Below are 41,632 nucleotides of genomic sequence, written 5' to 3'. Positions count from 1 at the left end.
ATGGGCATAAAAAATCCGATACCAGAGGACTGGTATCGGATTTTCTAGAAAGCCCGGCTTGGACTCAAATGCTTAAGTGAACAGCATTACGCATTAACGCGGGCTTTGTCTTGCATCCAATCCAGCGATCAGAACCTGAACACTTCCATGTCGGTACGAATCGGCAAGGCCATCGGGATCTTTGGCGACTTCTCCGGTTCAGCAGGCTTGGCCTGGGAAGGAGCCGCCTTGCGCGGTGCGGCCTCGACCAATGGAGGCTGGTTAGCCAATGGCTTGAGCGCCACGGACAACTGCTCGGCCAGCCGTTGCAGGAGAACGCCCTGAGCCTGGACCTGCGCAGCGGTACCGCCGGTATGTTGTTCTTGCAGATGAACGATGCGGTTCTCCCGGACTTTACCGCGACGGTCGATCAACCGCCATTGGGCATCGAGCACCGCCGGTTGCGATTCGCCCGAATCCAGGCGGGTGATCGACAGCAATACCTGGACATCCGGGGTAAAGCCCTGGGTGGCCGGCGCCAATACCACGCGCTGGCTGTCCAGGTGCCCGGCTACCTGGCGCAGCAGCAACTGGTCGATGTCCGAGGAGAGACTGCCGGCCCAGCGACCGTCAGTGGCGGCCTGCAGGCTACCGTCGGGTTGGCGTTGTAGCAGGGTTTCGCGTTGCAGGTAGTCGGCGATCGACACCGGGCCCAGCAATACAGCCATGCCCGCGCTCTGCGCAGGCTGGGCCGGGTTACCACTATCGAGCTGATACAGCGACACCGGCTGATGGACGCTGCAACCCGCCAGGCCAAGCAAGCCGGCGAGCCATAGAATAGGAAGGCGCAGAGCAGTCATCGTTCCATCCAGGTGGCGGCCACAAGGCTTACCACAGTGAAAAAATACTCGGTCATTATGAAGAACGCTCAGCCACGCCGGCGCTTGAAAGGGCCTATCATCCGTGAATATGCGTCCCGACTCCAGCGCGAAAGCATCGATCTGCGGCTTTTAATCGCAGACCGAGCCGTCTAGCACGCTTAATTCAGGTTTTCGACGAGCAGTGCATCGACCCGTTGGAAACCTCTTGGAAGCTTGTTGCCCCGCCGACCACGTTCACCTTTGTAATGCTCAAGATCGTCTGCTTTGAGTGAGAGCGTACGCTTTCCAGCCTGTAGCACAAGCGTGGCACCCTCCGGTAGCACTGCAATATCCGTGACATATTCTTCACGGCTGGCCACCCGTTCGCCGGAAATCCCGATGATCTTATTCCCTTTACCTTTACCTAATTGTGGCAGGTCGCTGATTTTGAAGACCAACAGCCTGCCTTCGGTCGTCACCGAAGCCAGCCAATTGTTATCCCGGTCGACGACCGGGCGCGGCGCGATGACCTTGGCGTTGTTTGGCAGGCTCAACAGCGCCTTGCCCGCCTTGTTCTTGGCTTGCAGGTCCTCACCCTTGACGACGAACCCGTAGCCGGCGTCCGACGCAATAACGTATAGCCCGTCATCATCAGGCATCAGCACGCACTCAAAAGTTGCACCCGGTGGTGGCGTCAGACGACCGGTCAGCGGCTCGCCCTGGCCGCGAGCCGATGGCAGGGTATGGGCTGCCACCGAATAACTGCGCCCCGTGGAATCGATAAACACCGCGAACTGGTTCGAGCGCCCAGGCGCCAGGGCCTTGAAACCGTCCCCGGCCTTGTAGGAAAGCCCCGCCGCGTCGATGTCGTGCCCCTTTGCAGAGCGCACCCAGCCTTTTTCGGAAAGCACGACGGTCACTTTCTCGTTCGGCAGCAGATCGTGCTCGCTCAGGGCCTTGGCTTCGGCGCGTTCGACAATCGGCGAACGACGGTCGTCGCCATAGGTTTCGGCGTCCTTGAGCAGCTCGGTGCGTACCAGCTTCTTGAGCTTGGCCTCGCTACCCAGCAAGGCCAGCAGCTTGGCCTGCTCCTTGAGCAATTCATCCTGCTCGGCCCGCAACTTCATCTCTTCCAGCCGCGCCAATTGCCGCAGGCGGGTGTCGAGGATGTAGTCGGCCTGGATTTCACTCAAGGCAAAGCGCTCGATCAGACTCGCCTTCGGATGCTCCTCGGTGCGGATGATGCGGATCACTTCGTCCAGGTTGAGGTAGGCAATCAGCAAACCGTCCAACAGGTGCAGGCGGCGCTCGACCTTGTCCAGGCGGAACTGCAGACGTCTGCGCACCGTTTTGACACGAAACTCCAGCCACTCCACCAGCAGCGCTCGCAGGTTCTTCAACTGCGGCTTGCCGTCCAAGCCAATGATGTTGATGTTGACCCGGTAGCTGGACTCCAGGTCGGTGCTGGCAAACAGGTGCTGCATCAAAGCGTCGTGGTCGACCCGGCTGTTGACTGGAATGATCACGATGCGGCATGGGTTCTCATGGTCCGACTCGTCACGCAAGTCGGCCACTTGTGGCGCTTTCGACGGTTTTGCCTGCATCATCGCGGCAATCTGCTCCAGCACCTTGGCCCCGGAGACCTGATGTGGCAGCGCGGTGACGATGATGTCGCCGTCTTCGATGTGATACACGGCGCGCATACGCACCGAACCGCGGCCGCTTTCGTAGATTTTCAGCAGGTCGGCGCGCGGGGTGATGATTTCCGCCTCGGTCGGATAGTCCGGGCCCTGGATGTGCTCGCAGAGCTGCTCCACCGTGGCTTTCGGATCGTCCAGCAGGCGCACACACGCCGTGGCCACTTCCCGCAGGTTGTGGGGCGGCACGTCAGTGGCCATGCCCACGGCAATGCCGGTGGTGCCATTGAGCAGGATATTCGGCAAACGTGCCGGCAATACCAGGGGTTCATCGAGGGTGCCGTCGAAGTTGGGCCCCCAGTCCGCCGTGCCCTGGCCCAGCTCGCTGAGCAGCACTTCGGAATAACGCGACAACCGCGCCTCGGTGTAACGCATGGCCGCGAACGACTTGGGATCGTCCGGTGCGCCCCAGTTACCCTGGCCATCCACCAAGGTGTAGCGGTAGCTGAACGGCTGGGCCATCAACACCATGGCTTCGTAGCAGGCCGAATCACCGTGAGGGTGGAACTTGCCGAGCACGTCACCGACGGTCCGCGCCGACTTCTTGTGCTTGGAATCGGCGTCCAGCCCCAACTCGCTCATGGCATAGACGATGCGCCGTTGAACCGGCTTCAAGCCGTCGCCGATGTGTGGCAAGGCGCGGTCCATGATCACGTACATGGAGTAATTGAGGTAGGCATTTTCGGTGAAGTCAGCCAGCGATCGGCGCTCTACGCCGTCCAAGCTGTCTGCAAGAATGTCGCTCATGCGGGCCTCATCAGTTCATTGTCTGGCGCAACGACATGGTGCCGTCGCGCTGGGTAGATTCAAATAGATTCAGGGACGGCCGGTTCATGGCGAGGCACTCCAGCCGCCATCGGGTGCGGCGAAACGCCAGATGATCGGCCGCTCCTCGCCGTCGGCCCGCGGCCCGTCATTGTTGTCCAGGCCAACCCAGGCGCCGGTGGCATCCACCACCAGGGCCTCGGCCAGCCCGTAGGCCTGGGAATAACGGCGATTGTCCTGCAGGGCTTCGGCGGCGAATGACCAGCAGCGCTCGACTTCGGCGCTCTGGAGGTCGCGTCGGCAGATCTGATAGGCGTTGCGTTCCAGGGTGAAAAGCTTGCCATTGAACAGTGACAGGTCGGCAAAGTCCCGGGACACGGCCTTGGCGTTGGGAAACTGCGCCGGCTGCATTTCCTGCCCCGCTTCGCTCAACAGCACACAATGACCATCACAGTCCCATACTGTTTGCTGACGCTTGATCAACAGCAAGCCACGTCGCTCCCGCTCCGCCGCCAGCCACAAGCGGTCCCCGGCCGGGTTCACCGCCAGTCCTTCGAACAGCGCATTGAAATGCAACAACATGCCGCTGGCACGGGCCTCGCGGATCATCGTCGGTGCAATCTTCAACCAGGAGACTTCGCCCAACGGCGGCACCTGCAACACGGCGGCATGGGACTCGCTGACCACATAACGATTGCCGGCGCTGTCGCAACTGATGCCTTCGAAATCCAGTTCGCCACCGCGCAGGAACGACGCCGCCCAGGTACGTGATCGCAGCCCCCAGGGCAAGCCGCTGTCCGGCGCCTGCGGCACGTCGATGATCAACGCCTGGGCAGGCCAGGCCCCATCACCGGAAGTATCCAGGCGATAAATGCGATCATCGTCGCGATCCGACACTGTCCACATCTCATCGCCGCAAAGGGCCAGGCCGGACAGATTGCCGCCGCGCATGCCGTCGACAGCGTGCTCGGACAGCAATTTCAGTTCCGGTGCAGGCCCCGCGAAGATGGCCCCCGCCCACAGCAACAACGCCAGGGCGAAACCGTTGCGCATCAGGCCAGTACCTCGGCCAGGTCGCCCTTGGATTCGAGCCAGGACTTGCGATCACCGGCGCGTTTCTTCGCCAGCAGCATGTCCATGATTTCCGAGGTCGCGGCGAAATCGTCGAGGGTCAGTTGCACCAGGCGACGGGTGTTCGGGTCCATGGTGGTTTCGCGCAACTGCGGCGGGTTCATCTCGCCCAGGCCTTTGAATCGGGTGACCTGCGGTTTGCCGCGCTTCTTCTCGGCCACCAGCCGGTCGAGGATGCCGTCACGCTCGGCTTCGTCCAGGGCGTAGTAAATATCCTTGCCCAGATCGATGCGGTACAGCGGCGGCATGGCGACGTAGACATGACCGGCGTCCACCAGCGGACGGAAATGCTGGACGAACAAGGCGCACAGCAAGGTTGCGATGTGCAGGCCGTCGGAGTCGGCGTCAGCGAGGATGCAGATCTTGCCGTAGCGCAGCTGGCTCATGTCCTCGGCACCCGGATCGACTCCGATGGCCACGGCGATGTTATGCACTTCCTGGCTGGCCAGTACTTCGCTGCCGTCCACTTCCCAGGTGTTGAGGATCTTGCCCCGCAGCGGCAGGATCGCCTGGAACTCCTTGTCCCGCGCCTGCTTGGCCGAGCCACCGGCGGAGTCACCTTCCACCAGGAACAGCTCGGAACGCATCGGGTCCTGCCCGGCGCAATCGGCGAGCTTGCCCGGCAACGCCGGCCCCTGGGTGATGCGCTTGCGCTCGACCTTCTTGCTGGCCTTGAGGCGACGGCCGGCGTTGCTGATCGCCAGCTCCGCCAGGGCCAGGCCGGTTTCCGGGTTGGCGTTGAGCCACAGGCTGAACGCATCCTTGACCACACCGGACACGAAGGCCGCCGCTTCACGGGACGACAGGCGTTCCTTGGTCTGCCCGGAGAACTGTGGCTCCTGCATCTTCATCGACAGCACGAAGGCAATGCGCTCCCATACGTCCTCCGGCGCCAGCTTCACCCCACGGGGCAGCAGGTTGCGGAACTCGCAGAACTCACGCATCGCGTCGAGCAGGCCCTGGCGCAAGCCGTTGACGTGGGTACCGCCCTGGGCCGTGGGGATCAGGTTGACGTAGCTTTCCTGGACGCTTTCGCCACCTTCGGGCAGCCATAACAACGCCCAGTCCACGGCTTCCTTGTTACCGGCCAGGCTGCCGCAGAACGGTTCGTCGGGCAGCCGCTCAAAACCACTGACCGCGTCCACCAGGTAAGAGCGCAAGCCATCTTCGTAATGCCACTCGACTTTCTCGCCGGTGGCCTTGTCCTCGAAGCTGACCAACAGCCCCGGGCACAACACGGCCTTGGCCTTGAGCACATGCTTGAGGCGGCTGACGGAGAACTTCGGTGAGTCGAAATACTTCGGATCCGGTGCGAAGTACACGCTGGTGCCGGTGTTGCGCTTGCCGACGCTGCCGATCACCTCCAGCTCGGTGGCCTTGTAGCCGTCGGCAAAGGTCATCTGGTATTCGTTGCCGTCACGCTTGACCCGCACCCGGACCTGGGTCGACAAGGCGTTGACCACGGAAATACCCACCCCGTGCAGACCGCCGGAGAACTGGTAATTCTTGTTGGAAAACTTGCCGCCCGCATGGAGCTTGGTGAGGATCAGCTCGACGCCCGACACCCCCTCTTCGGGGTGAATGTCCACCGGCATGCCACGGCCGTCATCGCTGACCTCCAGCGAATGGTCGGCGTGCAGGATGACCTGCACCGATTTGGCGTGGCCGGCCAAGGCTTCGTCGACACTGTTGTCGATGACTTCCTGGGCGAGGTGGTTCGGCCGACTGGTGTCGGTGTACATGCCGGGGCGCTTGCGCACCGGGTCGAGGCCCGAGAGGACTTCGATGGCGTCTGCGTTATAAGAGCTAGCGCTGGGAGTGGCCATGGGGTCTCGTCGTCAGTGTTCGAATAAAAAGGGGCGATGGCTCACAGCGAGGTGAAGTCGATCGCCTGGTACAAATCGGCGCCAATACCGGCAAAATTCAATAGGGCCGGCAACTGTTGGGCAAACCCCTGGAAACTGTGATCGCCGCCGGCCTGGATGCGCAAGGCACAGGCACGGTAGTACTGCTGGGCGTGGCGATAATCCAGCGTTTCGTCACCGGTTTGCAACCATACCTGATACCGCTGCGGATCCTGGGGCGCCGGCACTTCCAACGTGGCCAGGGCCGTGACGTGGTCGTGGGTCAATTCCCAGGTTTCATCGGTGTACAGATTCTTTTGCGTGCCCAGGTAACCGTCGAACATCCGATGGGGGCTGACCGCAGGGTTGATCAACAGTGCCTTGAGGCCGTGGCGCTCGGCCAAGTGAGTCGCATAGTAGCCGCCGAGCGAGCTGCCGACCAGCAGCGGACGGCCCAGTTGTGTAATCGCCTGTTCCAGCTGGGCCATGGCTTCGCGGGGGTGGTGGTGCAGGGCTGGCACTTGCAGTCGGTCGGCCAGGCCCAGGCGGGTCATCACGTCGATGAGTTGACGGGCCTTGGTCGAGGCTGGGGCGCTGTTGAAGCCGTGGATGTAGAGGATCGAGGCCGACATGCCAACTTCCTATGTGTGAGAGGCAAAGGTCGGAGTTTACAGGGAGTTTGTGGCGGTTTGGGGGGATTTGCCTTCTTATAGCTGCCTCATCTCTGTCGGTTGTACGTCGATCCAATGGTGGGAGCGAGCCTGCTCGCGATGGCTGTGTGTCAGTCTGTGTGGTTTTTTTGACCGGGTACATATCCATTGCTGCGGTAACGGCTACTTAGGGTTCCGCCCTGACGGCGGCTCACTTTTTTTCAGACGCCAAAAAAAGTAAGCAAAAAAGGCTTCGCCCCACCACTGGGCACCTCGCCAAGGCTCGGCGTTCCCTCACTCCGGCATTGCTCCGTGGGCCCGCCGCGAAGGGCCATCCATGGCCCAGCGCGGCTAACCCGGCATCCATGCCGGGTTACCCACTACGCAATGCCTGCGTTCGGCCCTTGTGGTTAACGGGGCGTCCAAGATCAAAAGCCAAAGCAAGAGCAAGAGCAAAAGCAAAAGCAAAAGCAAAAGCAAAAAGGTTGTCTGGCCTATCGGGGGTCGACGACGTCCAGCGCTCGGTTTGCCAGCAGCTCACTGAGTTCGACCATCTGCTGGACGCCGAAAGCTATATGCCGGTTGGAGCCTTCCAGGTTGAAGGCCAGGTCGCTGAGCATCGCATTGGCCGAGGCCAGGGTTTCGCTGAGGTTGGCCAGGAGGGTTTCGCTGTCCAGGTCTTCGACGACGGTGAATAGCTGACCGGGGGATGGTTTCTTTTTGGCCTGGGGTTCTGGGGCGAGGTAGAAGTTGAGGGCGCGTTCGGCGGCTTCGTCGAGTTTTTTGGTGTCGAGGCCGGTGTGGGGTGAGGTGGGATCGGTTTTTGGGGGATTGGGGGTAACTTTGAACATGGTGAGATTCCTTTTACCAAGTGGAACCGCCACGTCTCGTTTTCCAGTCGAGAGGTGGCAGCTATGCGAGGGCTGGAAAAACCGAGGTAAAAGGCAAACCCGGCAGACTCGAAAGTCTCCCACGCACAGCCGCCATAACGCAGAACTGCACAGATAAAGCACGGCAGTATCTCACGTGGTGCGCTGTTACGCCTTTTACTCTTCGGGTTTTCCAGGCCCGGTCGCTGAATTGCAGCGACCGAAAAAGGTTAGCGAGTCCCCTTCCCACCCGGCAACCGCCAGAGATCGTCGGAAAAATCTGCCTGGACGTCCGACCATTCCCACAGATTTAGGTCGACTGTTAAGCCGCCATCGCGAGCAGGCTCGCTCCCACAGTGGGACGAGGTATGGCCCAAGAGACAGGTCGGTCTTTAGGACGCCTTCGCGGGCAAGCCCGCTCCCACAGGGGACCAAGGTCAGCCGCAAGAACAGGCCGGCCATAAGGCCGCCTCGCCGTTGCTTTTGCTTTTGCTTTTGCTTTTGATCTTTGGGCCCCGTTAACCACGACGGCCGAACGCAGGCATTGCGTAGTGGGCAACCCGGCATGGATGCCGGGTTAGCCGCGCTGGGCCATGGATGGCCCTTCGCGGCGGGCCCACGGAGCAATGCCGGAGTGAGGGTACACCTCGCCTTGGCGAGGTGCCGAGTGGTGGGGCCAAGCCTTTTTGGTTACTTTGGGCTGGGCCGGCATACCGGCGTTTGCCAAAAGTAACCCGCTGTAAGAGCGGAACCGTAAGTGGCCGTTACCGCAGAAATGGATATGTACCGATAAATCCAGGCCGACTATCAGGCCGCCTTCGCGAGCAAGCCCGCTCCCACAGGTGAAACGGGAAAACTCAGTACCCCTCAGCCCCATAGTCAACCGCAAAAGCAAACCCTACCACCCGCTCAACCCCCGTCTCCAACCGCCCATCCGGCCAAAGCCGCAACCACCGATACCCCGGCGCCTGCTCCCCCACCGCAAAATCCTCACTCCCCGGCTCAAACTGAATACACGTCGAAGGCGAAGCCAACAACCGCACCCCATTGCGCTGCTGATCCACCTCCTGATGCACATGCCCCCACAACACCGCCCGCACCTGCGGAAACCGATCCAACACCGCAAACAACGCATCCGGATTACGCAACCCGATGGGCGCCATCCACTCACACCCGATCGACACCGGATGATGATGCAGACACACCAGATGATGCCGCTCCGGCGCCTCGCTCAAGGCATTGGCCAACAGGATCAACTGCTCCTGCGCGAGAAACCCCGGCACCGAGCCGGGCACCGCAGAATCCAGCAGCGTGATACGCCAATTCCCGATGTCCACCACCGGATCGAGCAGCATGCTCTTGACCGCCGCCTCGAGCATGACCTGCGGCTCGTCATGGTTACCCGGAATCCAACGCGCCGGCGCGTCGATCCGCGCGCTCATCTGCCGGAAAGCCTCATAGGATTGCAGCGTCCCGTCCTGGGATAAATCCCCGGTGGCAAGCATCAGGTCGATGTTCGGCTGTTGCTCCAGGACCAGGTCAATGACCGCCCGCAGGCTGTCGCGGGTGTTCATGCCCAGCAACGAAGCGTCGGCCTCGGCGAACAGGTGGCTGTCGGACAGTTGGACCAGCAACACCGGATCGGCGGTGGTCAGGGTGGATACGCTCGGCAAATCGCTCGCTCCCAGGCGCGATCACGCCATTGGATGAAGTCGCAATTATGCTGGGGATGATCAAAAGGGGAAACCCGCGAACCGGAACCGGTTCACAGACAGCGCACTGCACTAGCGAACCACTTCGAACTCGTGACCCAGCGCCAGGCAATGACTCAGCCATTCACCCAGGAACAGATTCAACTGGGCCTTTTCGTCCGGCTGGTGCATCGAGGCATTGGGGTAAGGATAGATGCCACGAAAGCGTCTTGCATGCTCGGCGCTCACCACTTCGGCCATGCGCGCATCGTGATAGACCTGAACCTCCAGTTGCGGCACCGGCAGCCAGGGCAGGCTGTGTTCCTGGCGCACTTGCAAGGTGGTGGTGTATGGGCAGGTCTGCAGCACTTCGAGCGCCAGCACGCCGAGCATCTGATCACCATGAGTCACGGCGATGCGCCGCGGCGCCGGGTCGTTGCGCATGTCCGGCAACAAGCGCATCAGGCGGGCGTAGTTGGCCTCGCAGGCGGCTTGCAGCCCGACCAGATCGACGCGATAGCGATCGCGCAGCTTGCTTAAGACCATAGCCCCCTCACTTCATCGCGATTCAAGGCCAGCCATTGCAAGGCAATGATGCTGGCCGCGTTGCAGATACGCCCGTCGCGCACCGCCTGCAAGGCATCCTCGAAAGCCCAGGCCTTCACGCGAATGTCTTCGGCTTCCTCTACAAGCCCGTGCAGGCCTCCGGCCCCCGTGCTGTCGCAACGCCCCAGGTAAAGATGGACAAACTCGTCGCTGCCGCCCGGCGATGGAAAATACTTGGTCATCGGCCAAAGCGCAGCGAAGTCCAGCCCAGCTTCCTCCTGCGCTTCACGATGAGCAACTTCTTCCGGTTGTTCGTCCTTGTCGATCAGGCCCGCCACCAGCTCCACCAGCCAAGGATTGGGACTCTTGCCCATGGCGCCGACCCGAAACTGTTCGATCAGCACCACCTCATCGCGCTGCGGGTCGTAGGGCAAAACGCACACTGCATCATGGCGCACGAACAATTCGCGACTGATGACACGGCTCATACCGCCGGCGAACAACTCATGGCGCAGTTGGACGCGATCGAGCTTGTAGAAACCCTGATAGCAGCTGTCGCGTTTGACAATGTCCACGGTGGTCGGTGTGGCGTTGGCGAAATCAGTCATGGCAGTCCTCGTCTGGAGCAATCGATGCGAGGTTCCTACCTCGGCTTCGCGCCATCCTAACGCGCCGATACCTTTTGATGCAGCCCCTTTCCTCTCATCGGGATGGACGGCTGAACATGAAAGAATTCTAATGAGCTTAGTGGCGAACTGATTGCCCTGCTGACAGTCGAAGCGGGTAACTTTTTGCCTTTCCCTGTTTCATGAAGGACGCCCATGTCGCTTTTCAGAATCGCTTCGCTGGCCGCCATTGCCCTGACACTGGGTGCTTGCCAAAGCCTGTTCCAACCCAACTACCGCACGCCACTGGAAACCACCCGCGATGCCTCGGAACAATTGCAACCAGGCTGCGCCAGTGCCGACTGCCCATTGGTGAACATCGACACCGTGCACTTTCCTGCCGAACCGGCCCTGGACGGGATCGTCGAAAAACGCCTGCTGCAAATGACCCGCACCACACCCGACACCCCGGCGGCGCCTACCCTGGCAGCCTACCGCGAGCAGTTCTTGCGCAGCGCGCCACCGCGCACCAGCAGCTACTTGCAGGCCAAGGTACGTGAACAACATGACGGCCTGGTGATCATCGAGTTGTCCAGTTACCTGGACACCGGCGGCGCCCATGGCACACCGGGGCGCGGTTTCATCAATTATTCGCGCCAGCAACACAAGGTACTGGCGCTGTCGGACATGCTGCTGCCGGGCCAGGAAGAAGCCTTCTGGAAAGCGGCCCAGGTGGCGCATAACAGCTGGCTGATCAGCACCAAGCTGGATCAGGAGCCGGAGTTCCTGAAGCAGTGGCACTTCCAGAAAACCCAGAACGTGGCGCTGACCTACGGCGGGGTGATCCTCAAGTACGAAACCAGCACCATTGCGCCTTACGCTCTGGGCCACATCGAACTGAAGATCGCTTACCCGCGCCTCAATGGCATTCTCAAGCCCGAGCTGTTTCCCGGCCGTAGTTGAAAGCCCGACCCAGCAACAGCTGCAGCAGCCCTGCCAGGACCAGCGACGGCAGGGTTGCGCCAACATCCGGGTAGAAATTGGCCAGCACGTGATAAGTGCTCACTCCACCCAGCCAGGCCAACAGTGCCGGCCAGCGCAACGCGGCTGACACCACCTGGCTGCCGCGTTTACGCAGGATGAAATGGTCCACCAGCACCACGCCGAACAGCGGCGCGAACACCGAGCCGATCAGCAACAGGAAGTTCTGGTACTGCGCCAACGGCGCGAAGCAGGCGATCAGGGTGCAGATGACGCCAATCGCCAACGCCAGGTGCTCGACCTTCAACCCTGACAACATGCCGCTGGACACCGCCGCCGAGTGAATATCGGCAAACGCGTTTTCCGACTCGTCCAGCAGAATCAGCAGCAGTGGAATGCCCAATCCAGCGCCCGCCAGGGCCAGCAACAGCGCGTTGACTTCGCCGCTCGGTGCGAACGCCAGGGTGTAGGCGACGCCCAGGCTCATCAGCCAGAAATTACCGATGAAGAATCCCAGCGCCGTGCCACCGAAGACATTCCTGGCGCGTTTGCCGAAGCGTGAGTAGTCGGCGATCAGCGGTAGCCAGGACAACGGCATGGCAATCGCGATATCGAAGCCCACGGCCAAGGGCATCGAGCCGTCGCCGGCCTGAGCCCACAGTGCCGCCAGGTCGGCCTTGGCGAACAGGTTCCAGGTCAGCCAGGTGCACGCAGCCAGCAGCAGCCAGATGCCCCACTTGCGCAGCACTTTACGCACGAAGGTCAGCGGCCCGCTCACCGCGAGCAAGGTGGCCAGGGCACCGAAGAACAAGGTCCACAGCAGCGGGTTCGCCCCGAGACTGCCTTCGCTGAAGGCCCGGGCGCCCAGCAGGCTGGCGGCGTCGCGCATGACGATGATTTCGAACGAGCCCCAGCCGATCAGTTGCAGCAGGTTCAACACCGCCGGCACGCTCGCGCCCTTGCTGCCCAGGCTGAGCTTGAGGGCAGCCATGGCCGACAGGCCGGTATCGCTGCCGATCACCCCGACGGCCGCCAACAGCAGGACGCCCACCAGCGTGCCGAGGAAGATCGCCAGCAACGAACCGCTCAGGCCCAGGCCCGGCGCCAGCAAGGCACCGACCTGCAAGACCATCAGGCCGATGCCGAGGGAAAACCACAGAGAGAAGAGATCGCGGGCGCCGAAGACGCGTTTGTCCAGGGGCACGGCGATGTCTGGGGAGTAGGTGCTGGGTTGGATGTTCAAGGGTTGTTATCTCAGAGGAGTATTTGTTGTTCTGATAATCGCCTTCGCGAGCAAGCCCGCTCCCACAGTGGACCTGCTGTGAACACAAAAGCTGCGTACACCAATGATCTACTGTGGGAGCGGGCTTGCTCGCGAAGGCGGCGGTGAAGTCACCGCCACCTTAGGCTCACATCACACTTTCTTGTAAAGCTGACTGCCTTCCTGCTTGAACCGCTCAGCCTGTTCCGCCATCCCTTGGGCGACGTCCACATCCACCGCCTCAATGCGCTGGTTGGCCGCGTATTCGCGCACTTCCTGGGTAATCTTCATCGAGCAGAACTTCGGCCCGCACATCGAGCAGAAATGCGCCACCTTGGCCGAGTCCTTCGGCAGGGTTTCGTCGTGGTACGCGCGAGCGGTGTCCGGGTCCAGGCCGAGGTTGAACTGGTCTTCCCAGCGGAACTCGAAACGCGCCTTGCTCAGGGCGTTGTCGCGGATCTGCGCGCCCGGGTGACCTTTGGCAAGGTCGGCCGCGTGGGCGGCGATCTTGTAGGTGATGATCCCGGTTTTCACGTCATCCTTGTTCGGCAACCCCAGGTGTTCTTTCGGGGTCACGTAGCAGAGCATGGCGCAGCCGAACCAGCCGATCATCGCCGCGCCGATGCCGGAGGTGATGTGGTCGTAGCCCGGCGCGATGTCGGTGGTCAGCGGGCCGAGGGTGTAGAACGGCGCCTCGTCGCAGCACTCCAGCTGCTTGTCCATGTTCTCCTTGATCAACTGCATCGGCACGTGACCCGGGCCTTCGATCATGCACTGTACGTCGTGCTTCCAGGCGATCTTGGTCAGCTCGCCGAGGGTTTCCAGCTCGCCGAACTGCGCTTCGTCGTTGGCGTCGGCAATCGAGCCCGGACGCAGGCCATCGCCCAGCGAGAAGCTGACGTCGTAGGCCTTCATGATTTCGCAGATGTCTTCGAAGTGGGTGTAGAGGAAGTTTTCCTTGTGGTGCGCCAGGCACCACTTGGCCATGATCGAACCGCCACGACTGACGATGCCGGTGACGCGCTTGGCGGTCATCGGCACATAGCGCAGCAGCACGCCGGCGTGGATGGTGAAGTAGTCGACGCCCTGCTCGGCCTGTTCGATCAGCGTGTCACGGAACAGCTCCCAGGTGAGGTCTTCGGCCACGCCGCCGACTTTCTCCAGGGCCTGGTAGATTGGCACGGTGCCGATAGGCACTGGCGAATTGCGGATGATCCACTCGCGGGTTTCGTGGATGTGCTTGCCGGTGGACAGGTCCATCACCGTGTCCGAGCCCCAGCGAATGCCCCAGGTCAGCTTCGCCACTTCTTCTTCGATGGACGAACCCAGGGCGCTGTTACCGATGTTGCCGTTGATCTTCACCAGGAAGTTACGGCCGATGATCATCGGTTCCAGTTCGGTGTGGTTGATGTTGGCCGGGATGATCGCGCGGCCACGGGCGATTTCCTCACGGACGAATTCCGGGGTGATGACCTTCGGGATGCTGGCGCCGAAGCTGTGGCCGGCGTGTTGCTGGTCCAACAGGCCGGCGGCGCGGGCCACTTCCAGCTTCATGTTCTCGCGGATGGCGACATATTCCATCTCGGCGGTGATGATGCCTTTGCGCGCGTAGTGCATCTGGCTGACGTTGGCGCCCGGCTTGGCGCGACGCGGGTTGTTCACGTGGGCGAAGCGCAGCTTGGTCAGCTCCGGGTCAACCAGGCGCTCCTGGCCGAAGTTGGAGCTCAGGCCGGCCAGGCGCTCGGTGTCGCCACGGGCCTCGATCCACGGCGAACGCACGTCGGCCAAGCCCTTGCGCACGTCGATGATCACGTTCGGGTCGGTGTAGGGCCCCGAGGTGTCGTAGACCGTCACCGGCGCGTTGATTTCACCGCCAAAGTCGGTGGGGGTCACGTCGAGGCTGATCTCGCGCATGGGCACGCGAATATCCGGGCGGCTGCCCTGGATATAGATTTTTTGCGAGCGGGTAAAAGGCTGAACCGATTGCTGATCGACCTGGGCCGAATCACTGAGGTTGGTCGCGTTTTTTGATTTTGTCGTCATCACGGGCTCTCCAGACACACATCCAGGCAGTGGATTTTTGTCGGAGCGAACCTGTAACGAATGGACGCATCCCATCACGGTTGTGTGGATGCTGTGCTTGATGCAAGACGGTTCGATTGTCGAACAACATCCCGGACGAAGCACAAGAGGACTCGCCGGGTGACGAGAAATCTTGTTCCCTACGCAGGCGCTAACCTGATCAGGTTCAACGGGATCCGAAATTATTCGATCTCAGCCTCATAGCAAGGCACCCCGACAAGAACCCGGCCAGTCTAGACACAACCACGAGAGAACGCCATCGCCGCAGCAAAAGGCGTGATGAATGGCGCATATACAGGATTGTTGCCGTGCGCATGCGCAACTACACTCGCTACGCCGCGCCTCTTGTGCGCTACTCATCGTAAAATAGGGATCGCCTCATGCTGCGCAAACTCTCACTGGCCCTCGCCGTGTCTTGTGCGTCCAATGGAATGGCCTGGGCTGCCGAAGCGCCCCTCACCACCAAGACCGATCTGGTAAGCGTGTATCAGGAGGCAGTGGACAACAACGCCGATCTCGCCGCCGCCCGTGCCCAATATGGCGCCCAGAAGGAAGTGGTACCTCAGGCGCGCGCCGGGTTGCTGCCCAACCTGTCGGCCGGTGCCGACCTGAACAACACCCGGACCCAGCTCGACGAGCCGTCAATGAACGCTACTCGCAGCGCCACGGTATACCAGGCCACGCTGTCGCAGCCGATTTTCCGGGCCGACCGCTGGTTCCAACTACAGGCGGCAAAGTCCGTCAACGAACAAGCGTCGCTGCAACTGTCGGCCACCGAGCAGAACATGATCCTGCAAAGCGCCGAGAGTTATTTCAACGTGCTGCGCAGCCAGGACAACCTGGCCTCGACCAAGGCTGAAGAAGCGGCCTTCAAGCGTCAGCTCGACCAGTCCAACGAACGCTTCGACGTCGGCCTGTCGGACAAGACCGACGTGCTGCAATCCCAGGCCAGCTACGACACTGCCCGCGCCAACCGGATTCTGGCCCAGCGCCAGGTCGAGGATGCGTTCGAAGCACTGATCACCCTGACCAACCGCCAGTACAACTCGATCCAAGGCATCGTCCACACGCTGCCGATCCTGCCGCCGGTGCCGAATGACGCCAAGGCCTGGGTCGACACCGCAGCCAGGCAGAACCTCAACCTGCTGGCCAGCAACTACGCCGTCGACGCCGCCGAAGACACCCTGCGTCAACGCAAGGCCGGTCATGCGCCCACGCTCGACGCGATAGCCCAGTACAAAAAAGGCGACAACGATGGCTTCGGCTTTACCAACCCGAGCCTGACCGGCCAGCGTTACGGTGGCGATGCCGAGCAGCGCACCATCGGCCTGCAGTTGAGTATTCCGATCTACAGCGGCGGGCTGACCAGCTCCCAGGTGCGCGAGTCCTACTCGCAACTCACCCAGACCGAACAGCAGCGCGAAGGCCTGCGCCGGCAGGTGGTGGAAAACACTCGCAACCTGCACCGCGCGGTGAACACCGACGTGGAACAGGTCCAGGCCCGGCGCCAGTCGATCATTTCCAACCAGAGTGCGGTAGAGGCCACAGAGATCGGTTACCAGGTGGGCACGCGCAACATCGTCGATGTGCTGGATGCCCAGCGCCAGCTGTACACCTCGGTGCGCAACTACAACAACGCCCGCTACGACTACATCCTCGACAACCTGCGCCTCAAACAGGCCGCCGGCACCCTCAGCCCGGCCGACTTGCAGGACCTGTCGCGCTACCTCAAGCCTGACTACAACCCCGACCGGGACTTCCTGCCGCCGGACCTGGCGCAGGCTGCCGCGGAGCAGTTGCGTTCGCGGCCGAATCAGTAAAACGGCAGTTGAATTTTGTGGCGAGGGGATTTAGCGAAACGTCGCACCGCCCCGCTGGGCTGCGCAGCAGCCCCAAAGCCTGACGGCGCGGTGTGTCAGATGGTTTAGATGGGGGATGCTTCGCACCCAACGGGGCGGTGCGACGTTTCGCTAAACCGCCACAGGTAGATCTCCGGCCATCGATAATCGCCACAACAGCGTTCGTCAGATACAGGCTGATCAGCCGATCAACCGCCCCAACCCATCCAACAACCGCTGCAACGCCCCCTGGTTGCGGCGCATCACCGCAAGCCCTGCCTCAGCCATGCGCTGTGCATCCCGAGGCAGTTCGAACAGGCGCTGTATCGCCCAGGCCAGACTCTGGGCATCTTCGACTTCCTGCAACGCCCCGGCACTGCGCAGTTGCGCGGCGATTTCGAGGAAGTTGAACAGGTGCGGCCCGCTGAGCACCGGTTTCGACACCGCCGCCGGTTCCAGCAGATTGTGGCCGCCGTTGGGCACCAGGCTGCCGCCCACGAAAGCGCTATCGGCCAGCGCGTAGAGGAACAGCAGCTCGCCCATGGTGTCGCCCAGCAACACCGAAGTTTGCGCGGTAACGGGCTGCGCGCTGGAACGCCTGACCGTGGCAAAGCCTTCGCTTTCACACAACCGGTGCACCGTGTCGAAACGCTCGGGATGACGCGGCACCAGGATCAGCAACGCATCGGGGTAACTGTCGAGTAGCCGACGGTGCGCGGCCAGCACCACCTCGTCTTCGCCCTCATGGGTGCTCGCAGCGATCCAGACCGGGCGATCCGTCGCCTGCCATTGGCTACGCAGGGCACTGGCGCGTTCGAGCAGTTGCGGGTCGATGGTCAGGTCGTACTTGATGGAACCGGTAACCTCGACGGTCTCGGCCCGAGCGCCCAACTGGCGGAAACGTTCGGTCTCGGCTTCGGTCTGGACGGCAAACAGGCTCATCTCGGCCAGCATCGGCCGGGTGAGTTTGGGGAAGCGGGCATAGCCCCGGGCCGAACGCTCCGACAAACGCGCATTCGCCAAGGCCACCGGAATACCGCGCTTGGCGCATTGATGGATGTGGTTGGGCCACAGCTCGGTTTCCATGATCACGGCCAGCGTCGGTCGAACCCGATCAAGAAAACGCCTGGCAGCGCACGGCAGGTCGTAAGGCAAATAACAATGCTGAATGCGCGGCTCATTGGCGAATAACGCCTGGATCCGCTCCGAGCCCGTGGGCGTCATGCAGGTTACCGTGATCGGCAACTGTGGATAGCGCTGCAACAGGGCGCGAATCATCGGCGCGGCGGCGATGCTTTCGCCCACCGATACCGAATGGACCCATATGCCTCCCTGGGCCATGACCGGCAACCCCCAGGAAAACCGCTCGCCGATGCGCCGGGCATACGCCGGCGCCTTGCGTGCGCGCAACCACAGTCGAATCGCTACCAATGGCAGCCCCAGGTAAAACAATGCGCTATAGAGAGTTCTGTTCATGGCGGCGGAGTTTATCGGTTTTTCAGCCGATCGCCTGCAACTGCACGGCAAAACGTTCCGCCAGCCAGCGCGCGGCCGGGCCAAGGGGTTCGTCACGGCGCCAGACCAGCTCTACCACGAGCGCCGGTGGGGTCCATTCACTGTTGAGTTCGACCATATCGCCCAGGTACGCCGGATACTGCACTACGTGCCTCGGCAGCCAGGCCCAGCCCAGGCCACTTCTCAGCCATTCGGCCAGGACATAGAAACTGTCGGCGCGCCAGACCTGCGGGCTGGCCTGCTCGCTGCCGGGGTAGACGCTGGACTGGGTCGCCATCAACAACTGCCGGTGCCGGGCCATTTCCCGGCAGGACACATAGTCGTGGCTGGCCAGTGGATGCCCCTTGCTGCACACCGTAACCATCTCGACGCTGCCCAACACTCGGCGCTCCAGTGCTTCAGGGATCTGGTCGTGGTAGAACAACAAGCCCAGGTCAGCGCGACGCTCCACCAGTTTGCGCGCCACATCGCCCTGGGCGGCACTGGCCAGTTGCACCTCAAGGGTGGGGAATTGCTCGGCCAATGCCGCCAGGCTGTCGATGACCGGTTGATAGGGCATGGCCTCGTCCTGGGCCAGGCGCAGCGACGCTTCCTGACCGCGCATCAAGGCCAGGGCCCGGCCATTGAGGCGCTCACATTGGCGCAACACCTCCCGCGCTTCCTCCAGCAATGCCTCGCCAGCATCGGTGAGCTGCGGTTGGCGGCCGCTGCTGCGCTCGAACAGGCTCACGCCCAAATCGGTTTCCAGCAATGCAATCGCACTGCTGACGGCCGATTGGGCCTTGCGCTGATCCCGGGCCACCGCGGAAAAAGAACGCTTTTCGGCGACCCCCACGAACAGGCGCAATTGCTCAAGGTTCCATTCAACGTTCATGCCCCAACCTATCTCTTTAACAGATAGGTAATGACTTTACCGCATCTAGCCACGCACTAGAATGGCGACATCGAAAGACGCACCAGCCAATGAGGTTTCGCCCATGAACGCTTACTACTACCTCGCTATTGCCATCTGCGCCGAAGTGATCGCTACCGTTTCGATGAAAGCAGTAAAAGGCCTGAGCACACCCCTGCCCCTGATGCTGGTGATCGCAGGCTATGGCATCGCTTTCTGGCTGTTGACCCTGGTGGTACGCACCGTCCCGGTGGGCGTGGCGTATGCGGTCTGGGCCGGGATGGGAATCGTCATGGTCAGCGTCGCGGCGCTGTTCATCTACGGACAGAAGCTGGACGTGCCGGCGATGCTGGGGATGGCGTTGATTGTGCTGGGGGTGGTGGTGATCCAGCTGTTCTCCAAGACTGCCGGGCATTGAAGCTGCAAGCCAGGGACAGCCTCTCGCTTGTAACTTGAAGCTTGAAGCTTGAAACTTGCAGCTTCATTTCCTCCGAGGTCGCTGCATGCCATCCGTTATTTCCACCGACGTGCTGATTGTCGGCGCCGGAGTCGCCGGCCTCTGGCTGAATGCGCGCCTGCGTCGCCAGGGCTATTCGACCGTGCTGGTGGAAAGTGCCAGCCTCGGCGGTGGGCAGAGCGTCAAGTCCCAGGGCATCATCCATGGCGGTGCCAAATATGCGCTGCATGGTGCCCTGACCGGTGCCTCGGAAGCCATTGCCGACATGCCGCGCCGTTGGCGCGAAGCGCTCGCTGGCAACGGTGAGCTGGACCTGTCCGGTGTGCGCCTGCTGTCCGAAGCCCATTACCTGTGGTCTCCCGGCACCCTGGCCGGCAATCTCACCAGTTTTTTCGCCAGCAAGGCCGTGCGCGGACGGGTCGATCAGGTCAAGGGCGACCAACTGCCACCGGCCCTGCAGGACAAGCGTTTCAAAGGCAAGGTCTATCGCCTGGCCGAACTGGTGGTGGATGTCCCCAGCCTGATCGCACGCCTGGCGGAACTGGCCGGCGACAGCCTGCTCGCCGGCCAGCACATCGAGCCGCTGCGCGAAGCCGGCGAACTGGTGGGCCTGAAGGTTGATGGTCGCGAGATCCGCGCCCAGCGCATTGTCCTCAGTGCCGGGGCCGGCACCGCCGAGCTACTCGCAACCCTGGGCCTGGACCAGCCGGCGATGCAGCGCCGTCCGCTGCACATGGTGCTGGTCAAGGGACCGAGTCTCAAGCCGCTATATGCCCATTGCCTGGGAGGCGGGCCGAAACCGCGTATCACCGTCACCACTCACCCGGCCGCCGATGGTCAATGGGTCTGGTACCTGGGCGGCGACATTGCCGAAGCCGAGGGCGTAGCCCGCGAACCCGCCGCGCAGATCGCCGCCGCGCAAAAGGAACTCGGGCAGTTGCTGCCCTGGGTCGACCTGACCACCGCGCAATGGGCCACCCTGCGGGTCGATCGCGCCGAACCGCTGCAATCGGGCCTGAGCCGTCCGGACAACGCTTTCCTTGCCGAGCAGAACCGCCTCCTGGTGGGCTGGCCGACCAAGCTGGCCCTGGCCCCGGACTATTCCGACCGGGTGATTGCCGCATTGCAACAAGGCGGTATCACGCCCAGCCATCCGGCCCCTTTGCCGGACCTGCCGAAACCGCCCATGGGCGTACCCGCCTGGGAGCAACTGCTGCCATGAGCCAACCGACCCTGCACGATTTCTATCGTCCCCTGGGCAACCTCGGCCCGAAGGTTTCGCCCCTGGGCCTGGGCACCGTCAAGCTCGGGCGCGACCAGGGGGTCAAGTACCCCAACGGTTTCCGGATTCCCGATGACGACGAAGCGCGCATGCTGCTCAAGCTGGCCCGTGACCTGGGTATCAACCTCATCGACACCGCGCCGGCCTATGGCCGTAGCGAGGAACGCCTCGGCCCGCTGTTGCGCGGTCAACGCGGGGACTGGGTGATTGTCAGCAAGGTAGGCGAAGAATTCAGCGACGGGCAGTCGCGCCACGATTTCAGTGCCGCCCACACTCGCCTCTCGGTGGAGCGCAGCCTCAAGCGCCTGGAGACCGACTATATCGACCTGGTACTGGTGCACTCCGACGGCAATGACCTGGCGATACTCAACGACAGCGAGGTCTACCCGACCCTGGCGGCGCTCAAGCGCGAAGGCAAGATCGGTGGCTTCGGCTTCTCCGGCAAGACCGTCGAGGGTGGCCTGAAGGCCCTCGAACAGGGCGACTGCGCCATGGTTACCTACAATCTGAACGAACGAAGCGAAACCGCTGTCATTGACTACGCTACCGAGCACGGCAAAGCCATCCTGGTGAAGAAAGCCCTTGCCAGCGGTCACGCCTGCCTGAGTCCCGGGGTTGATCCGGTCCAGGCCAGCTTCGAACTGTTGTTTGAGCACCCGGGGATCGCCAGTGCTATTGTCGGCACCATCAATCCGCTGCACCTCGCCCATAACGTCGCGACCGTAGCCAAGGTCCTACGTAAAAACTGACGCCGCTTCACGCGTTTTTTAGCAGGAGCCGATATGCCGCGCACGCTCATCAGGAAGAACCCAAGCAACTTCAAGACCCTGCCGCTGTTCGTCGAAGCAACGCCCGAAGGCCTGACTTACCAGAGCGTCGGGATGCCGCTGAACTTTGCCCAGACCTTGCAGCGCCGCCGCCCCGTGACGGTGGCCGATGCCGAACGTTTTTCGCTGGAGCTGGCGAACCTGGGGGTCTCGGTGCGCCTGACCCTGCAGTGGCAAAACCGCGACTATTGGGTGTTGGTGCGCCAGCGTCGGCAGGATCGCGGCGACGTAGTGCTCAAGCTGATTTCCGGTTACGTCCCGGCCCATGAACTGAACCTGCCATTACTTACCGCAATCAGTGAAATTGCCGAAGAATGCCTGCTGGAAACCCCTGAAGGCTGGCTCGGCGGACGATTCAACGACACCTGGCTGCCAGCGCCCTATGCCACAGCCTTGCACTATCGCGAGGCATTGCCATTTCGGCTGACACCGCTGTCCGGCTCGGCCCGTCCGGTGCGCAGCGCCAACCTGCAGTTGATTGAGCGGCCACGGGCCTACGTGCATCTGCCGACGGCGTCGCTGCAGTTGATCTACGATTTGCGCCTGGAAGTGCCCAAGGAAGCCAAGTCCCTGAGCCTGTTTCACGTCGATGAGCGCCTGGAGGGCGACCAGTTGGTGGCGCGCCTGGACCGCAAGCGTCCCGATCTCTACCTGATGCCGCTGCACGAGGGCCAACCGACTGGAGAACTGTATACGCTCAAACGTGACCAGCTCGTCCCGGCCAGCACACGCGGCCTGCACTTGGCAGAAAGCTTTGCTACCCAGGAGGGATGGGTGGTTCGCGAAGAGCGCATTCGCTGGAAGGATTGGATCGCGAACCAAGGACTTGCAACAACCTCCCCTCGCCGACCAAGCCTGACCAAGCTCCGCACAAAAGCCATGGGCCTGATGCGCATGGTCCGCGGTACGCTACAAAAATGACATCAAGTCAGACGCCGCTTATCAATGTAAGTGCGACATTGAGCAAACAAATGAAAAAAACGATTCTCACGTTTCCCCATCCCGCGCTTGGATGAAAACGATTCCTCGGCAAAGGCGCCATTGATTCGCACCCGTGAAGCGGTAGTAGGCAGCGTACATACCCTGACTCGAGCCTGCTGTAACGCATATTTGAGCAACCGCTCGGAATGCAGTTTTCTACCTGTCGCCTTGCAGAAGTCAAAAATGCGCTCGATACGCTTGCCATAGGCCACGTAGGCATCACGCCCACAGATCGCAAAACGATCGTTCAACCCGCCCCACCATTGCCAATCCGGGATGTAGGCATTCGATCGGCGCTCGTTGGCATGCCCGAACACGTAAGTTGGAAGTACAGTGTGGTAGAAATTATCGGGACGTACGAACACGACAAAATCCGGATCGAACGGTTCGATCATTTCCGTCACGTTGTACAAGGAGTTGAGCTGATAAATCAGATTCCTGAGCGAAGCGTACTCGTCTGCCCAGGTGTCGCCCAAGGCCTTGACCCGTTCGAAGTCCCAACGCTCCAGAACGCCCTCGGTGGAATGGAGCTGGCCGGTCATCGTGCTGAACGGCGCGTAATTGTCGGTACTCAGCTTACCCCGCTCGCCAGAACGCGAGTTATGCACTTCATCGATTTTGTACAGGTGGTAGAAGCACTGCACTTCGCTTCCCGCGGGGATCTGCCCCAGGACGTTCTCCCGGATGGAGGGAAAGCAAATCTCCGAGTTTCTCGGGATACCAAAAAATGCTACCGCAACTTTCAACACGCGTTCTGCCCTGTCGTAAGAATAGAACTTGCCCAATAGTGCCCCAATGGGCCTTGCAACCTGACCCGATGCTACTCAACGGCGACGAAACCAACCTTGCCACCAACGCCTGTGCTGCAACGGCACGACGGCCACATCGGCTTCGAGGAGCCATTGCCGCTCATATTCCCAGGCATGCCCGCTCCAGAACTTTCCCGCTTCGTTGGAAAACCCCAGGGTCATCAATCGGTAGGTATAGCCCGAATGCCCACGAAGCCAATCGAACACCACCAACGCATTGAAACCGGTAGACGGACCGACATAGCGCTTACCGTCCACCCTGTCGACGGGGTAGTTCCACAAAGGTGGCAGCGGAATGCGCTCCTGATAAAACGCGACGCCTGGCAGTGGAGACATGGCTCCGGTGCACCCCACCAGCATCGTGAAGCAACGCGCTCCGGGTAGCTCGAACAATCGCTGCACCTGGAGTTTGTAGGGCAAGCCGAAAAAATACGCGTCAGGCGCATTGAAGCCGTGTACGAATACATTGACGCTCTGCGGAGTGAGAAACGCCGCCTTCATGCAAGTGTTGAATGACACGACCACATCATCGCTGCCGATATCGAGCGCCCGGAAGTCGGCTTCGGTGATTGCCGGATTATTCGCTACTAGCACCACCCGAGAAGCTTTGGCCAGGCAATCCTTCAATGCCTGGGGCAACGCCCCCAAAACCGATTGATGGCCGCCCGGCAATTCGTCGAGCGACATTTCGTCACGCGTGCGAACGGTTTGATCCATGGTCTCTACCCCGGTACGTTCATGCCGTAACGCAACTTGACCCACCAGCGGACAAGCGCCGAAGGTGATTGCCAAGTCCGCATTTCACGCTGAATCTCGGCCGCCAAGGTCTGCCCTACCCGGGCAAAAGAATATTGGCTTTCGGCAAAGGCCTGGCCGTTATGGGCAATTCGCGTCGCCAGTTCTAGATCCCGCTGCAGCAGTTCCAGCTTTTGCACCGCCTCTTCCTCTGAACGGTAGAAAACGACATTCTCCATGTCCCTGAAGCCGAGTAATTCATCCTCCTCGCCTTGGCTCCAGGCCAATAACACGCAACCGCACGCCATGGCTTCGAAGTTCTTGATCATGAACTCCCCCATGCCCAGGTCAGCACTGACGAATATCTTGATTCGATTAAGCGTTTCCAGATACTCGCTACCTGAATTCGTTCGAGCTACCAGCATCCCGGTCCGCCGGGCCAGGGACTCAAGCAGTGCCTTGCGTTGAGCGTATTCGGTACTCTTGAGACTGCCGAGGAAACCAATGGGAATGTCACGCTCCTTGCCGGTATTACGCAACATCCGCTCGTCATAACCCTTGGAAACGAACACGGCATCGATGTCCTCGGCTTGCATCCGACGAGCCAGCAAAGCCCCCGACACCAGGGCTCGGCAACTCGGCAGGCGGCGGTACAGACGCGAGTAAACGCCCTTGTATTTACTCTCGTTCATGTAGTTCTGATAAGCGTCGTGCTCAAGGAAGATCAACCCGGGCACGCACTTCAATACCTTCAGTTGCCGAACCAAGCGCTTTACCCGGAAAAAAATCACAACCCGGTCGAAGTTCTCGTGATTGACCGAGGCCAGGAATCGGCCAAGGTTCATCTGCTGCTGCTTATTCAGGCGATAGATGATGCAGTCGTCGCAGTTCTCTTGCACGACTTCATAGAGGCGATCAAGGATCACTCGCTGTTCATCCATCACCAGCAGCATGACTTTCATAAATTAATCAACCAGAGGGCGAAAAAGCCTGAATTCATGGGAAGATCCATCATCCCAAACAAAGTTGTTCTGCCGGAGCTTATCGGCGTGTAGCAGTCCGTCAACGATTACGGATCTTTTCGACAATTGCCGTCGTCGAACTGTTCTCCACAAGGCCCAACACCTTCACGGTGCCGCCATAGGCCGCGACGATATCGGCGCCCACGACCTGGTCAATTCCATAATCACCGCCCTTGACCAGCACATCCGGCTTGACCTGGCGCAACAGATTCTCCGGCGTGCCTTCACTGAAGCTGATCACCCAATCCACCGCGCCAAGACCGGCCAGGACCGCCATGCGCCGATCAACGCTGTTGATCGGGCGCCCCGGACCTTTGAGACGGCTCACCGAAGCATCGTCATTGACCGCGACGATCAGGCGATCACCCTGGGCACGAGCCTGCTCCAGGTACGTCACGTGGCCCGCGTGCAGGATGTCGAAACAGCCATTGGTGAAAACGATTCTTTCGTTGTGGGCACGGGCGTCATCGACGGCCAGCAGCAATTGCTCCAGCCCTAGCACGCCGCGCTCGGAGCCTTCCTCGCGCTGGATGGCGCGACGCAGTTCCGGGGCACTGATGGCCGCCGTACCGAGCTTGCCGACGACGATGCCCGCCGCCAGGTTCGCCAGAGCCACCGCATGGGGCAGGTCCTCACCGGCGGCAATCGCCGCGGCCAGGGTGGAAATCACGGTATCGCCGGCACCCGTCACGTCGAACACTTCACGGGCGCGGGCCGGCAAATGCAACGCCGGGTGACCGGGACGCAGCAACGTCATGCCATGCTCGCCACGGGTCACCAGCAAGGCACCGAGGTCGAGGTCGTGCATCAACTGGGCGCCTTTGCTCACCAGCTCATGTTCGTCGACGCACCCACCAACGATGGTTTCGAACTCGCTGAGGTTCGGCGTGATCAGGCTCGCACCCCGGTAAATGGAAAAATCCTTGCCCTTAGGGTCGGCCACTACCGGAATACCACGGGCACGGGCGGCCTGGATCAGCGACTGGTTGTTTTTCAACGCGCCCTTGCCGTAGTCAGACAGCACCAGGACCTTGACACCCTCAAGCAATTGATCGACCTCGGTGCCAAGGGCCAGGGGATCGGTGGCGAAAGGCTCTTCGAAGTCGATGCGCAACAGTTGCTGGTGACGACTCATGACCCGCAGCTTGACGATGGTCGGCTGATGCGCGATGCGCTGGAAGATCGCCCGCACCCCGGCCCCCTTGAGGCTGTTGCTAAGGGTGTCGGCGGCCTCATCGTCGCCGGTCACGCCCACCAGGGAGGCCGGTGCGCCAAGGGCAGCAATGTTCAACGCGACGTTGGCGGCGCCGCCAGGGCGATCCTCGATGTGCTCGACCTTGACCACCGGCACCGGCGCCTCAGGAGAGATCCGCGAGGTACCGCCATGCCAATAGCGGTCGAGCATGACATCGCCAACGACCAGTACAGGGGCTTGATCGAATCGCGGCATGGACAACTTCATGGAGCATCCCACATACAAAATGAACAGGGGCGCGATATTAGCACAGGGTTTGCAAAGGCTCGTTCATAGCTGTTTGCCACCATCTTCGACGGCAAACTATTCCCTCCTTATGCTCATGGCGACACGATGCCCGCCCCCCCCCTATCAGCTTTCCAGCAATGCCAATAACCGCTTGCAGGCTTCAGCCAGCTCGACCTCGCAAGTATTGATCTGACCGTCCGGCGCAAGGGGCGCTTCGTAGGGGCTGTCAAGACCGGTGAAATTCTTGATCCGGCCCGCGCGTGCTTCCCGGTACAATCCTTTGGGGTCGCGTTGGGCGCAGGCTTCAAAAGGGGTGCTTACATAAATTTCGAGAAAAGCCCCCTTGGCAAATAATTGCCGCGCAGCCTCTCGGTCAGCTCGAAACGGGGAGATTACCGCCACGATGACGATCAGACCGGCATCGACCATCAACCGTGCGACCTCGCCGATACGACGGATATTTTCCTTGCGCGACTCGGCGTCCATACCCAGATCTCGACACAATCCTTGGCGCAGGTTGTCGCCATCGAGCAGGGCCGTGTGCAGCCCCCGCTGATTGAGCTGCACTTCCAGGGCATTGGCCAGCGTCGACTTGCCCGCCCCCGACAAACCGGTCAGCCAGATGCAACGTGGACGCTGGGCCTTGATAGCCGCTCGGTCCTGGGGCGTGACCACTGGCGCACCGGGTTGAATCTGAGCCTGGTGCTGCGACACCGTTGAGGTTTCATTCATAACCGAGCATCTCGTAGCCACATTGGTACACCCACCGCACCCGTCGACGGGCTCCGCACCGGCATGCTTCCATACCGACACCAAAATTCGCATCAAGCAAGATTGCAACCCTCCCTGATTCTCGCCCTCTGGTCATCAAGATGCAGAGGCTCCTCACAGGCGACTCGTGCGTTGCAAATACCTGTGGAGGCCGAACGCTCCCGGCCCCACAGGCTCTGCCGCAACTCAGGCAATATCCTGCTCCGGAGCGTCCAGCCCCATGGCGTTCAGGCGCGCGTAATAACCGTTCTGGGCCAGAAGCTCACTGTGGGTACCGCGCTCTACGATGCACCCCTGGTCCATGACCAGGATCAGATCGGCTTTTTCGATGGTCGATAAGCGGTGGGCAATAACCAGGGTCGTACGGCCTTGCATCACCTGATCCAGCGCGGCCTGGATATGCCGTTCTGACTCGGTATCCAGCGCCGAGGTTGCCTCGTCGAGAATCAACAAGGGCGCGTTTTTCAACAGGGCCCTGGCAATGGCCAGGCGCTGGCGCTGGCCGCCCGACAACAGCACCCCGTTCTCACCGACCTGGGTGTCCAGACCCTGGGGCAATTGCTTGATGAAGTCCATGGCATAGGCGTCCTGGGCCGCCTTCTCGACATCAGCTCTCGGCGCACCGGCCAGATCGCCATAAGCGATGTTATTGGCTACCGTGTCACTGAACAACGTCACGTGCTGAGTCACTTGCGCGATATGACGGCGTAGATTCAAAAGCTTGTACTGCTCGATTTCGACACCATCGAGCAAAATCTCGCCGTCATCATGATGATAAAAACGGGGGATCAGATTTGCCAGGGTGGACTTCCCGCTACCCGACCGACCGACAAGGGCAACCATCTGGCCAGGTTCGACCGAAAAGCTGATGTCGTTCAGCACCTGCCTTTCAGTATCCGGATAGGTGAAACTCAGGTGACGGACGTCCAACCGTCCACTGACAACGTCACGCTCGATCGTACCCGTGTCTACTTCCGGTTTCACATCCAACTGCTCGAAGATACTTTCTGCCCCGGCCACTCCTTTCTGGATGGTGGAGCTGACTTCGGACAACTGGCGGATAGGCTTGGGCAACAGGCCGGCCAACGTAATATAGGCCACCATGTCACCCGCCGAAGCATCACCACGCAGGAACAGGACAAGGAACATCAATACGGCCATCGCGGTGTAGATCACCAACTGCAACAACGGTGTGTAAATGGCCCCGGTACGTGTCATCCGCAACTGCTTGTCGGTATTCCCCAGGCTGGCGTCAAGGAAGCGCTTCTGTTCATAGACTTCGCCGCCAAAACTGCGTACCACGCGATAACTCTGGATGGTCTCGGAGGCGACATGGGTCACATCCCCCATTGCAGCCTGGATTTTTTTGCTTTGCTTGCGAAATTTCTTGCTTGCCGTGCGGACCATAAGCGCGATAAGTGGCAAGATTGCCACCATTACCAGGGTCAGGCGCCAATTCATGAACAACAGGGAGGCGAACAGGAAGACCACGGTCATGCCTTCTCGAATAACGACCTTGATCGCATCCGTCGCCGCCCCCGTCACCATGGTTACGTTAAAGGTGATACGGGAAATCAGGTGACCTGAGTTATGTTTGTCGAAATAGCGGTTGGGCAGGGTCAGGAGATTATTGAACAACTGCACCCGCAGATCGTGGACCAACCCCAGCGAAACCTTGGCCAGGAAATAATTGCCCAGATACGACCCCAATCCTTGCCAGGCGGCAATGACAATGATCAGCAACGGCACGGCTTGCAATAACTGCAGGTCGCGCAGGTAAGGCACCGTCGGAAACAGTACCGCGTTCGGATTGGATAGCCCGTCGACGAAATACTTGAGGATATAGCCAAGCATGGGCTGGGTAGACGCGAAAATCAGGAACCCGACGATACTCAACCCGAACAAGCCGATATAGGGCTTCACGTAGCTCAGCAGGCGGAAATAGATTTTCAAGCTCGAAGGGCTTGCTGGAAGACTGGAGTCGGCCATATCACGCGAATATCGATAAAAAGGTCGATGACTTTAACACAGCTTCCTCGGTGTTCTGGCAAACCTGTAAGGCTGTTATTGTTACGCCGCTCCAAAAAGCTGAAAAGCCATTCCCCAGGGAATGGTCCACCAACACCAGGAACGAATTCCCAAGCATGCTATCCAGGCCCTCCGTCACACCCAACAGGGTTTTTGACTTCATTTGTCAGTGGATTCTTCCGCTCGGCTTCTTGCTGCTGCTGTGTGGCTTGTTCTTCCTGCCAGGGCGCAGCCAGCACCATAAACTGTTTTACGCTCTGCTCAGCGTACCCACCTTGATCGCCCTGTGCCTGAGGCCGAGCGTGCTGAAGGAACTGATCCGCGAGCCGATTTTCATTGCTTTCGCACTGTTCGCCGGCTGGGCCCTGATCAGCGTCTCGTGGGTGCCCGAAGTCGAAAACTTCTCGCGCCAGGTCAAAATCGTTCTGCACACCTCGCTCTTGTTTGCCGGGGGCTATCTGCTGGTACGCTATCGCAGCGACCTTCTTCACCCATTGCTCTTCGGCGCCGCGGGCGTCGCCCTGCTCGCCTCGCTGTATAACTTGTTCATGTTTGCCCAGGCATACCAGCCGGAAATGCGCCTGATCGGCGCAGGGGCCTTCGATAATCCGTTGCTCAGCTCTCATCTGTTTGGATTCTTCTGTGTCTACTGGCTGAGCCTGAGCATGCTCTGGAAGAATCGCCAGATCCTCTGGTTGACGATACCCGCCGGTCTGGTCATGTTCGCGGCCGTCGTCGCCACCGGTTCAAGAACCCCGTTGGTGGCCTTGGTCGCCGCCGCCATCTGGGTTGGCATCCTGTGCTGGAACCGCCGCTCGATAGTCCTGTTCGGACTACTGATCGGTGGTGGAGTCGCTGTAGGCATCTTGTTCAGCGGGATGATACTTGCCCGTGGGAATTCATACCGCTTCGAGATCTGGCAGATCGTCCTGCAAGAAATTGCCCAACGTCCCTGGCTCGGGCACGGTTATGGTGCCGACCTCAGCGTTGATCCGGGCATAGGTTTCATGTTGGCGGAACCTCATAGCTTTGCCCTCGGCGTGTTGTACTACGTGGGAATCATCGGCTTTCTCCCGTGGCTGTTTTTCCAGCTCTGGGGATTGCTCAGTAGCTGGCGTTATCGTGTTCAACCCTTCCTGGTCATGGCTTCCACATGGTTGATATATGGCATAGGAGCGGGCCTGACGGAAGGCGGCGGCATCCTTTCCAGACCCAAGGAGCACTGGTTCCTGCTATGGATTCCACTGGCTCTGATCGCCGCCTTGAGCATCAACTATCGAGCCAGGCGCCTTCTGAATCTGCCCGTGGAGAAATTGTCCCCACAAGCCTTGGAAACCATCTCATCGCAGGCCCAGGTCATCGAGTCGGACGGGCTCGGCCCAAAAGTCCTGCGCTTGTCCGGGGGGGACTTCCTCAAGCTGTTTCGAGCACGTCGCTGGTACACCTCAGGGGGCTTCAACCCATATTCCGAACGCTTCGCCGTCAACGGCCAACAACTGCAAAACCTGGGCATCCAGAGCCCGACGATACTCGCCCTGTACTATCTGGAGGATGGCAGCAGCGCGGTGCGCTATGCGCCCTTGCCAGGGATAACCTTGCGTCAGGCACTGCAAGACGCGGCTACAGATGCGCAACGCCACTCCCTGGTGCTGGGCTTTGGCAAGTTCATGGCGCAGCTACATGAGCGAGGCGTTTACTTCCGCTCCTTGCACCTGGGCAATGTGCTGGTTCTGGAAAACGGCGAATTCGGTCTGATCGATATAGCCGACCTGTACGTTTATCCGTCGTCCCTCAGGCTCGCACTTCGCCAGCGCAACCTGCGCCACATGCAACGCTACCCGGAAGATCACAAATGGCTTTTCGAGCAACACCTTGAAGCACTGCTTGATGGCTATGCCACGATTGCCTCGAAACCGGCAGTCGATGACCTGCAAAAACGCATTCTATCGCAGAGTAATCCAGCCCGGGCATGATGACCGACCTGCCGGGACCGTCGTTCAGCGTTGAAGCGGCGGTCCCGGTGTCCCTGGACGCGGCTCAGTGTTTTTCCAGCGGACAGAAAAACATGCGTCCCAGGCCTCGCCAGGTTTTTTTGTTCCATGCCTTGAAGGGAATCTGCGCAAGGAGTTCACGAGCGAACTGATGGTCACGGTTGGACGTTTTCAGGAACATGGAATTGAGAAATTTGTAACGCACCTGTTCGTAGAGCGGATGATCAGCGAACAAGGCGTAGGTACGCAGAATGCTATCGGTCATGAACCGATGATTCTTGTAGGAGTTGGTTGCGTGCTTGCGATAGCGCGCCATCAATACGCTCAGGCCATCAATGTAATACCCGGCCCGGGTCACCTTCAGCTCGATCAACAGATCTTCCAGGCGAATCTCCGGATCGAACCCTCCAACTTTCTCCAGCGCCTCGCGACGTATCATCAGCGTCGGTGCTGGCGGATAAGGTTTGCGCTCCATGAACATATCTTCGAAATCGAGCCGTCGAAAAGGTACGTCACGGTTCTGGCGGCTCTCGGGGTACAGGTTCCCTTCGGCATCGATCAGCTCGATATTGCCCGCACAAATGCCGACTTCAGGCTTGCCATCCATGTAGGCCACTTGAGTGGCGATCCGCTCGGGCAGCATGATGTCGTCGGAACCAAATGGCACAATCAGACTGCCGGTGGCACGGGCAATCGCTCCATTAAGCGTATTGGTCAATCCCTGGTTCTGCTGGACCCGGAAGTCGAAGCCATGGGCCGCCTGCAGACGCTGGATACGTTCAACGCTGTCATCGGTGGAGCCGTCATCGATGACCATCAATTCGATGTTCGGATAGGTCTGCCCCAGCACACTGAGAATGCATTCTTCAATGTAGCGACCATGGTTGTAGGACGCGATGATCACGGTGACGACAGGTTGCGCGGCACTCATGGCTGCTCCTTACAGGTTTCATTCAGGCCGGTCTCGATCAACTCAAGGTATTGCCGACGGAACACTTCAATATCGTGCTGCTCGACAAGATAGCGATAAGCTCGCTCGCCACAGGCCTGGAGTTCGGCATCCGACAGCCCCAGATAGGAATCGAGCGCGGTTATCAGGCTCGGCACATCGCCAGGCTTTACCGCCAAGCCTCCGGCACCTTGAATCAATGGCAACATTGCAGGCACATCCGAAGCGATCACCGGTAGATGTCCGCTCATTCCCTCCAGCAGCGCCAGGCCCAGGCCCTCGGCCAGGGAGGGCATGGTCCAGATATCGAAGGCCCTGACATATTGCAGGGCGTTTTCCTTGAAACCGAGCAGATGGGCGCGATCGGCCAGGCCCAATTGCTTTATCTGCGCGGCCAGACGGGACTCTTCACGCCCGGCACCGATGATTGCCAGTTGCGCCTCGGGGTATTTGTCCTTGAGTGCAGCAAAAGCCTGCAGCAAGTAGGTATGTCCCTTGACCGGCACCAATCGCCCCAAGGCGCCAACCAGTCTCACCGATGGGCCGATACCCAGCATCTCGCGAGCGCGCTCGCGCGAATGCTGCAAGGCTTCCGCCTGCTGGATATCGATGGCATTGGTGATGGCGCAAGTGTTGGACTCGGTGAACCCACAATGACAATCCAGGAGATACTGCTTGACGGCCGGCGATACGCCGACGAACCGCCAATGCCGGTCCACCTGTCGCTGTGTCTGGCGGCGGCGATAGAAGCGATCATACTCTCCGAACCCGTGGGCAATGCCGATACACAACGGGATTTTCAACCATCGATTGAGCAGCAACATCATGTTGACGGGCTTGAAGCGGTTGCACACCACGACATCGAATTTTTCCGCGCGGCAGAATTGGTACAACCGCCACATCGCACGAAGGCGTACTCCCTTGAGCGACCTGTCCGAAAACTCGAAGTAAACCGATCGATCAGCCCGACTGACCGCCTCGCCAGGCCCTGGGCGACCGCGCAGAAAAGCCGCCGTTACCTCGTAGCGCTCACGCGGCAAGGCCTTGACGATCTGCTCAGCCAGATCGGCGAAATCATGCTGCTTGACGTTGTAGTCCGGCTGCAGCTGCAGCACTTTCAAACGCGGGCTCATAGTGCTCCTTGATGGAAACCTGTCGCGTCGATCATCCAGGCAGACTCTGTCGCCAGACTTCGTACCCAAACAGGATCTGGCTCGGCCAATGCCGACCATTCGTTACGCTTCCAGCAGACGAAATGAAAATAGGGGAACGCACGGTCCTCATCCCGATCATTGGTCAGGCGACCATTGCGCCAGAACCAACGAAGGGGAAAATCCTCAGTGCCGTCGTGCCATTTTATGCACCCGCCCGGCGTGCTGAAGGCCTCGGTGAACTCACTGCGTCGACGCCACGGATTGAACTTGCCAACCAAGGAAAACAGCGGTTCGGGAAAGTTTTTTCTCCACATGAAAATACGGCTGAATGCCCCTTCGTCCAAGGCATGATGTTGATCATCCATAAAGCGATGTCGCCAATTCTTAATCAGCTTGAACGCTTCCCGCATGCTCGCAACGTTGCGTATCAGGCACAGATGCCCCGCAACGCGGCGCTCATGGGTTGAAAACAAGTCATGGGCAGCCAGGCGCTCGGCAGTAAAGTATTGCCGAAGATCACCGTACACCAGGTCGATGTCACCAAAGCCCCAGAAATCGTAACCTTCGAGGCGATCCACATGGATATGGCCAAGGGCAGGCTTGATATCACACAGCTTATAGGCCTGCGTTGGCCTGAACTCGATATGTAGCCGCTCGGAAACCAACTGACAGTACGCCTCGAATGTGATGATCTCGACAGTCACATTCGAAGGGAGATCCTGCGGCACGCCACAATCACTGAATAACAGCCAGTCAATATCGGGGTTACGCCGGCAACTTTCCAGAAATAAAGGCATCCAGAAAGGCCAACGCCCGAAATACGGAATGATAAAAAGAATACTCGGGCAAGAATTGATCACAACAAGCTCACATTCATCGGGCGAGGACACTGGAGTCCACTTGAGTCATTTCGGTTTTATATGTACTTCAGAACGCTTCAAAAGCCAGAAAAGCTCGTGGCACCTGACCGCTTTACGAAAGAATTCATTCTCGCCATACACGGCGCCCTTGCGCCCCGCCAACAGCCGCTGGATGCCACGGCGCAGGCGTCGCTTGAAGGGCGCTCGCGGCTGCAGATCATGCATCATGCCCAACGCCATGGCCTTGTCGCGCTGGCCGACCAGCGGCAAAGGCAGGCTTACAGGATGCATCGGCCGGTCCGGGTCGAAACACGGTGGCAACGCAATGCCCGTACCGGCATCGCCCATGGGCCAGCGGTCGTTATCGTGCAGGTGATTGGCGTAGCCCAGCAATGTGCCGGGTTGCCACTGCAGGCCTTCAAGGGCTTGCAGGACGGCATGATGGGCGCAGAGATGGTCAGGGTGCGGATCCAGGGTCGGATGCGGCAACACGATGACTTCAGGACGCGCCATCAGCAGCAGAGCGCGCAAGTCGGCCACTAGGTTGTTCCAGGTCGGCGCGCCGTCGACATCACCGGGCAGGGCAAAAGGATTTAACCGGCGGAACGGCCGTGTATCGCTCAGGTCTGCCTCACGAGACCCCTGAGGCTGGGTGGGCGCGGCTTGCATGGCCGCCAACTGGAGGCAGAAGTACCCCAATTGCACGCATTGGCCTTGCGCCACCCCAGCCCAGCGCGGTACGGCGATGCTGTCCCAAGCCCGCAGACGGCCCTTGAGCCGCGCCGCCTCGACGCGATCCAGCCCCATCTGCTGATAATGTTCAGCTTCGATTTCGCCGGCGGTCAGTGTCACGATCCACGCTTCCTCGGCCTGGCTGTACAACCCATAAGCCGCCAGTTCTGCATCGTCGGCATGGGGAGCGATGACCATCACGCGTTGTTGTTGCACCTGCGGCGAGCTGAAGGACCAGAGCGTCGGCTCGCCCAGCAAACGGCAGAAGCGCCCGCGCAGCCGCAGCTCGCCCCGCGACAGCGTCGCCCCCTGTTCGCTGAGGTTCAGGTAGCGCAGACCGTTGACGCCGCGCTCGAAGGTTTGTCGATCCGGGCAGTCTCCGCCCAATAGCTCGACGAACGGGTCGATGAAACGCCCCAACCATCGGCTCTTGACCTGCAACGCGAGAACCAGCGTCGCGCCATCATCCAGAATTACCCCTTCATCCAGCCGCAGCCGACCGGCATCCAGATGCACCTTCGGTTGCAGGGTGAAAGGCGGGAAGCTGTACTGATAGTCGTCCTTGGGCGAGTAGAACAGATGATCTGCGAACCAGGCTTCGTGGGCGACCCAACCCAATACCGAGAGGACCAGCGGCAACCACCAGGCTACCAGCACGCCGAACAGGACCAGCACCATCAGGGCGAGCAACAACCCTACCCGCTTGTTGCGACGATGGCGCTTGAGCAATTGCTGTTTGCGGCTGACGGGAGGATTCATACGGTAAACACCGGTACAGGGTTGCACCAACGATCCTTGTACTCCCGGTCCGCACGGCCGAAGGAAAAACGCAACGGCTTGCCGGCGGCACGGGCATGCTCCCAGGCGCTTTGGGTGTTGAGGAAACTCAGCACGCTGCCGGGGCTGAATTCGCGGGTTTGCGGGTCCACGCCGCCATTGATGTATTCGACGCTGATCCACTCCGGCGCTTCGACCCGATACACCAGTTGAATGGCGATGGGCGCATCGTTGAGAAAAATCACCGAACCGATCAGCAGTTCGCGCAGCAGCTCGATCACCTCGCCCATGCGCTCGGCGCCGGTCGCCGCAAATCCCCAACGGCGCAGGAACAGGTCGCAGTAGATCGACGCCAGCTCTGCGCTGGAAAACTCATGGACCGGCCGTACCTGCCCACCGGCCTCCTCCAGCAAACGCAACTCGCGACGCTGGTTATAGCGAAACTTCTTGGACAGTTCTTCCGGTGTACGCGCCATGGCCAGCTGTTCCTGCTGCATCTTCAGGCCGCTGAAACGCCCTTCATTAAGCCCCGAAAGGTAACGTCCGCGATGGCGCAACGGCGCCTGGGTATCGGGCGCTGCCGGCAGGATCAGCTCGGCATTGCCCAGGTCGAACAGGCCTTTCTTGCCGCTGCGCTTGAGCACGTCCTTGGACAGCGCCAGATCCCGACCCCAGGTCGCAATTGCGGCGGTCAACTCCCCCTGGTGTTCATATGCCAGATAACGCACGGGAATGCCGGCCAGGGCCGCCAGGCGTTCGACCACCAGGGGATGGGTCGCCACACTGCCACCAAAACGCTGCCAGGCCTGGGCATAAACCGGGGCCTCTATAGCCGTCCAGCCGCGCTCGCGCCAGCCTTGGAATCGATTGAGCATCAGGCCCTCGGTGCCAGTTCGGTGACTTGGGGCAAACGCCAGAATGCCTCGCGTACCGCACGATCCGAAAAGCGTTCACGCAAGCGGTCAAGCATCAGCTCGGCGCATTGACGACGCTGCAGATCGTCCATGACCGCCAGGTGTTGCAGCCCCTGGGCCAGGTGTTCGGCGTCGCCCAAGGGAAACAGAATACCCACGCCTTCGACCACTTCCTTCGCCCCGCCACAGGCCGTGGCCAGCAATGGCACGCCGGCGACCATGGCTTCGAGCAACACCATACCGAACGGCTCGTGATCGGAACTCAAGGCGAACACGTCGAAGGCCCGAAAGTAACGGCGCGCCTCAGGCACCTGGCCAAGGAACAGCACGCGGTCTGCGATTCCCAGTTCCAGCGCCAGCTCCCGCAGGTCCTGTTCCAGGCGCCCCTTGCCGAGAATTGCCAGCTGACTGTGACCGGGCAGATACGCCAGTGCCGCGGCAAAACCTCGCAACAATGTGGCTTGGTCCTTGTCCGGATGCAGACGGCCGACGTTGCCGACGATCCAGGCGTTTGCTTCCAGCCCCATGGCATTCCGCGCCTCGTCCCGGGACACCAGGCCAGCCTGCGCGGCCTCCAGGTCGATGCGGTTGTAGAGAGTCTGGATCCGGCCCGCGGGCCATTTCGGCAGGCAGCGGCGCATGTCGTCACGCACCGCATCAGAGACCCCTAGCAAGCTCAGGCGCTTGCGGAAAACATGAGCGAACAGCCGGCGAGTAGGCCGCTGGTAGTCACCAAAGGCATGGTGCACGCCAATCACCGGCAGCCCGGTACCGAGCAAGGCGATATAGATAGGTTTGAAACGGTGGGCAATGCAGAAACTGAAATTACGCGAAGCGGCGATCTTGCGCAGATCACCAATGGCGCCCAGCTTCAGGCCTCTCACGGCACTGGAGCTGTACTCCATGAACAACACCTCATCCGAGGCGCAACCAGCAGCAACCTCGGCATCGGCCGCCCCGGTGAGGAACACCGTGGTCACGCGATAGCCGGTGCCCGCGAACAGGCTGGCGTATTGACGGGCACAGTCGAGGAACGGCCCGTCATAACCGTGGCAGAACTGCAGCACATGTCGCTCAGCCGAGCGTGTCATAAGCGTCCACGCCGTCTTTGACCACCAGAATGTCTTCCATGATCAGGTATTGCAGATCGGAGCCATAGAACATGTTCAGCGCGTCGGTCGGCGAGCAGATCATCGGTTCGCCGCGGCGGTTGAGCGAGGTATTCAGGGACACGCCGTTGCCCGTCAGGACTTCGAGGGCCTTCATCATGTCGTAGTAGCGCGGATTGTATTCGCGCTTGAGCACCTGGGCCCGGGAAGTACCGTCTTCATGGACGACTTCCGGCACGCGGGTTTTCCACTCTTCGGCCACTTCGAACGTGAAGGTCATGAAGGGTGCGGGATGATCGACCTTGATCATCTGCGGCGCGACGGTGTCGAGCATCGACGGGCAGAAAGGCCTCCAGCGCTCGCGGAACTTGATCTGTTCGTTGATGCGATCCGCCACGCCGCTGGCGCTCGGACAGCCGATGATCGAGCGACCGCCCAAGGCGCGCGGGCCAAACTCCATGCGCCCCTGGAACCAGGCCACCGGGTTACCGTCGACCATGATCCTGGCAATGCGCTCGGGAGTGTTGTCGATCTTGCGCCACGCCGGTTTGCTCGGATGACGGGCACAGGCGGCGATCACGTCTTCGTTGCTGTAGGCCGGGCCGAGGTAGACGTGTTCCATCTTCTCCACGGGCACGCCACGGGCATGGGACACATAGGCGGCCGCGCCCACCGCGGTACCGGCGTCGCCGGAAGCCGGCTGCACGAACAGCTCCTTGACGTCGTCACGGGCGATGATCTTCTGGTTCAGCTTGACGTTCAACGCGCAACCGCCGGCGAAAGCCAGCTTGCCGGTTTCCTTGAGCACGTCGCCCAGGTAGTGGTCGATCATTTGCAGCGCAAGCTTCTCGAACAGCGCCTGCATACTGGCCGCATAATGGATGTACGGCTCGTCGGCGATATCGCCTTCACGCTTGGGGCCGAGCCATTCGATCAGCTTCGGCGAGAAGTAGAAGCCCTTGCCCTTCTCTTTATAGCGGCGCAGGCCGATCACGTTGGCGTATTCGGTGTTGATCACCAACTGACCGTTTTCGAACGAGGCCAGGCGAGAGAAGTCGTACTTGCTGGCATCGCCGTAGGGCGCCATGCCCATGACCTTGAATTCGCCGTCGAGCATTTCAAAGCCGAGAAATTCGGTGATCGCCCCGTACAAGCCGCCCAGGGAGTCCGGGTCGTAGAATTCCTTGATCTTGTGGATCTTGCCGTTTTCGCCGTAGCCGAAGAAAGTCGTGGCGTACTCGCCTTTGCCATCGATACCCAGGATCGCGGTTTTTTCCTGGAAACCCGAGCAGTGATACGCACTGGAAGCGTGGGCCAGGTGGTGCTCGACCGGCTCGATTTTGATCTTTTTAGGATCGAAGCCCAGTTGTTCCAGGCACCAGACGATCTTGCGGCGATAGCGCTTGTAACGACGGTTGCCCATCAGGATCGCGTCGAGGGCACGGTCCGGGGCGTACCAGTAGCGTTTGGCGTAGTGCCAGCGAGCCTCACCGAACAGGCTGATCGGTGCGAACGGGATCGCCACCACATCGACGTCGGACGGCTTGATGCCGGCCTGTTCCAGACAGAACTTCGCCGACTCGTAGGGCATGCGGTTCTTTGCATGTTTATCGCGTACGAAGCGCTCTTCCTCGGCCGCCGCGATCAGCTTGCCGTCTATGTACAGCGCTGCGGAAGGATCATGGCTAAGGGCGCCGGACAGGCCAAGAATCGTCAATGCCACAGGGTCTAGCCTCTTATGTCTGTGTACGGGCGACAAGCGCCGCGAAAAATTGATGTGCCGCTCGCCGGGGCGCGGGGCAGAAAGGGCGGGATTATAGCTTAAAAGCGGTCTTAAGCCTCTAGCGACAAGCGGCAAGCTTGTGGCGAGTTATCGACTACCATGTCCATTGACAGCTGATGGCTACCAACATAGACTTCGCGCAAATGGACTGGGGGATCCCGGTCGGCGTCTAAGCCTCGGTGAGTTTCACCGGGGCTTTTCGCTTTCTGGAAGCGGGAATATTTTCAATCCCCAGTTTTCAAAACCTTCTCCGGCTTTGTCACGCCCGCCGCTGCAATAGAATTTGCGCTTGAGCACATCAAAAGCCCGGTTTTCCTGACCGGCACGCAAGACACTCATACCAATAGGTCTCGCAACGAGATCTGCTAGCTGCAAGCCAGTAGAGTTAACCTGCTTAGTCGCAAAGACAACATCAAACGGAAGTTGAATCCCCATACGATTAGCACCGTCACACATCCGGCGGAACTCCAGTTCAAGTTCGTTATCTTCTTTTTTCCCTCTTCGTTCGACGATCACATGAGTCAACGCATCGTGCTGGGCCTTCTCCTTCAGAAACTCGTAAAGCGTTTCCAGACAGAAACCCAAAGCGACGTGGTACGGATTATCCGCACCGCCTTGCCTCTCACGCAGCCTCGTCTTATCTATAACGCAACTGATTAGAATAAAATTGCTCGCCTCAATGATGCTGGTCAGCTCATCAAGAAAGGCGTGTTTGTGCTGCCTGGATACAAACAGACTGGTAAAAGCGCCTTTCTCCTTACGGATTTCCAGCGCATGCAGCCCGATTAGATCATGCCCCATATGATTGAACTTGAACTTCTGCAATGCAGGGATGACCTTCTCACAGTAGTGGCGCTTATGAAAAACGCAAAAAGCCAGTACAAACATGGGATAGTTGGGATCCAGCGTCTGCATTCCATGATCGCCACTCTCATCCACGTACACGATGAAATCGCTAAATTTCCCGCCCGGGATGGCAGGTTTATCCTCGCTGCTGGGCTTTTCAGCCTCAATCTCAAAAAGTGAAAATTGCTGAGCAGGCACTGAATGATCTGGCATGGGCCACGACTCCCTCTCGAGGCGTACTGAACACAAGAATCAGAACACCTACATTTTGATCCGTTAAAAGACGTGTCGCATAGGCATCACGCTGATGCCCGGACCTCTTTAGGCAGCCGCTGATCAATCACCCGATACAACGCACTGTCCTGCGGCCAATTGCGCATGAACCGCGCGCGATCACGGACGTAGGCCGGGGCGAAGCTGGCATGGGTGCGGTGCTGGCACATGGCGTCCAGATCGATCAGCGCCCAGCGGTCGTGCTGCCAGAACAGGTTGTGGCCTTTGAGGTCACCGTGGCTGATGCGCTCGCGGATCAGGTCGGCGAACAATCGCTCCAACGCCAGTAACTCGGGTTCGGGCGCCTCGCCGCTTTCCACGTAAGGGGCGAAGCGCTCGATGATGTCGGGGCCCGACAGATGCTCGGTCACCAGGTAGGCACCCCGACGCAGCCACAGGAAACGCTTTTCCAGCAACGCCAGGGGCTTGGGGGTGGCAATGCCGAGAAACGCCAGGCGATGACCTTCGCGCCAGGAATGCCAGGCACGACTGGGACGCCAGAAGCGCTTGAGCCAATGGGCGATGTTTTTGATGTTGTAGCGTTTGATGACCAGGGTACGGTCGTCCACCTCGACTTTGCCGACACTCGCCGCGCCACCGGTCTTGTACAAGTGGCCGTGGTCCAGCAAGGCATCCGCTCGCG

35 protein-coding genes and 1 riboswitch (1 of these 36 only partly in view) are annotated in these 41,632 nt (G+C 60.2%); of the genes, 7 read left to right on the top strand and 28 right to left on the bottom strand.

Features of this window, described 5'->3' with window-relative positions:
• Positions 1 to 128 precede the first annotated feature (128 nt).
• From FBY02_RS13045 to FBY02_RS13000, 9 genes are all read right to left on the bottom strand, one after another.
• Entirely contained in the window at positions 129 to 839 is a 711-nt protein-coding gene (locus tag FBY02_RS13045; protein WP_144928161.1) for a membrane integrity-associated transporter subunit PqiC, read from the bottom strand.
• A gap of 179 nt (positions 840 to 1,018) precedes the next feature.
• Complete coding sequence (parC, locus tag FBY02_RS13040) at positions 1,019 to 3,283, bottom strand: DNA topoisomerase IV subunit A (protein ID WP_144928160.1); 2,265 nt, start codon at positions 3,281 to 3,283, stop codon at positions 1,019 to 1,021.
• Positions 3,284 to 3,367: 84 nt separating this feature from the next.
• Entirely contained in the window at positions 3,368 to 4,354 is a 987-nt protein-coding gene (locus FBY02_RS13035; protein WP_144928158.1) for an esterase-like activity of phytase family protein, read from the bottom strand.
• A complete protein-coding gene (gene parE / locus FBY02_RS13030) occupies positions 4,354 to 6,258 on the bottom strand; it encodes a DNA topoisomerase IV subunit B (protein WP_144928155.1) in 1,905 nt (634 codons plus the stop codon). The genes FBY02_RS13035 and parE overlap by 1 nt, the downstream gene beginning before the upstream one ends.
• A 41-nt stretch (positions 6,259 to 6,299) precedes the next feature.
• Positions 6,300 to 6,908 (bottom strand): YqiA/YcfP family alpha/beta fold hydrolase, encoded by a 609-nt coding sequence (locus tag FBY02_RS13025; protein ID WP_144928151.1) that lies wholly within the window; start codon positions 6,906 to 6,908, stop codon positions 6,300 to 6,302.
• 512 nt (positions 6,909 to 7,420) lie between these two features.
• A complete protein-coding gene (locus FBY02_RS13020) occupies positions 7,421 to 7,777 on the bottom strand; it encodes a DUF6124 family protein (RefSeq protein ID WP_144928148.1) in 357 nt (118 codons plus the stop codon).
• Between the two features lie 875 nt (positions 7,778 to 8,652).
• Positions 8,653 to 9,468: a 3',5'-cyclic-AMP phosphodiesterase gene (gene cpdA, locus FBY02_RS13010; RefSeq protein WP_144928142.1), complete on the bottom strand. Its 816-nt coding sequence runs from the start codon at positions 9,466 to 9,468 to the stop codon at positions 8,653 to 8,655.
• A 111-nt stretch (positions 9,469 to 9,579) separates the two neighbouring features.
• Positions 9,580 to 10,032 (bottom strand): DUF1249 domain-containing protein, encoded by a 453-nt coding sequence (locus tag FBY02_RS13005; protein ID WP_024781420.1) that lies wholly within the window; start codon positions 10,030 to 10,032, stop codon positions 9,580 to 9,582.
• On the bottom strand, positions 10,023 to 10,640 hold the full coding sequence (locus FBY02_RS13000; protein ID WP_144928139.1) for an NUDIX domain-containing protein: 618 nt from the start codon (positions 10,638 to 10,640) through the stop codon (positions 10,023 to 10,025). Before FBY02_RS13000 ends, FBY02_RS13005 begins: the two co-directional genes overlap by 10 nt.
• Positions 10,641 to 10,853: 213 nt before the next feature.
• Here FBY02_RS13000 and FBY02_RS12995 point away from each other — a divergent pair, with 213 nt between their 5' ends.
• Entirely contained in the window at positions 10,854 to 11,600 is a 747-nt protein-coding gene (locus FBY02_RS12995) for a DUF3298 domain-containing protein (protein WP_144928136.1), read from the top strand.
• Here the strand turns inward: FBY02_RS12995 and cytX are convergent.
• Both cytX and thiC read right to left on the bottom strand, forming a co-directional pair.
• The gene (gene cytX, locus FBY02_RS12990; RefSeq protein WP_144928133.1) at positions 11,569 to 12,861 is read right to left on the bottom strand and encodes a putative hydroxymethylpyrimidine transporter CytX; all 1,293 of its coding nucleotides are present in this window, start codon (positions 12,859 to 12,861) and stop codon (positions 11,569 to 11,571) included. The two genes, FBY02_RS12995 and cytX, sit on opposite strands and share 32 nt — an antisense overlap.
• A 171-nt stretch (positions 12,862 to 13,032) precedes the next feature.
• Entirely contained in the window at positions 13,033 to 14,922 is a 1,890-nt protein-coding gene (gene thiC, locus FBY02_RS12985) for a phosphomethylpyrimidine synthase ThiC (RefSeq protein WP_144928130.1), read from the bottom strand.
• 159 nt (positions 14,923 to 15,081) lie between these two features.
• Positions 15,082 to 15,187: riboswitch (TPP riboswitch) on the bottom strand.
• Positions 15,188 to 15,341: 154 nt separating this feature from the next.
• On the opposite strand from thiC, the gene FBY02_RS12980 reads away from it, so the two are divergent.
• Positions 15,342 to 16,781: a TolC family outer membrane protein gene (locus FBY02_RS12980; RefSeq protein WP_144928127.1), complete on the top strand. Its 1,440-nt coding sequence runs from the start codon at positions 15,342 to 15,344 to the stop codon at positions 16,779 to 16,781.
• Positions 16,782 to 17,000: 219 nt separating this feature from the next.
• Here FBY02_RS12980 and waaA read toward each other — a convergent pair whose 3' ends face one another.
• Positions 17,001 to 18,275, bottom strand: a complete 1,275-nt coding sequence (gene waaA, locus FBY02_RS12975; RefSeq protein ID WP_144928124.1) for a lipid IV(A) 3-deoxy-D-manno-octulosonic acid transferase — start codon at positions 18,273 to 18,275, stop codon at positions 17,001 to 17,003.
• Positions 18,276 to 18,297: 22 nt separating this feature from the next.
• Positions 18,298 to 19,188, bottom strand: a complete 891-nt coding sequence (locus FBY02_RS12970) for a LysR family transcriptional regulator (protein WP_144928120.1) — start codon at positions 19,186 to 19,188, stop codon at positions 18,298 to 18,300.
• Between the two features lie 103 nt (positions 19,189 to 19,291).
• On the opposite strand from FBY02_RS12970, the gene FBY02_RS12965 reads away from it, so the two are divergent.
• The 4 genes from FBY02_RS12965 to FBY02_RS12950 all read left to right on the top strand — a co-directional run bounded on the left by FBY02_RS12965 (position 19,292) and on the right by FBY02_RS12950 (position 22,693).
• Entirely contained in the window at positions 19,292 to 19,624 is a 333-nt protein-coding gene (locus tag FBY02_RS12965) for a multidrug efflux SMR transporter (RefSeq protein ID WP_144928118.1), read from the top strand.
• A gap of 85 nt (positions 19,625 to 19,709) precedes the next feature.
• The gene (locus FBY02_RS12960; RefSeq protein WP_144928115.1) at positions 19,710 to 20,885 is read left to right on the top strand and encodes an FAD-binding oxidoreductase; all 1,176 of its coding nucleotides are present in this window, start codon (positions 19,710 to 19,712) and stop codon (positions 20,883 to 20,885) included.
• A complete protein-coding gene (locus FBY02_RS12955) occupies positions 20,882 to 21,694 on the top strand; it encodes an aldo/keto reductase (protein WP_144928112.1) in 813 nt (270 codons plus the stop codon). The genes FBY02_RS12960 and FBY02_RS12955 overlap by 4 nt, the downstream gene beginning before the upstream one ends.
• 33 nt (positions 21,695 to 21,727) lie before the next feature.
• Complete coding sequence (locus FBY02_RS12950; RefSeq protein WP_144928109.1) at positions 21,728 to 22,693, top strand: metal ABC transporter ATPase; 966 nt, start codon at positions 21,728 to 21,730, stop codon at positions 22,691 to 22,693.
• Between the two features lie 2 nt (positions 22,694 to 22,695).
• Here FBY02_RS12950 and FBY02_RS12945 read toward each other — a convergent pair whose 3' ends face one another.
• From FBY02_RS12945 to msbA, 6 genes are all read right to left on the bottom strand, one after another.
• Positions 22,696 to 23,502: a hypothetical protein gene (locus FBY02_RS12945; protein WP_144928175.1), complete on the bottom strand. Its 807-nt coding sequence runs from the start codon at positions 23,500 to 23,502 to the stop codon at positions 22,696 to 22,698.
• Positions 23,503 to 23,577: 75 nt separating this feature from the next.
• Positions 23,578 to 24,279, bottom strand: coding sequence for a hypothetical protein (locus FBY02_RS12940; RefSeq protein ID WP_144928106.1), 702 nt, complete (start codon positions 24,277 to 24,279; stop codon positions 23,578 to 23,580).
• 5 nt (positions 24,280 to 24,284) lie between these two features.
• Positions 24,285 to 25,259, bottom strand: a complete 975-nt coding sequence (locus tag FBY02_RS12935) for a glycosyltransferase (RefSeq protein WP_144928103.1) — start codon at positions 25,257 to 25,259, stop codon at positions 24,285 to 24,287.
• Between the two features lie 100 nt (positions 25,260 to 25,359).
• Complete coding sequence (gene hldE / locus FBY02_RS12930) at positions 25,360 to 26,781, bottom strand: bifunctional D-glycero-beta-D-manno-heptose-7-phosphate kinase/D-glycero-beta-D-manno-heptose 1-phosphate adenylyltransferase HldE (protein WP_144928100.1); 1,422 nt, start codon at positions 26,779 to 26,781, stop codon at positions 25,360 to 25,362.
• Positions 26,782 to 26,925: 144 nt separating this feature from the next.
• Positions 26,926 to 27,534 (bottom strand): adenylyl-sulfate kinase, encoded by a 609-nt coding sequence (cysC, locus tag FBY02_RS12920; protein ID WP_144928094.1) that lies wholly within the window; start codon positions 27,532 to 27,534, stop codon positions 26,926 to 26,928.
• Positions 27,535 to 27,759: 225 nt separating this feature from the next.
• Entirely contained in the window at positions 27,760 to 29,562 is a 1,803-nt protein-coding gene (gene msbA / locus FBY02_RS12915) for a lipid A export permease/ATP-binding protein MsbA (RefSeq protein WP_144928091.1), read from the bottom strand.
• Positions 29,563 to 29,717: 155 nt separating this feature from the next.
• Here msbA and FBY02_RS12910 point away from each other — a divergent pair, with 155 nt between their 5' ends.
• The gene (locus FBY02_RS12910) at positions 29,718 to 31,574 is read left to right on the top strand and encodes an O-antigen ligase family protein (protein ID WP_144928173.1); all 1,857 of its coding nucleotides are present in this window, start codon (positions 29,718 to 29,720) and stop codon (positions 31,572 to 31,574) included.
• A 64-nt stretch (positions 31,575 to 31,638) separates the two neighbouring features.
• Here FBY02_RS12910 and FBY02_RS12905 read toward each other — a convergent pair whose 3' ends face one another.
• The 9 genes from FBY02_RS12905 to FBY02_RS12865 form a co-directional block, all read right to left on the bottom strand.
• Positions 31,639 to 32,523 (bottom strand): glycosyltransferase, encoded by an 885-nt coding sequence (locus FBY02_RS12905; RefSeq protein WP_144928088.1) that lies wholly within the window; start codon positions 32,521 to 32,523, stop codon positions 31,639 to 31,641.
• Entirely contained in the window at positions 32,520 to 33,674 is a 1,155-nt protein-coding gene (locus FBY02_RS12900; protein WP_144928085.1) for a glycosyltransferase, read from the bottom strand. Before FBY02_RS12900 ends, FBY02_RS12905 begins: the two co-directional genes overlap by 4 nt.
• Positions 33,671 to 34,555, bottom strand: coding sequence for a DUF6625 family protein (locus tag FBY02_RS12895; RefSeq protein WP_144928171.1), 885 nt, complete (start codon positions 34,553 to 34,555; stop codon positions 33,671 to 33,673). Before FBY02_RS12895 ends, FBY02_RS12900 begins: the two co-directional genes overlap by 4 nt.
• Before the next feature lie 45 nt (positions 34,556 to 34,600).
• A complete protein-coding gene (locus tag FBY02_RS12890) occupies positions 34,601 to 36,046 on the bottom strand; it encodes a PIG-L deacetylase family protein (RefSeq protein WP_144928082.1) in 1,446 nt (481 codons plus the stop codon).
• Positions 36,043 to 36,939 carry an antimicrobial resistance protein Mig-14 gene (locus FBY02_RS12885; RefSeq protein ID WP_144928079.1) on the bottom strand — a complete coding sequence of 299 codons (897 nt, stop codon included), beginning with the start codon at positions 36,937 to 36,939 and terminating at the stop codon, positions 36,043 to 36,045. Before FBY02_RS12885 ends, FBY02_RS12890 begins: the two co-directional genes overlap by 4 nt.
• Complete coding sequence (locus tag FBY02_RS12880) at positions 36,939 to 38,069, bottom strand: glycosyltransferase (protein ID WP_144928076.1); 1,131 nt, start codon at positions 38,067 to 38,069, stop codon at positions 36,939 to 36,941. Before FBY02_RS12880 ends, FBY02_RS12885 begins: the two co-directional genes overlap by 1 nt.
• On the bottom strand, positions 38,053 to 39,810 hold the full coding sequence (locus tag FBY02_RS12875) for a carbamoyltransferase (protein WP_144928074.1): 1,758 nt from the start codon (positions 39,808 to 39,810) through the stop codon (positions 38,053 to 38,055). The genes FBY02_RS12880 and FBY02_RS12875 overlap by 17 nt, the downstream gene beginning before the upstream one ends.
• Positions 39,811 to 40,056: 246 nt before the next feature.
• Entirely contained in the window at positions 40,057 to 40,929 is an 873-nt protein-coding gene (locus FBY02_RS12870; protein WP_144928071.1) for a DUF3800 domain-containing protein, read from the bottom strand.
• An 86-nt stretch (positions 40,930 to 41,015) separates the two neighbouring features.
• Positions 41,016 to 41,632, bottom strand: the final stretch of a protein-coding gene (locus FBY02_RS12865) for a lipopolysaccharide kinase InaA family protein (RefSeq protein ID WP_144928068.1). The gene runs 835 nt beyond the window's last position; only the last 617 of its 1,452 coding nucleotides appear in the window; its start codon lies off the right edge, out of view — the gene reads right to left on this strand; its stop codon occupies positions 41,016 to 41,018.

The sequence above is a fragment of the Pseudomonas sp. SJZ078 genome (genome assembly GCF_007828255.1).
Lineage (GTDB): Bacteria > Pseudomonadota > Gammaproteobacteria > Pseudomonadales > Pseudomonadaceae > Aquipseudomonas.
This window is presented reverse-complemented; position numbering and strand designations above follow the sequence as displayed.

What these genes read in the sequence shown, in the direction of transcription:
- FBY02_RS12960 (WP_144928115.1), top strand. Translation starts at nt 19,710, where the DNA reads ATGCCATCCGTTATTTCCACCGACGTGCTGATTGTCGGCGCCGGAGTC.
- FBY02_RS12900 (WP_144928085.1), bottom strand. Translation starts at nt 33,674, where the DNA reads ATGAGCCCGCGTTTGAAAGTGCTGCAGCTGCAGCCGGACTACAACGTC.
- FBY02_RS12950 (WP_144928109.1), top strand. Translation starts at nt 21,728, where the DNA reads ATGCCGCGCACGCTCATCAGGAAGAACCCAAGCAACTTCAAGACCCTG.
- FBY02_RS12940 (WP_144928106.1), bottom strand. Translation starts at nt 24,279, where the DNA reads ATGGATCAAACCGTTCGCACGCGTGACGAAATGTCGCTCGACGAATTG.
- FBY02_RS12910 (WP_144928173.1), top strand. Translation starts at nt 29,718, where the DNA reads ATGCTATCCAGGCCCTCCGTCACACCCAACAGGGTTTTTGACTTCATT.
- FBY02_RS12880 (WP_144928076.1), bottom strand. Translation starts at nt 38,069, where the DNA reads ATGACACGCTCGGCTGAGCGACATGTGCTGCAGTTCTGCCACGGTTAT.
- parC (WP_144928160.1), bottom strand. Translation starts at nt 3,283, where the DNA reads ATGAGCGACATTCTTGCAGACAGCTTGGACGGCGTAGAGCGCCGATCG.
- FBY02_RS13000 (WP_144928139.1), bottom strand. Translation starts at nt 10,640, where the DNA reads ATGACTGATTTCGCCAACGCCACACCGACCACCGTGGACATTGTCAAA.
- FBY02_RS12970 (WP_144928120.1), bottom strand. Translation starts at nt 19,188, where the DNA reads ATGAACGTTGAATGGAACCTTGAGCAATTGCGCCTGTTCGTGGGGGTC.
- FBY02_RS12935 (WP_144928103.1), bottom strand. Translation starts at nt 25,259, where the DNA reads ATGAAAGTCATGCTGCTGGTGATGGATGAACAGCGAGTGATCCTTGAT.
- FBY02_RS12995 (WP_144928136.1), top strand. Translation starts at nt 10,854, where the DNA reads ATGTCGCTTTTCAGAATCGCTTCGCTGGCCGCCATTGCCCTGACACTG.
- FBY02_RS12885 (WP_144928079.1), bottom strand. Translation starts at nt 36,939, where the DNA reads ATGCTCAATCGATTCCAAGGCTGGCGCGAGCGCGGCTGGACGGCTATA.
- FBY02_RS13035 (WP_144928158.1), bottom strand. Translation starts at nt 4,354, where the DNA reads ATGCGCAACGGTTTCGCCCTGGCGTTGTTGCTGTGGGCGGGGGCCATC.
- parE (WP_144928155.1), bottom strand. Translation starts at nt 6,258, where the DNA reads ATGGCCACTCCCAGCGCTAGCTCTTATAACGCAGACGCCATCGAAGTC.
- FBY02_RS13020 (WP_144928148.1), bottom strand. Translation starts at nt 7,777, where the DNA reads ATGTTCAAAGTTACCCCCAATCCCCCAAAAACCGATCCCACCTCACCC.
- FBY02_RS12905 (WP_144928088.1), bottom strand. Translation starts at nt 32,523, where the DNA reads ATGAGTGCCGCGCAACCTGTCGTCACCGTGATCATCGCGTCCTACAAC.
- FBY02_RS12980 (WP_144928127.1), top strand. Translation starts at nt 15,342, where the DNA reads ATGCTGCGCAAACTCTCACTGGCCCTCGCCGTGTCTTGTGCGTCCAAT.
- msbA (WP_144928091.1), bottom strand. Translation starts at nt 29,562, where the DNA reads ATGGCCGACTCCAGTCTTCCAGCAAGCCCTTCGAGCTTGAAAATCTAT.
- hldE (WP_144928100.1), bottom strand. Translation starts at nt 26,781, where the DNA reads ATGAAGTTGTCCATGCCGCGATTCGATCAAGCCCCTGTACTGGTCGTT.
- cysC (WP_144928094.1), bottom strand. Translation starts at nt 27,534, where the DNA reads ATGAATGAAACCTCAACGGTGTCGCAGCACCAGGCTCAGATTCAACCC.
- FBY02_RS13005 (WP_024781420.1), bottom strand. Translation starts at nt 10,032, where the DNA reads ATGGTCTTAAGCAAGCTGCGCGATCGCTATCGCGTCGATCTGGTCGGG.
- thiC (WP_144928130.1), bottom strand. Translation starts at nt 14,922, where the DNA reads ATGACGACAAAATCAAAAAACGCGACCAACCTCAGTGATTCGGCCCAG.
- FBY02_RS13045 (WP_144928161.1), bottom strand. Translation starts at nt 839, where the DNA reads ATGACTGCTCTGCGCCTTCCTATTCTATGGCTCGCCGGCTTGCTTGGC.
- FBY02_RS13025 (WP_144928151.1), bottom strand. Translation starts at nt 6,908, where the DNA reads ATGTCGGCCTCGATCCTCTACATCCACGGCTTCAACAGCGCCCCAGCC.
- FBY02_RS12965 (WP_144928118.1), top strand. Translation starts at nt 19,292, where the DNA reads ATGAACGCTTACTACTACCTCGCTATTGCCATCTGCGCCGAAGTGATC.
- waaA (WP_144928124.1), bottom strand. Translation starts at nt 18,275, where the DNA reads ATGAACAGAACTCTCTATAGCGCATTGTTTTACCTGGGGCTGCCATTG.
- FBY02_RS12955 (WP_144928112.1), top strand. Translation starts at nt 20,882, where the DNA reads ATGAGCCAACCGACCCTGCACGATTTCTATCGTCCCCTGGGCAACCTC.
- FBY02_RS12870 (WP_144928071.1), bottom strand. Translation starts at nt 40,929, where the DNA reads ATGCCAGATCATTCAGTGCCTGCTCAGCAATTTTCACTTTTTGAGATT.
- FBY02_RS12890 (WP_144928082.1), bottom strand. Translation starts at nt 36,046, where the DNA reads ATGAATCCTCCCGTCAGCCGCAAACAGCAATTGCTCAAGCGCCATCGT.